The sequence below is a fragment of the Alkalihalobacterium sp. APHAB7 genome, from assembly GCF_048323755.1.
In the GTDB taxonomy this organism is placed as follows: Bacteria; Bacillota; Bacilli; order Bacillales; family Bacillaceae_F; genus Alkalihalobacterium.
In genome coordinates this window covers 230,686-288,356 of sequence record NZ_JBLWFS010000001.1, presented here as the reverse complement: position 1 = coordinate 288,356, position 57,671 = coordinate 230,686, and the positions used below count along the sequence as shown (strand labels likewise).

Genomic DNA, 57,671 nt, shown 5'->3' with positions numbered 1-57,671 from the left:
CATCATTTTATATTTCGATTCATTTTTAGGGATAACAGATAAAATACTTTCACCAGGTTGAATAACCTCTCCAACGTTCATTTCCTTTAATACATTAATTGTCCCGCTAATAGGAGCCGTGATTTCCGCGTTTTCAACCGCCATTGTTAACTGGTCAATCGTTTCTTCTAATGCATCTCTCTCATTTTCTTGTCCAGCTAAAGTCGAATTTATTTCGACAATCTTGTCTTTTTCAAGCTTTTGTAATGCTAACTCTTTCATTTCGATTAGTGACTGTTCTTGTTGTACTAAGTTTTTTTGTTGATCACCTAATTGATCTTTTTGAGTCACGTGAGCATCATTGTTTACTTTTACTTGTTGTATATCGTTTAAGTACTGCAATTTATTGGTTAATTCCTGGAGCTGTAACTTAAATTTATCAATTCTATTAATGACTACAAATAATGTATCATTAATAAAGGTTTCTACCTCTAATAACGAAATTTCATATTGAGTTTTTGCTTGATCAATTTGGTCCTGTGAGATCCCTTCAGTTTCTTTTAAGTTTTCGTAAGATCTCTTATGCTCATTAGAGATAGCCAGCAGTTTTTCATATTTCGTTTGGAAAGATATAAATTGAGAGTGTCTTTGTTGATCTGACTCAGGTAGGTCTAATTTATTTTTTTCAATGGATGATTTTAGTTTTCTTTCATTAGCCAGTTCTGTTTCGATCCTATCAATTTCTTTTTCGAGCCCTTGCCTTTCAAATTCATATTCTTTTAATACTTGTTTATAATTGTCCTGATGATCCTTCATATTAACTTCTACTAATTGTAATGAATAATTAAGCTCATTTCGATGCTGATCCAATTCAAATATAGTTCCAGCATAATCAGCTTTAATAGTCTCAACCGTTAGTAAGTACTGATCAACTAAATCGGAGTAATCTTTTTCCTTATCTAATTCACCACTAAATAAATTTTCTTTTCGCTCTATGCTTTCTCTGTAGTTCTTTAATAACTCAATTTCATCTTTTACTTGCTGTAAATCCAGTTGACGATTTTGCAATTCCATTCTTAGTTCTTCCTGATTTATTGTAAATAAGATATCACCCTTAGTCACTTGCTGACCTTCTTGGTAATGCACCTCTTCTACTCGTCCAGAAATAGTGGGTTGAACAGTACTAACCCGATCATTCGGTCGCACCACCCCTGTTGCTTTGGCAACACGGTCAAACTCCCCAATATACGACCAGATTAGTAAAGCTATGAGTAATAACACAAAAATAGAAATAAAAATTGGAACAAAAGGGTGTGGTTTAGATTCAAGTACTTCTCTACTATCTGATAATTCGTTTATGTTTTTTATTACTTCTCTCATATCATCACCTTTATTGCATGACCAATTGATGAGTTTGTATCTCTGGTAATTGATTTTTCCAAAGCTGACTGTAACGGCCAGATTTACTCATCAATTCTTCATGTGTTCCCATTTCAATAATTTCACCATGCTCTATGACACAAATCTTGTCACACTTCATAATAGTACTAAGCCTATGGGCAATTATAATTGTCGTAATTCCTTTACAATATTCATCAATCGTTTCTGATATCGCTTTTTCGGTAATTGAATCTAAATTACTCGTAGCCTCATCTAAAATTAAGATATCTGGCTTCTTTAATATTGCCCTTGTAATTGATAAGCGTTGACGTTGTCCGCCTGATAAATTAGCGCCATTTTCTTCTAAAATCGTATTATAACGAAGAGGAAGTTGATTAATAAAATCATGCGCTTTGGTTATTTTGGCAGCTTCAATGATATCTGCCAATGTTGATCTCTGATCTAAACCTAAAGATAAATTCTCTTCGATTGTCCCACTAAAGAAAAAGTTATCTTGTGATACATACGCAATTCTTTCTCTCAATTTATGAAAATCAAGATCTTGAATATTGAAATCATTGATAAAGATTTCTCCTTTTTCTGGCTGGTAAAAATTTAATAGAAGCTTAGCTAAAGTTGTTTTCCCTGATCCACTTTCCCCAACAAAAGCAATTTTTTCACCATTTTTAATGGTTATATTAATATTTTTTAAAATTAATTCACGGGTACCGTAGCGGAAATCGAGATTTTTTATTTGAAGATCACCTGTTAAGTTTTCTGGCTCAATTTTTTTCCCTTTATGCTTGTCCGCTTCAGTTTCTAAATCCAAAATTTCTCCTAAACGTTCTGATGCTACAACAGCGGATTGGAGCATAGGCTGTAAATTAATTAAGTTTTGTAATGGTGTTAGAAAATATGCAAGCAAGGCATTATAGGCAATTAGTTGCCCAGCAGTCATATTGCCTTGTATAACTTGGTAAGAACCAACCCACAAGATGACAATTCCACCTGCTAGCTGTAAGTAATTTTTAAGTGCGGATTGAAAATTATCAATCATGCCATGTTTAAATATACTTCTTAATAACTTAATAAATTTTGTTTCGGTTTCTAGATTAGCTAGCCTTTCAGCATTATAGGCTTTGACTGTCTCGATACCGTTTAATGATTCTACTAAATAAGAGGTTAACTGCGCATTCTCTTCCATTTCTTTGCGATTAACTTTTTCGAACGGTTTCCGAAAAGCCCAAACTATAGCTAAATAAATTGGAACCAAAATAACGGTAATACCGAATAAAAACGCATTTTGCGTATAAAGTATAATTCCACCAATAATTACCATCAATGTATCTAATACAATTGTTAGAGTTGCTCCTGAAATGGCTTCACGAACTTTAGAAGCATCCAGCAGTCGAGAAATAATTTCCCCAACTTTTCTCGTTCCAAAAAAGTTCATTGGTAAAGATAATACGTGCTGGTAATACCCTAAAATTAGACTAACATCTAACTTTTGACTAATATGTAATAATAAATAAGACCGAAAAGCATCAAGGAGGACTTTAAAGGTGTAGAGAACAATGACGCCGACAGAGATCATATGTAATGTTTTTTCTAAATTAAAAACTAATATTTCATCAATTAACAACTGAAAATAAAATGCCCCAGCAATACCAAGAATGGTGTATAAAATAGAAGCCAAAATGATTTGCACAAATAACCATTTTTGCGGTTTTAAGAGATGAAAGAACCTTGAAAAGAGCCCTTTTGTTTCATTGCCCTTTTCGAACTTTTGCGTCGGCACCATAAGAATAAGCACTCCCGTCCAAATTTGAAAAAATTCTTCAGGAGTGCATTTAACAATACCTCTAGCAGGATCAGCAATAATTACTTGTTTCTTCGTTATTTTATGGACCACGACGTAATGGAGTAATTTTTCATCAATGACAACATGGGCTATTGCAGGCAAAGGAAATTCTGAGAAAAATGCCTCCGCATCACCTTTTACACCTTTGGCCGTAAAACCTAATTGTTCTGCCGCTGTAACAATTCCTAGCGCATTGGTACCTTGTTTATCTGTACCTGCAAATTCCCTGATTTTTGATATGGGTATTTTTAAGCCATATTGTTTGGCAATTGTCGCTAAACAAGCCGCACCGCAATCTTTTTCGTCGTGTTGTTTGATGCAATGGTAATAATTACGCATATATTATCCTCGTTTTGTTTTAATTTCTTAAAAAAATGGCAGGTAATTCCATTAGATTTGTAACTTGTATACGTCTATGACTCACTAAATAATTTAGTTTTTTTCCTATTAACGGTTTGTTATATGAGAATAAGTTCCACCGAGTACATACCCCAAAAAATACGCTAAAATAGTAAAGAGAATTAGGGAGTAAAAAATAAAGTCACTATACTTTATTTCTATAGGGATTATATTATTAACTTTTTGATATAGATAATTAAACATATATACCTCCTAATTAGTACTCTAAATTTTATCTAAGCTTCCGTATTCCTATCTAATCCACCTAAAACGTAAAACCAAAACTCTTTTCCTTTAATAATGGTCAGCTCTTAACCTAGTAACCATTTAAATCGTTTTTAAATAGTCAACGTACTAAATGGTTACTAGATCATTAACCTTGAGCCTATATTTGAATAAAAAATTTATACTTACAATAAGAAATCGGTTATTAAATTAATTGCTTTTCCTAACGATTATCTATAATCTAAATCTTTATCTTTTTTACCATTGTAAAACCCTAGTGCAACGCCTCCACCAATAAGAGCAGTCGCCCCTGCACCTACCAATACTTTTTTAGCTGCAGCACCTGCTAGAATTGGGATAAAGATAGCTCCACCATTAGTCTTCGTTAACTCAGTATTGTTCATTTCTTTAAACATAGTATTCCTCCTAATTTTTTTAGGTTAAATATAAGAATTATTTAGTATTCTGATAATGGCTATATGCTTGACCTCCTGCATAACCTACTGCGTAAGCACCGCCTGTTGCAACTGCAACTTTTTTCCATGTAACTGCAATACCGAATATTACTAGCGGTGCAGCTCCTCCATTAGTTTCAGATAACTCACTATGGTTCATTTCTTTAAACATCTGTTCTCACCTCCCTCTACCTTAATAATAATAAGTAGAACAAAAATTATCTCCGACTACTTCCGGCGTCATCCCGACAATCTTTGGCGGATTTAATGAAACAGATATTTATCTAATAAATTTTGCATTTTGAAGCTGGTACTTATTTATTTCATAACCTCTGGTATTAATCCAAGCGTACGCCCTTTTACAATTACCTCTCCTCTCGAACTCACATGTAACTTTTTAAATATTCCTGTTAAATACCTCTCTACACTTCTCCTACTCATAAAAATGGCTTCAGCTATTTGCTCGTTTGTTAATCCTTCAGCAACCTTTAATAGAATCTCCTCTTCTTTTTGATTTAACCTTATTTCTTTTCCATTCTCCATACTTACTTTATTTTCTATTCGTCGTAAATAATACAATAATTCAAGAGGAATAACTGCTTGGTTATCAACAACACCTCTTATTGTACGAATAAGTTGCTGTTTCGAACTCGCTTTACTTATAAAACCTGAAGCACCGGCTTCAACTAAATAGTTATAATGGCTGGATAATTCATGGCCGGTAAAGATTATCACTTTTGCTTCATGGTGAAGACATAGTATTTTTTTGGTTAGTTCTATACCACTGATTTCAGGCATATGTAAATCTAGCAAATAAACATCATATTTTTTTTCTCTTATTAAATCCACAATATCTACACTCGATCCAAAAAAATCAACACTAAAACCAGCTTCACTCTCTAATATTGTTTTTGTGCCTTCTCCTACGATTGAATGGTCGTCTACCACAAGAATATTAAGCATCCTGTCACCTCTAACATTGCAAAGTTTGTTTGAGTGGAATATCTACTTGAACATTCAACCCTTTTTCAGGTTCTGACATAAATTTCACATTTCCTCCCACGCCATGGACTCGCGCAGTCATCCCTATTATCCCTATCTTTTTTTGATCTTTATTAATTGAGCTAAGATCGGCACCTACTCCATTATCTTGATAGAATAATTCCAAATCCTTATCATTAATTTTAATTAAAATAGTTACTTCGTCTGCATTTGCATGTTTATTGGCGTTATTCAATAGTTCTTGAACGATACGATATATCACTAATTTATAATCATTATTTAAAAAAGAATTGGGACTCCCCTCAACTTTTATAGTAAGTTTACTATTAGAACGTAATTTGAATTTTTCTTCTAAATCGGTTAACACATGCAGGAGATCCATTTTTCCCAAAAATGGTGGTGCTAATTCTTGGCATGTGTCTCTCATACTAAACATAATATCTAAAATTTCCTCTTCCAATTCTGTTACTCTATTACCCAACTCAGATTGATTCTCTACAGACATTTGCTTCATTTCCTCAATTTTTCTTTTTAGGATAATGATGTCTTGAAGGACAGAGTCATGAATATCACTCGCTAATTTCATTCTTTCCCTTTCCGCCCAGTTAAATATTAATTGACTTAGGAATGTAAAATTTGTAGGCGTTCGTTTTGTTGATTGTAGGCTCTCTAATTCTTTTATTAAATCTTCTACCTCAACCATTTTGTTTATATCATTTTTTAACACATGATTTAGAAGAGTGGACCCTGAATTTATTTCTGGCGTTCGAAGTGCATATTGCTGACGCTGCACTTGAAGTTTTAACCCCATAAAGCCGAAGCTTATTAGACCTATAAAAAAAACAATAGCCGCAAATAATACAATCCAATAATTATATCTCCAAACATCATCAATATTCAGAATTCTCAAAATGTAGTTAGTAAATAATCCAAAGGTTATGGCTGGGATAAAGGCTAGATTAACTAAAAGCCGTTGACGTTTTTTGGATGGATGCTGTTCCTGAATAAACGCATATACCAGTAACACAACGCCACATAGAATATATGGTATTACCCACAAACTAGCGATGGCATAGGGAACTACTAAATTTGGGTATATAGGAAAGAAAATACCCATTGCTAAGATTGGTAAAATAAGGATTACTTTTAAATATTTTTTCCTTTTATTAATTAAAAGTTCAGAATACACAATGGAAAAGACAAGGAACGCAAATGGGGTAACATAATGGGAAACAAATGACAACATATGTTCAAGGAATAATAGAGTTCCGTCCATATATTGCCTGTTAATAACTTCTGCCATACGTGGTCTTATATTTTCTTCAATAACAACCGACAGGCCTCCCGCACCACCAGCAAAAGCTGTTACACTAGCCCAACGTGTAGACTCCCTATTCGGATCAAATATTATTAATACTAAACCTACTCCCCACAGGAGACTAAATAAAAACAACATGGTTTATTCACTTCCATTGGCAATAGAGTCTTCTATGAAGTTCATTGTATCTTTAGCAATTTTCTTACGATTAAATAGTATTCCTGCATGTCCAGAAGGGTAAAGAAGGCGTCGTGGTTTCCCCCAAGCAAGCCACAGATTGTTTGCGTCTTGTTCTGTGACATACTGATCATATTTTCCACTAATCAGTAATATATTATCTTTTGGCACCAATGGTTTTGCTTCATCTGCGCGAAGTATAGACCAATACTCCTGTAATTGCTCATATGTAAAATTATTCTTCTTCAAATCTTCCTTAATGTGCTTCCCTATTGGTGTATGCCAAATCTCATAAGAAAGATTATTTGCGTACATAACTGAAACAAGCACATCAATTTCTTTTTCGTATAAACTTACTAGGTTGGAAATATACCCACCTAAACTGATACCAATGAGGATTACTTTTCCACCTTTATTTTCTTTTAACCATTGAATTAGCGCCCTTATCTCTACAACTGCTTGTCTGATAGCAGTTATGGTTCTGCACACGTTTGCACTAATCATGTATTCACCACTATACAGACTGTTAGATGCCCGATCAAAATGATAGGGAAGGGTCGGAAAATAGACATTAAATTCTTTTTTTTGCATTTGTTTTAAGAAAATGGACTTAAATTTATTCAAACTGTCTGAACGCCAGCCATGGACAATAATGACATGAACAGGTTCTTCATCATTATGGCTTAAATAGCACATTCCTTTTGCCATATTATTAACCTTATCTTCAGAATGAATAGGACTATTATAGCTATAGGAAGCCAATAGATAGTTCTTTTGATCGGTAAGTTCAAACAAAACATCAGGGATTGTATCTAATTGATAAAAGGAGGACCGATTTGGAGTTATTGTAAAAGGTTGTAAACTGCCATCATTACAGAACTGTGTTTGTAGACTTTTTTTACGATGTAAGGAATGCAGCCCAACTATATCAAACAACATACTTAACCATTTATTCATGAATAAACTCCTCGTAGCATAATCAATGCAGAAAATTCTTATATTAATATTATACTATCTAGACTATCCTAACTAATTTATATGTAAATTTCCACATATATTGTCAAAATAGTGTATTTTTACAACGAAATAGAAAAAAAGAATTAGGACAAAAAACCTAATATTGAAACTTAAAAGGACATTTTAGTAGGTCGCTATTAGGAAGTAAGTATTGAAGATAAATTGAAAAAGAAGCACAAGAGTGTCCTTGTGCTTCTTTTTCTAAATCATAAATCCCATTTTCAAAGTACCATTACCCCCAAACCATCAATCCGAATGCACATACCCTGGTTTGCCAGTTGGAGTAATCTCATCGTGAGCCATGACTCCTGTAAAAGAAGTGAAAAAGATCCCCACTACCACGGCTGTTAAAACTAAAGTCTTTTTTGCTTTCTTCTTCATCATCCTACATTCCTCCTAACATTTTTTTAACTCTATTATGCCATGTCTATTAAAAGTGCGCCTTACCTGAATTTTATCAATTTTTAGATAATATAAGCCAGAGTCTTGTTTTTATATTATAATAACGATACTTATATTAACATATTAATATTTTGATCAATGGAGGGATCTTATGTCTTATTCCATCGGACAGCGTATCAAGGATTTAAGAGAGTACTTTAACATAACGCAAAAAGAACTTTGTGACAGAATATGCAGCCAAGGATTAATCAGTCGCATTGAAAAAGACGAAGTTTCTCCAACCGCACTTATTTTAGAGCAAATTGCCAAACGATTATCGGTCGATATGAACTACTTCTTTGATGAAATTCACAACTACGGCAACAACTATATTGAACTGACCAAAAGCACGATTGATAAGAAAATTAGAGAGTGCAACTATGAAGAAGTGCTACAAATCATTACAACAGAAAAGAAAAGCCCTCTATTTAAAAGCGATCAATTAAAGCAATACATGTTATGGCGAGAAGCCATTTGTGTCTTTCACGTTAAACATGATGAAAAACGAGCACTCGAGTTACTAGAAGCCGCACTCAATATAGGAACCGCGTCCCCAAAGATCATATCAGAATATGAACTGCATATCTATCAATCAAAAGCCATTATCTATAGCATGACAAATAAACTAGATGAAGCCGCCCAAATTTACAAAAAACTCGTCCAAAAAATCAATAGTCATACGCACATAAAACATAAACGATTAATGATCAATATTTATTACAACGCGGGAATGAATGCCTATGATCGACAGGATTATGAGGAAGCAATCAAACTCGTCGATTACGCCCTAACCTTATGCATTGGTGAGGATTACTTATACTTGCTTGGGCAACTGTTCTTTTTATACGGAATTGCATTATTTGATCATGACCTTAAAAATAAAGATGAAAGCTTGAAGTACCTGGATAAAGCGATATTTATTTTCACATTAAAAAACAATCAAGCGAATATCGAAAGTGTCCAGGAAGAAAAAATTCGAGTGGCGAACACGAAGGTAAACTGACCGGACACTCCCTATTTATGAGTAAATATGTAAAATACTGTGAAAATCTATGAATATATTAATTTATATCTAAAAAATACCGAACACCATCTGTGTACTCTCTCTTTTTCATCACATTTTGTATTCTATTAATCTCTCAACCTCTTTGCGTAAATCTAGCTTTCAGGTTGTAATGAAGACGTAGCGCTACAAAAAAATTTTAGGGAGGGTATTTATGAGAAATTTAAGATGGTTAGGTTTTATTGCAGTTTTTGCCCTCTTGTTTACGCTGATCTTTCCACATGTCGGTTCATTGGCAAATGAGCGTGGAGGCGTTGAGAGGCACGAGTACTTAATTGGGTTTGAGAAAAATGCGAATGCGAATGTCGTCAAACAAGCAGGTGGCGAAGTTTTACATGAATTTCAATACATGCCGGTTCTACACGTCAAGCTGCCAGAAAAAGCAGTAAAAGCTCTAGAGAAAAACCCAAACATTGCTTATATTGAAAAAGATGAAGAAGTTAAAATAGCTCAAACTACCCCTTGGGGAATTAGTCATATCCAAGCTCCAACAGTTCACTCTTGGGGAAATCGCGGGAATGGTGTAAAAGTAGCTGTACTTGACACAGGAATTGCGACACACGAAGATTTACGAATTTCTGGCGGTGCCAGCTTCATTAGTTCTGAGCCCTCGTACCAGGATTATAACGGTCACGGTACACATGTTGCTGGAACAATTGCTGCATTGAATAATAGCTATGGGGTTATTGGTGTAGCTCCTTCTGCAAACATTTATGCGGTAAAAGTACTCGATCGAAACGGGAGCGGTGCGCTAAGTAGCATCATCCAAGGCATCGAGTGGTCGGTTAGTCAAAACATGGATATTGTTAACATGAGTCTAGGAACGTCCTCGGGATCGACTTCATTAAGACAAGCTGTCGATAATGCGTATAATCGTGGTTTACTTCTGATTGCTGCGGCAGGTAATACAGGAACTTCAGGTATCATGTTCCCAGCTGCTTACAATTCAGTTATGGCCGTTGGAGCCGTCGATTCAAACAACAACCGAGCATCTTTTTCAACATATGGAAGCCAAATGGAAATCGTAGCGCCAGGTGTGTCAGTTTTAAGTACATACACGTCCAATCGCTATGTTTCACTTAACGGAACGTCAATGGCAACGCCTCACGTAGCAGGTGTAGCTGCACTCGTAAAAGCTCAATACCCTTGGGCCTCTAACGGACAAATCCGCCAACGCCTAAGAGATACAGCCACTCCACTAGGAAATTCTTCTTTCTATGGAAGTGGACTAGTGAATGCGGTAAGAGCTGCGTATTAATGGGAATACTGAAAAGAGAAAGCCGAGGGGCTTTCTCTTTCTCATTGATTAGAGTCCAATTTCACGTACAGTATCTTGTAACCATCTTCTGGAATTTCCTCAGCTAAGTATGGAAAAAGCACCGTCAACCAAAATATATGCTTCTCCATACCTCGCCTTTATCTTATCCAATAAATTTAGGACAGCCACTGTGCTGATTCTCCGTGAAACAAGATTTTTTTGGGTGTTACAGAGACGGATTTTAAGATGTGGATAACTATACATTCATACCACTAACCTCTTCGCCCCCTGTGTGTAACTCGTAAAAGGTGGATAACCCTCTGTATAAATAGAAGGTTATCCACCTTTTTGGTGAAAATATGTTTTTCTAGTGTGTCTGGGTTTTTATTTCATCCACAATCGCTTACCCAGGGCCTGATTTGAACCTTGTTCACGTTTTTGGGGACATTAAACTTCGTCCTGGAACCACAACAAGGTTGCATTACCTTGAGAGATATTGCACAGGACTTAGATATTCCGCTTAGTTGCCTGCATCAGTTGATGACTGAATATCGCGAGTTTGACAATGAGCCTTTAGTAGCTGAAGATCGTATCCTTCAGTTAGACAACAGCTGCGTAATCAAGAGCGCCAATTGAAAGAAAAGGATCACGAGCTCGCAGCTACAAAAGAAGAATTAGCTATTGTAAAAAAGGCGGTGCACATCTTCAGCAGACCACGGCCATGAGGTTTGAGTTCATTGAGAAGCATCGCTCCGAATTCTCGGTGATGAAGATGTGTAAAGTGCTAGAAGTATCTCGGAGCGGCTTTTTCAAGTGGCTAAACCATGAAGTGAGTGCGCAAGAACAACGTAAACTAAAGGTTCAAGAGCGTATTAAATTTCATTTTTACGATACTAACGAGCGTTACGGTAGTCCTAAAATTCATCAACAGTTATTAAAAGAAAACTACATTATTAGTGAGCGTTCGGTGAGTAAATATATGAATGAGCTTGAATTGCGGTCTTGCGTTTCAACGAAATTCAGGATATCTACAACAAATTCTAACCATACGAATCCAATCGCTCCTAAAATATTAAACCAGGAATTTAATGTACTTACTCCTAACAGCGCTTGGGTAACTGATATCACTTACATTCCTTGTCGTGAAGGCAAGTTATATTTAGCCACTGTATTAGATCTTTGTACTCGTGAAATTGTAGGCTGGAGTCTCAAAAGTCACATGGCAAATGAGCTCGTCTTGGAAGCGTTAGATAATGCATATGAGCCTAAAAAGCCAGAACAGGGATTAATTCACCATTCAGATCGTGGAACACAATATACGTCTAATGACTATCGCCAAAGACTTGAAAGCTATGGTATGGAGGCGAGCATGAGCCGCACTGGAAACTGTTATGACAACGCTTGTGCAGCATCGTTTTTTAGTATTTTGAAGAAAGAGCTCATAAGAGGTGGTCGATTTCAAACCAAGAAACAAGCTTATGACGAGATCTATCAGTATATAGAATTTTTCTACAATAGAAAAAGGATTCACGGGTCTATTGGGTATGTGTCACCCGTTCAATACGCAAAACAATTTACCAACGAATCAGCTTGATCTGTCGCCACTATGTTAGGCAGTTAGGTTCCTTCTTCACCTAACCACCAATTAGATGATAGAGTAGTTGGGTCAAGCGGTTTGGGCTTGATGCATCCACGGCATCATCTATGCTTTTTAAAAGTGAAGAAGGCCAACTGTTCTCATAATATGGAAAAACTAAAATCCGTTACTTAGGTGTCCACTTTCTTGACATAGGTCCACTAGATTAACTGCAACATTGGTAGATCGCTTAACCCATCACGCTCACGTTTTAATGTTTAATGGCGGAGGTTATAGACTTTCCAACGCATTGTCAAAATCACGCTGACAGGTTAATAACTGGGTGGCAAAACTCTGCAAAATTCATTGCATTTTTCTGCGCTTTCTTCATGCAAAATACAGGTGAATATAGTATAATTCACATCACTTGAAAATGGAATATTAAGTAAGTTTTTAGTTGGCGTAATATGGCAACATCTTTAAGTATACCACTGTGGATTGCAATAATTGGTTGGATCAGATACTACTAATGTTTATTACTAATCTAGTATTTTAAGCATAATCTATCTTATTTACAATTGTTTATTTTAATAATCTTACGTATCCATTATCTTAATTGCTGTAATTTCCTTTAAAGATATCATACTTCCCGGTCTTTTTTATTTCAGTGGTAATAAATCCACAAAAAAGAAAGCCCAGCCTCTGAGGATAGAGGCCAGGCTTTGGTTCGTTACGTTATTGGAAGAATGATCTTTTAAAATACTCTTTTTACAATTTTTGAATGCAGAAGATACACAAACTTAATCTAAATATTTCATAATTTGTTTTACAACGTAATCTGTTGCATCTTCTAACGAATAATTACTTGTATCAATTTCGGTTTCTGGATTTTCTGGTGTTTCATATGGGCTTGAAATACCAGTAAAGTTTGGAATTTCACCAGCACGTGCTTTCTTGTATAAGCCTTTCACATCACGCCTTTCACATTCTTCAAGCGGCGTGCTAACAAAGATTTCAATATATTCTTCGCCAATGATTTCTCTTGCGTTCTTACGATCACTTTCGAATGGTGAAATAAATGATGTTAATGTAATAACTCCCGCATCATTCATAAGTTTTGCCACTTCAGCGATACGGCGAATGTTTTCGACACGGTCGCTTTCTTTAAAGCCTAAGTTTTTATTTAATCCATGTCGTACATTGTCACCATCGAGTAGCATCGTATGATGTCCAAGTGATACTAAACGTTTTTCCACTTCATTGGCAAGTGTTGATTTTCCTGATCCTGAGAGACCAGTAAACCATAATGTTAGTGGCTTTTGTCCCTTTTGTTGAGCACGAATTTCTCTTGTGATATCTGTATCCTGCCATACTACGTTCGTTGATCTACGAAGAGCATGATCAATAACACCACAAGCAGACGTCATATTGGTTACACGGTCGACTAATATTAAGCCGCCTAGCGCCTCATTATTTTCAAACGTGTCAAATACCATATTCTCAGATAAAGAAATATCACATTCTACTAATTCATTTTTAAATACTTGATCCACTGGGACTTGGTTTCCTGTATTAATATCAATTTTATGCTTAATTGACATTACGGTACCAGGAAGAATTTTCGTTCCTACTTTTACTAGATAGTTTCTACCTGGAACAAGCTTCGTATCATCCATCCAGAGAATAGTTGCGGTAAACATATCTGTAACTTGGATATGGTCTGCTATTGTTAATACACATCCTCGAGAAACGTCCACTTCGCGATCTAATTGAATCGTAACAGGTTGTCCAACATTAGCCGTTTTCGCTTCCTTATCAGCAACTAATATGCTTTTCACTTTGGCTTTCTCATAACTAGGTAAAGTCGTAATCTCATCGCCGACTGAAATAGTCCCAGCTTCTATTTGTCCTTGGAAACCACGGAACGTATGATTTGGTCGACTAACTCTTTGAACAGGCATAACGAAGGCATTTTGTTCATTTTCCTTACGAACATCAACTGTTTCTAAATAAGGTAATAATGGTAATCCATCATACCATAGAGTGTTAACTGATTCTTTGGTAATGTTATCTCCTTCAGTCGCCGAAACAGGAATTACTTGAATGCTCTCTAAATTAAATCCATAAGTCATTTGCATGAAGTCATCTTTAATTTCTTCAAAGCGCTTTTGATCAAAGCCAATTAAATCCATTTTATTAACGGCTAAAACAAGGTGTTTAATTCCCATTAATGAACAAATTCGAGCATGACGTTTCGTTTGGGTAATTACTCCTTTTGTTGCATCAACAAGAATGATGGCAAGGTCAGCAAATGACGCACCGACTGCCATGTTCCGTGTATATTCTTCATGACCAGGAGTATCGGCAACGATAAAGGAACGATTATCTGTTGTAAAATAGCGATACGCTACATCAATCGTAATTCCTTGCTCTCTTTCAGCCATTAATCCATCAAGTAATAGAGAGTAGTCAATTTCGCCACCACGGCTTCCTACCTTACTATCAAGCTCTAAAGCTTGCTCTTGGTCCGTAAATAATAGTTTTGCGTCATAAAGCATATGTCCAATTAATGTTGATTTTCCGTCATCTACACTTCCACACGTAATAAATTTTAAAAGACTTTTCATTTTAGAAATACCCCTCTCGCTTACGTCTTTCCATACTACCAGCAGCTTCTTGGTCAATCACTCGACTTGTTCTTTCAGATGAGGTCGCTCCAAGTGTTTCTTCGATAATTTCATCTAAAGTAGTTGCTTCAGATTCAACACCACCAGTAAGAGGGTAACAGCCTAATGTACGGAACCGAACTTTCTTCATTTCTATTACTTCATTAGGTTCTAGTTTTAAACGGTCATCATCAACCATCACGATGTTTCCATCACGGTAAACGACTGGTCTTTCTTTCGCAAAATATAAAGGTACAATTTCGATATTTTCTCTTTTAATGTATTGCCAGATATCTTTTTCTGTCCAGTTGGAAAGTGGGAAGACACGCATACTTTCCCCTTTGTTAATTCTTGTGTTATAAAGTTTCCACATTTCAGGTTTTTGATTTTTTGGATCCCAGGCGTGATTTTTATTACGGAAAGAGAAAATACGTTCTTTCGCACGAGATTTTTCCTCGTCGCGTCTTCCACCACCAAATGCAGCAGTAAAGCCATACTTGTCTAAACCTTGCTTTAGTGTTTGAGTCTTCATGATATCTGTATAGGCTGAACCGTGATCAAATGGATTAATTCCTTGTTCGACAGCTTCATGATTGATTTCTTCAATCATCTCTATACCTAGCTCTTTTGCTTTACGATCCCGAAAATCAATCATTTCTTTAAATTTCCAAGTCGTATTAACGTGCATAAAAGGAAAGGGTGGTTTTTCTGGATAAAATGCTTTCATGGCTAAATGTAGCATGACTGAGCTGTCTTTCCCTATTGAATAGAGCATAACTGGATTTTCACATTCTGCTGCTACTTCACGAATAATATAAATGGCTTCAGCCTCAAGTTGATCGAGGTGAGTGAGTTCTTTCATTGATGTGTGCCTCCTTAATTACTAAGTTCTTTTAGAAACCTACTATTTTAAAATTTTGTTTAAATTTCTTTAGTTTAGAATAAAGATCAGTTTTAAAAGCTATTATAAAAAACTAGAAAACTAGTACTTTATCATTATGCCAAAAAGAGGACTTTTCAACAATAACAACTTATTGGAATCGAGCAAATTAATATTTAAACCTAATTCATAAAAATAAAAACGTACAATTTTAATATTGCGAAATATGGATAAATAAATTGCTCTTACTAAATGTCTACCTGTTATAACCAGTGGGATTATGCTTATGCCAATACCAAGCATGTTGGACTATTTGATCCAGCTGGGGGTAGACTGGACTCCATCCTAATTCAGATCTTGCCCTCTCTGAAGAAGCTATTAATACAGCTGGATCCCCTGTTCTTCGCGGTGAGGAAATAGCTTTTATTTCAACTCCTGTTACGGCACGGCACGTCTCGATGACTTGTTTTACTGAAAAACCATTCCCATTCCCTAAGTTATAAATACCACTCTCTTCTTTCTTCTCCAGTCGTTGCAAAGCTAGATAATGTGCTTGTGCAAGGTCTAACACATGAATGTAGTCTCGCACGCATGTCCCATCATCGGTAGGATAATCATCACCAAAGATACTAACATGCTCTCTTTGACCTAATGCCGCCTGTAGGACAATTGGGATAAGATGTGATTCTGGATTGTGATCTTCTCCAATTCGACCTTCTGGGTCAGCGCCAGCAGCATTAAAATAGCGAAGCGAGATGGACTTCAATCCGTATGCTTGGTCTGCCCATTTTAGCATCTTTTCAATAGCTAGCTTCGTTTCACCATACGGGTTTGTTGGCAGTGTCGGTAGTTCCTCAGTAATTGGAATAGACGTTGGTTCACCGTACGTCGCAGCCGTTGATGAAAATACAAGTTTCTTTACCCCATGCTCGACCATTTTATTGACAAGTTGGTACGTAGCTAAAACATTATTTTCGTAATACTTTAATGGATTTTTTACACTTTCACCAACTAGTGAATCAGCAGCAAAATGAATTACAGATGAAACTTTATGACTAGTAAATATTTTATCTAAAAGACCCCTATCTGAAAGATGGCCTTCATAAAAAGTTCCATGGATGACGGCGTCTCTATGACCAGTTTGTAAACTATCTAGTACAATGACATCTTCTTTTTTCTCTTTTAAGTAAAGCAGTGTATGACTCCCTATATACCCTGCTCCTCCTGTTACAAGGATTGCCATATTATATCCCTCTCCCTATATACTCTCTTGCGATTTCAATCTATTAGAAGCTTATAATTTCCTATGTTGAACAATGAACCACGGATTTAATAAATCTTCTTTGTTATAAGAAAGAGGTTCACTATTATCTACTTTAACTACAGTTCCCCCTGATTGCTCGACGATAGCTTGTCCAGCAGCAGTATCCCATTCCATCGTTGGAGCAAAACGAGGATAAACATCCGCTTTTCCTTCAGCAACTAGACATAATTTTAGTGAGCTCCCAGCTGAGGTCATATCCACTTCTCCATACTTTTCGCGTAATCTATCAACATATTCCTCAGTTTCTTTTGATAAGTGAGATCGACTTGCTACTACTGAAATATAGTCTCTTTTTTCAGAAACAGGTAATTTTAGACCTTGAATAATCTCTTCTTCAGTACTAAAAGTTCGATCCGAAACATTATCAAGCTTGTACGAACCAACTCCCTTTTTAGCTATATAAGCGATATCTAAAACAGGAGCATAAATTACACCAAGAACAGGTATACCATTTTCGATTAATGCAATATTGACTGTAAATTCACCATTGCGTTTAATAAATTCTTTTGTTCCATCTAACGGGTCAACTACCCATGCATACGTCCAATCTTGTCGCTTAGCATAAGATTGATGTTTTCCTTCTTCACTTAATACGGGGATTTTTGGAAATTGTTTATATAATTGAGATTCAATCACTTGATGTGACTTTCTGTCAGCTATGGTTAATGGTGATTCGTCAGCTTTCTGTTCTATCTCAAATTCTGTATTGTATACGTCAATTATTTCTTTTCCTGCTTCAATTGCAATATTTAATACTTGACTTAGATCAATTTTCTCTATCATAAACAAGCCCACCTTTAATGAATTTATATCGTTTCGGAAAAAAATTTATATCCAAATTAAATAAGTAATGGTAATGGTTCCTATCATCATGAGTATATTTAAAGGTAAACCGACTTTCATATAATCTTTAAAGCGGTATCCCCCTGGTCCATAGACAATCAAGTTTGTTTGGTATCCGATCGGAGTTAAAAAACTAGAAGAAGCTGCAATAGCAATTAAAACGGCAAAGGCAACTGGATTAGCTCCTACTTGATACGCAACCTCCATACCAATTGGGAACATAATCACGGCTGCTGCGTTATTGGTCACCATTTCAGTAAACACAGTTGTAAGAAAATAGACAGCAAATAAAATACCAATAATTCCAATAGGTGCGACAATGCTGACTAATGAATTTGCAATCGTTGATGCTAATCCTGTTTTCTGCATGGCAAAACCTATTCCAAATGCACTTGCAATGACGAGTAAGACATCAAAATGAATACTTTGTTTTGCTTCTTGAGGTGAAAGAATTTTTGTTAATATCAGAATAATTACACCAAAAGCTGCTGCTACAAACATAGTTATTACTTCAAAAACGACCAAGATTAACATTGCTATTAAGGTAAGTGAAGGAAGCCAGCTTTTCCAGCCAGAAGGCAGCTGAAAAGGATCGTCTACAGATGTAGCTAAGTAAAAATCATTGGTTTCAGAAATCCTACCGTTAAAATCAGAACCGGCTAATAATAACAAAGTATCACCCGGCTTTAATATGATGTCACCAATTTTACTATGGATTCGCTCCTGGTTACGATGAACAGCTATAACAGCGGCATCAAAACGACTTCGAAAATAGCTATCCTTAATTCTTTTTTTTAGTAATGAAGATTGATGGGAAACAACGACTTCAACTAATTTAGTAGCACCATTTTTTAACGTATCAAGGCCAAGTTCAGAACCAGTCTCTAAATGTAGTCCTTTAATTTTCTCTAATTCAGCAATTGTAGAGATTAACCCCGTAAATATAAGTCGGTCTCCTTCTTTAATCTTCATTGAAGACTTGACAGGAGAGAGTTTTTCTTTCTCTCGGATCACTTCAAATAAATAAAGACCTTTTAACTGACGCAAATTTGCTTCTTTTATCGTTTTATGAATTAACGGGCAATGTTCTCCAACAGACATTTCAACTAAGTATTCTTTAGTTTGCTGTTTTTGAAAAGTAGGTGCTTTTCGATCCGGTAACAACTTATAACCAATTGTCCCTAAATAAATGAGCCCAATAAAAGCTACTGGAACACCCACAATAGCTAATTGAAAAAAAGAAAAACCTCCTAGTCCTTCTTCTAACATTAATCCATGGACAACTAAATTGGTTGATGTGCCGATTAAGGTCATCGTACCACCTAAAATAGTAGCAAAGGATAATGGCATTAAGAATTTAGAAGGAGATAACTTTTGTTGCTCACACCAGGAACGAATGATTGGTGTAAAAGTTGCCACGATCGGTGTATTATTCAAAAAACCCGATAATAAAGCAGAAGGGAAAACCAATTTAAGAAGGGCAACTCTTGGTCGTTGCCCTTCTTTAAGAATATTTTTTATTAAACGTTCAAAAACACCACTTCGTTGAATGGCACTAGCTATGATGAACAACAAAGCAATGGTTAGCATACCTTCATTAGAGAAGCCCTTCAATGCTTCATCGACAGTTAAAATTCCTGTAATAATAAAACTAAATAAAGCGGTGAACACAATAATATCTGGTCTTGTAACTTCCCTAATCAATGCTACTAGCATGGCAATAACCACACCTAGAACAAACCACATCTCCCATGTCATATTTTAGCCCATTCCTTTTTTATCTTTGTTAAATACCTCGAATTCACACTTCTGCTATTTCAGGGCGTGTGAATTCAGCTTAAATGAACATGTTTCTCTTTACCTGTGGACATGTTTTGGCTGTCCTCATGTTTCTACACTTTTACAGAAGAGCGAATACTTTAATTGATAAATTCTTCCCGATATCCCTTAATTAGCCTGAAGATAACTTTTTCTTGAACATTCTCTATTTGATAGGAACCTGTACCATGTCCTCCTACATAAGCCTCATCCAAAACCGGGCATATATCACCCCTAAGACGGGTACACCATCTTTTATTAGTCAATGTTAACGATAAGTCACCATTTCTCTAAATAACACTTTTGTACCATCTAATATATTGACATCCCTAGCATGGTCCCAATCATTTCTCTCAACATAATATTGATGTTTTTCTTTCTACACTAAGGTTCAGAATATTGAAATTATACTTAACTTATCTAGGCTACAATCCACAATTTCTTGAGAATGTCCCCCCGTTTGAATTGCTGCTACTAACCCTGGCGCTTCCATAATTATTAAGATTTTTTTCTCTCCCTGATAAAAATGCTAGTATTAAAATTAACATTGCTGCATCTCCGTATCTTGTTAAAAGTAGTAACAGGAATAAATACTTGTACTTAGACTTGATAAAGAGAGAAATTATAAATAAAAGACCAATAATTCCATATTGAAAATAGAAGAAAGGGATTACACCACTTGAATTAACAAATGCAAATCCATCGGAGATATTGGCACGACCATCCAAGAGAAGGTTATCAAATGTCACACGGTAATTGGCCCTAATTCCTGAACCTATTACTTGTTCTATAAAGTCCCTTTCTAGTATGTTTATTATATTAGTGTACTTAAGTGAAGATGAAGGATCTGCATTTATCCCTTCGTCTGAAAAAGAAATTCTAGTGCTAATAGTGTTCTCATAAACAAATGCACCTATAGGTACACTTACCATAAAAATTAATCCAAAAATGAAAGCTTTATTGACATTTTTTCTACTATAAATCAAATTCCCTAATATTCCCAACGCGAACAAATAGCCCACTAGTGAAGCCGAAAGAATACATATGATGATAGAAATAATTGAGATTACAGTTCTCCTTTGACTTGATACTAAGCAGTATAAGAACACCCAAAGAACTATTACTGTATTTGATAACATTCCAGGCTCAGTATACATGGCTGAACCCCTTTGATTGCCTAGTAAATTATGACTTCCTAACCTTACTTCTTGGTTAAAAAGACCTGGAACGTTATAGAAAAGGGAAATAAAGGTAGCCACCATTAAAAACACAAGCACACTTAACCCTATTCTCTCAATAAACTTCGAGTCATAACTAAACTGAATTTTAGCTAAAAATACTCCCAAGAATGCCATGGCAATAAGCTGTAGACCTTTAATCCCTTCCATTACAATAGTCATATTATTTGAGCTTCCATATATAATTTCCGATAAGAGTCCAATAAAAATCACAACAACAGAAAACAAACCAATCTGTACAGAAAGTTTTGGAATTCTTCCATATGAAATAATTAAATGTATACCCATGAATACTATTAATAAGCTTAAAAACATCCTTAGTTCATAAGGTTCCAACCAGTAAGTAACAATATATAGCAAGAAAACTGTGAGGAAGAATTTCCTATATATACTAGATACGTTTAATAACATAAAATTCCCCATCCTAAACTGGTTTACACTGAAGATTAACAAATTCATTCTCTTTAAATTAATTTACGTAGTTGGTTCAGTAACTGGTCTTTCAAACCATTAGGAACAATATTCCAAAATCCTATTCTACGAGAATAAAAATGCCCTGTTGAAATCGTTCGCTTTAAAATTAGTTTTAAAGTATTTAACAATTTAAATATGCTTTTTTGGTTATATTTTTCTTCAAAGCCAAGTATTAATAAGACTTCTTCAATATTGTTGGGCAAAATGTTTACGAAATTCACTTGATAACTTAAGTCCTTAATTAGTTCTATTTTAAACCCGAAATCATTGAGTACGTAATTTATAAATTTATAATGTTTATTTAGTAGTTCTTCATCAAAATGTCTTCGTTCAAATTCTAAACCTGCATTATAAAAGAAATCAGTTGGCATTTCTAATATTTTTTTGGAAATCCTCCTAGTCAAAGCACGACTTAATCCTAAGCCATTTATCTCCCTGATAATAGTTTCATGTTCTAAGGATGGGCTAGAATAGGTTATGGTGTTCTCTATATTCAATGACGGCTTTTTATTGATTAGATTATTTTCTAGGAGGAATTTTTCAAAATGATCAATTGTATTACCTGAACAAAAGATAAACTTAATTTCAAACCCTAATTTTTTAGCGGTATTTAGCTTTTTTTTATATTCATCAGCTTTATTGATAATGTTATCAAAGAAAGTATCATATTTCTCACTGTATAAAGCATTACCACCAGTAATAAGTTCTGAATATAAAGACCTAAACATTTTCTCTGGCCTTTTAACTGTATAAACTAAAACTTTTTTTTCATATTTTGGAAGCATATCTAATAAATCAATTAGATTTTGTTCAAAAACTTTATGTGACATAAATGGATGAGAAATATTCTCTATAGATAATAAAGTAGTCATATGAGAATAAATACCCTCAGTCTCAAGTTTTCTTATAAGAGTTTTAGATCTAATGGAGGCCATTCTCAATAAGTTATCATGGCCTGAACAAGCACCATCACGTGGTGATCCTTTAATAAAGGTTATACCAGTATTAGGGAAAAGCAACCCTACTTTTTTAAGATTTTCATAATTTTTAAAATAACAAGTTTGAAGTGCTGTTGTTCCAGTTTTATGGAAACCAGCGTGTAAAATTAAGTTTTTATTCACTTTTTCCCCTCCAAATATCCTAATCTCTTCACATGAATTACTGATGGACTTAAAATTGTATTATCAAAAAAGTGTCTTAAAGGAATATCCTTTTTGAATTTTATAGTTTCGAAATATTCTATATCTTCATACCAAAATTCATTATTTTTAAAAATTAAAGGTTCGAAACCATGATGCCGTCCATATATATCTCTGATATTTAAACGTATTCTTTCAGGTTTTCTTTTTAGTTTTTGATTTATTACTGAAATAAACTTTGGTATAAGCATATAATGTGCATCAAATTTCATGAGATAATCACATTCACTAAGGCTAAATGCATATGTGTAAAAGCGTGCTAAAGATCCTTCTGGATTTTTTTGTACACAGTTGCTATAACCTTCCCCTGCTCTACATGTTTTTATAGGATAGTCATAAACACTAATTTTCAAGTTTTTATTCAAAGCTTTAATGTTAGAGGAAAACTTTTCTACAATTTCAATTGTTTCATCTGTCGAGCCGTTGTCAATAACTACAATCTCATTACATAAATCAGCTATCGAACACAAACTTAAATATAAGTAATCTGCTCCATTCTTCACTCGAATAATTGCACCCAATGAGGGTCTTTTTTCTTTCTCTCTTTCCCAATATTGTTTTTTTCTTATTACTGCATTATCAAATGTATCCCTAAATAACTCGGTATCTAAGTCTTTAATATTAAATTTAATATCAGTTATATTATTAAAGCTTTTAAACACCCATTTTTTAATAGTATTTTTCATTAAATACACCTCGTAACAAAAAGTATTAGTGTATATTTATACTTTTTTATCTTTATAATTTATTATAACAATCAATAATTTCCGCAATAAATGGAATATACCTAAACATCTGTTCTATATATTACTCTCTTTCTAAAGATAGTTGGGTTAATACTTAGTTTTCGGATCACTACTAAAGTCATAAAAATATTCCAATAAATTACAGTTACTGTAGTAGCAAGGGCCGCACCTGATATACCCCACTTCGGAATAAGCAATAAATTAAGTAAAAAATTTATTATTAGTGCACTAGTAACAATCTTAGCAGAGATAGATTGATTTCCTGTCATATTTAAAATAGATCCAACTGATCCACAAAGAGCATTGATAATATTGCCAACCAGTAATATTAACAATGGTAGATAGGCAATTGTAAATACTTCTCCAAAAAACGAAAGTAGCCATTTTCCTAAGATAACTAATACAATGGAAATTAGGCTTGTTACACCAAAAATACCCCACGATGCCAATGTAACTATTCGTTGTAGATCTTTAATTCTTCCAGAATAATAAAGCTCAGAGATCATTGGGGCCACCATCATGTTTACAGCTATCAAACCAAATGTGACCAATGTAGAAATTCGCTGAGCAGAAGAATAAATGCCAGCATCAGTTGTATTAATTAAAGAACCTAGCATTATCACGTCCATATTTTCCATTAATACTTGCATTCCAGAAATAAAAAGTAATGGAATAGAAACTTTCAGCCATTCTTTAGTTTTAAAAGTTGGATTTTCAAAAGCAATTTCTGTGAACAGATTTCTACGAAAAAACCAAATACTAATTCCTAAAGCAACTATGACAGCAACCAGATTAATGCCCATCACTTGTGAAGCAGTTATGTTATCTTTAGAGAAAACATAAGCCACTCCTACTATTACCATCAGAATTAAAGGACGTATTATTAACATAGGTACTTGTGCTGATAGAACTTTTTTTAAACTACGTAAACGAGCCCTATATAGCTGTAGTAACGACAATGGTGGTATAAGTAATGCTGCTATATAAAACACTTTATTTAAAGAAGAACTAAAATAAACTGAATTAAAACTAATAAAAAATACCATAATAATAGACACTATAGATGAAGAAAGTATCACAAATTTTAAGCTTTGTATTAAAAAACCCTTAATCCCTTTCCAATTTTTCTCAACTTCGTATTTTGGTATGTACCGAAGTGTTGCTGTATCATACCCCAATTTGCCGATCAATACTAAAATATTTAACCAAGTAAGTACATAAACATAATCACCAAAATTTTGAACTCCTAGTATTCTTGCTAGGAAAATTTGCAAAATAAATGCTAGGCCTGTACCTACTACCTGAACGAAAAGGGATTTACTTGCTCCTCTTAATAATAGGGTCTCTATACCTTTTCCCTCCAGTAACTTTGTGTAAGCCCTCTTTAAATTCTTTTGATCTGGCATTATTTATATCCTTCCAAAAGTTTTATAGTAGGTAATTTATTCACCATATTAATTATTTTTTATACAAATTTCTTCACGTAAAATTGAGATAGGTAGACAATAATCTTTTACAATACGTATGTTTATTTAGATAGGTTTAATATTTTGTACTTTTAGAAGAGTAACTTTTAGTACCCCCAAAACATTTACTGATGGAAATAATATATTATTATATATAAACTTTGCAAATAATATATAAGAGAGTATTAGAATTCTTCAGTTTTTCAAAAAAATGCATATCTATCTAGTTTGACTTTTAAAAATAAGATATTAAAAATATTACTTGCATCTATGTTTATATCAAACAAGATAGGAAACTAATTTAGTAAAGGTTGTCCACCCTAATTTGCAGCTTTTTCAAACTAACTTCTAAGAAGTTTATTATAAAAGATTTTTCTAAATTTATTCCCTAAAACTCTTACACTGCTTCTAACTAGTAAATTAGTTATAAAATAAAAAAAATTATAATATCCTTGTTTATAAAAAATTGTCAACGCTCTTAATTCTTGCCTTAAATAGTTTATGCCACCACGTCTTTGAAACATATTATCATTACTTCTAAAATACAATAAATTTTCTTGAATATTATGGCCTTGGTAACCTCTTGAAAGTAATTTTAAAAATATATAATAATCTTCGAACCAGAGTAAATGTTCATAGTTCCCAATTTCTAAAACTGCTTGTTTTTTAAAAACAATTGAAGGGTGTAAAAAAGGGCATCTTCGTTTTGAAAACTTTATAATGTCATTATTACTTTCAGGGAAAATACGCCTAGAAACCACATTTTTAATGGTTTTGTCAAAGTCAAGTACATTCGTACCTACAATAGTTATATGAGGATTACTCTTCATAAAATCAATTTGCTTGCGAAACCTTTCACAATGAGCAATGTCATCTGAATCCATTCGAGCAATAATATCATTTGAACAGGCTTTTACACCTTCTCTTAATGCTAAACCTAGACCAACGTTTTTTTTAAGAACAACAAATTTAAAAATACTTTGATACTGCTCTGAATATTCATTTAGAGTATTTTCTAATTCTATTGTTAGCTCACCATCTTTTACAATAACAATTTCGTTCGGCATCAAAGTTTGCCCAATAATACTATCTATTGCTTCTTTCAAGTATTCTGGTTTCTCATTCTTGTATAAAGACATTAAAACAGAAAATTCCATTTGATTCTTTACATACCCTTCTTTAATAGATTTCTAAAAAAGCCCTCATTTTTGTTAAACTGTAGCATCCATAAGTTACAGTTTAAAAAACGATTATTCAATAATAGTTGCAAATTTTATATTAAACAAAATTTATTATAATTTCTTTTTATAGATATCAAAACTCTTAGTAGGCTCCTCTTTTCAAGAAAACTATCAAAAATGTTTTAAATATTATTTTTATATCAAAAAGTAAGGATTGTTTATACACGTATTCAAGTTCTAAATTTACTCTTTGCGGATAACCAATATTACTTCTCCCACTAACTTGCCAATAACCGGTTACCCCTGGCTTTACTGATAAGAATAAGTCTGCTTTATTACCATATTCATTAAGTTCTGCTTCAACTACAGGTCTAGGACCTACTAAACTCATATCACCTTTTAGAACATTTATAAATTGGGGTAATTCATCTAAACTAGTTTTTCTAAGAAAGGCACCTAACTTTGTAATTCTTGGATCCTCTTCAGGTTCAAGCTTATAATTATTTTCTATATATTTTTCGTATAGTATTCTATCGCTTTTTAAACGTTCTTCTGCGTCAATTGCCATTGAACGAAACTTATATATTTGAAACATTTCGCCATTTTTACCAACTCTAAGTTGTTTAAAAAAAATTGAGCCTTTTCTTTTTTCGAATAAATAAAAGATCGATATCAGAAAAAACAATGGACTAAAAATAACAATTGCCATAAGAGACCCCGCTATATCCAATGACCTCTTACTAAATGGGTATAATAACATGTTACTTCTGCTTTTTATTCTCTTTACAGAAAGATCTGTAGTAGCAGCTACTTCTTTTTCTGCATTTCTTTTTGCTTCATAATCAATTTGTTCCATTTCTTTTTCACCACCTACTAACTGTTTCTTCATGATTTGTTGCACTAACGGTAACAAATCATGCTTTAATGAAGAACCCTTTAAAACATACTCACCAGTATTTAATCGTTCAGTTATTAGTAATTAGGTTTGGTGCTTTCTATGGGCTATCCCCTAACTACTAATTGCTTTTGATCACAAAAAAGAATTTTCGTCGCCATCATTACCACTACCTACCATCGATACAAACAACCTTCCCACCAATTTGAGCTAAATCACATCCTGCTCACAAACAGTACTGTCAAAATTATCTTAAATGTTCTAATTACCTTTTCAAATAAATAACATTTTGTGATCAACAAATGTTATATACACACTTTTTCATGGTTAATCTATAAATCTAAATATGTTTTTATTAAAATAATATTAGCAAAAAACATCTAACACTACCGAAAATCTAATTCAGCATTTCTATGGTGTCAAAGTGTATTAGAGGTAGAAGGGTGTATGGTTAAAAAAGATTGTACTACCTTTCCCTGCCAACCAACCACTAACCCTTCCGCACGTAAAAATTCTACTTCACTTTCTCCTTCTCTACAACATCCTCAAGAAACCTCAGCAACTCATGCTTTAACTCCCCATTCTGCATCGCAAACTCAATCGTTGTCTTCACAAATCCCATCTTCTCACCAACATCATAACGGTTACCTTCAAAGTTATATGCAAAAACTCGTTGAATTTCATTAAGCTTTTGGATGGCATCTGTTAACTGAATTTCTCCTCCAGCTCCTGCTTCCTGACGATCTAATAACATAAAGATCTCAGGAGTTAACACATAACGCCCCATGATAGCTAGATTAGAGGGGGCAGTTCCTTGTTTTGGTTTTTCGACAAATTGATTAACAGAATGTCTTCGCCCAACATTACCAAGCGGATCAACAATACCATAGCGATGAGTTTCTTCATCAGGAACAGATTGTACACCAATTACAGAGGAAAGGGTTTCTTCGTATTGATCAATCAATTGCTTTAAGCAAGGTGTTTCAGCTTGTACTATATCATCGCCTAATAAAACAGCAAACGGCTCATTCCCAATAAACTTACGAGCACACCAAACCGCATGACCTAACCCTTTAGGCTCTTTTTGTCGAATATAATGAATATCTACCATTTTAGAAGATTGTTGGACCTTTTCTAGTAGCTCAAACTTTTGTTTTTCTATTAAGTTTTGTTCCAACTCAAACGCATGGTCAAAGTGATCTTCAATGGCTCGTTTTCCTTTACCCGTTACAATAATGATATCTTCAATACCCGACTCAACCGCCTCTTCAATTATGTACTGAATAGTTGGCTTATCAACTATCGGTAACATTTCTTTCGGCATCGCTTTTGTAGCAGGCAAAAACCTTGTTCCTAAGCCAGCTGCAGGAATAATTGCCTTTCTTACTTTTTTATACATTTGGATACCTCCAATATTTTTATTAATAAAGCCTTAAGCTATATTCCTTTTGATGAAAAGATGCATAGCTTAAGGCTTGATTGAGTTTTTATGAAAGCGTTTCAATTTTACTTGTTTTACAATAAAAATATTATAGAGGCATTTAACCTCTCCTCACACCATACCCTTGGTGACAATGCACCTAAGGGTTCAGTTTATTGAACCCCACAGCATGATCGAGTGCCTCCATCGATAACGGCAAGGAGACATTGCCCAATAGATATGATCAACAGGTCGCCTTGCTCGACCTATTTTCTAGTTGTTTTCTTCTATCTATGGCTGTTTTAATGAGTTGGTGGATCGCCTCCAGATCTTCAAGAGGCGCATCCTGTTTGATATAGCGAACAGTTTTATTAATGGTCTTTGGAAAATCGGATACTTTCTTCAACACAATCACCTAATTTAAAAGATCCCTAGGAACTTCTTCTTTTTAATTCGTTCCGGTGGTTCCACTGCTACGTGAAGTCCATTCACAACGAGATCGGCACTTTCTTGAAACTTATAAACCATATCCGTTCCAAAGTTTTTTTCTAATTCGGCAAATGCCTCGCGCATCCGAAACGGCCGTTTACTAAGACCATGTGCATCCGACGCAAGGAAGTGTGTTAAATTAAAATCAATAAGGTCTTCTGTAAATCGTTTAATCTTTTTTCCAAAATGTCCTGTTAAACTCGAGGCGGTGATCTGTGTTAACACACCACTGTTGACAAAATCATATAAAATATCCGGTGACTCTATGATTTTACTATTTCTTTCCGGATGGACAATAATCGGGATTAACCCTGCCATTTGAATATCATAGAATAATTGCTTCGCATACCGCGGAACACTATTGGACGAAAATTCGACAAATACATATTTATCGGTTCCTGCTAAAGGAAGAATGTCGCCTTTATGATAATCTTCTACAAGTTCCCCATAAATACGACATTCTTGTCCTGGTAGTATAGTTATATCAAGTCCTAACGAACGAACTTCTTCATTCAATTGATTTACGGCTTCTAGTATCAAATCTTTTTTGTTTATATAAGAGCTGTTCATATGATGGGGAGTCGCAATGATCGTTGATATTCCTTCTTGAATCGCTTGTTCAACCATTTTTATACTCTCGGTCATATGACTTGGCCCATCATCTACATTCGGTAAGATATGACAATGGATATCAATCACTTTACTCACCTCTTCTGTAAATCCTTTACCATATTATCATAGATTTGGACAATTAGGTATAAGTTTTTATCAAAGTTACATTAACTACCATAATAATAGTAATTTTGCCCCTCTTTTTGTTCTTTCCCGTTTAGGACCACACCTAGAATTTTCGCTTTTGCTGCAACTAACATGTCTTTTGCCTTAACCGCTTGCTCGCGGTCAGCTTTTCCACTACCTACCACTAAAATTGTTCCATCGGTATAATTAGACAGAATTTGTGCATCCGTTACAGCCATAAGCGGCGGTGAATCGATAATGACAATATCAAACTTCTTTGCTACTGCTTCTAAGAATAACGTCATCCCACGTGAACTCAGCAACTCTGCCGGATTTGGCGGGATCGGTCCACTTGGCAACAAGAACAGGTTTTCTACTTTTGTCACTTGTAACGCTTCTTCTGCTGTGTGCTGTTTTGTGAGCAGGCTTGTTAATCCGGCAATATTCGGTACGCCAAATGTATAGTGGGCCGTTGGTTTTCTTAAGTCCGAATCCATCAATAACACTTTATTTCCTTGCTGTGCCATCACTACGGCTAGGTTGGCCGCCGTAGTTGACTTTCCTTCTCCTGGCCCCGTAGACGTTACGAGAATCGTTTTGACTTTCTCATCTACCGAAGCAAATTCAATATTCGTCCGTATCGTACGGTATTGTTCCGCAATGGGCGATTTCGGATCATCTTGTGTAATTAGTTTTCGCTTATGATCTTTCACTTGTTTATTACGTGCCATATTGTCCTCCTACTTTAAGAAGCTTTCCGTCTGTTTTTCTTCACTGTTCCTGTCGACTCCATTCTTGCAACCACACCGATTACAGGCAGTCCAAGTAAACTCTCAATATCTTGTTCTGTTTTCACTGTCGTGTCTAAGTATTCTAATAAGAACGCAAGTCCAACAGCAGCCATTAGGCCTACAACAAAAGCTATAGCCATATTCAATGTTGGGTTCGGCTTCACAGGACTCGGATTGTCTGAAATTTGTGCGACTGATAGTATACTTACGTTATCGACATTCATAATATCCACGATTTCACGTTGGAACACCGTTGCAACCGAATTAGCAATTTGCGCTGCCATTGCTGGATCTTCATGTTGAACAGTAATCGCTACAACTTGGGAATTTTGCGCACTACCAACAGTAACACGACTATTTAAAGCATCAACTGATGTATTCAAGTTAAGTTCGTCAATCACCTTTTCAAGGATGACCGGACTTTTCATGATGACATTGTACGTATTAATTAACTCTATATTCGTTCTTAGATCGGCTTGACTTAAGTTTTGCATATCTGATTTTGACTGGTTTACTAGAATTTGTGTTGATGATTGATAGATTGGAGTTAAAAATAAATAACTGACTAATCCACTGACTACTACAGCGATTAGCGGTAGTATCATAAGTAATTTGATTCTTTTTCTTATGGTCGTAAATAGTTCTTTTAAGCTAATTGTCTCTTCCATCTTTTCCTCCTAAATAGTAAGAACCTTATAAAATTGTTAAATTCAACAAATTAATCACAAAGTGAATTATAGCACAAAAGGTCGATATATGAAGATGAAAATCGAGATTAGTAAATTTTTATACATGTTTCTAATTTTTGTGAGAAAGAGATGTGGAAATTCAGATTGCGAAAATAAGAATTTCCTACTATAATAAATCTGCTAGTCTATCAAAAAATGTCAAAAAAATAGAAAGAGGCACAAACGAATGAAGAAAATAATTATCATTGCTTCTGTAATTATAAGTGTCGTTATTCTTTCCGTTGTCGGTTACGGGTTTTACTTATATAAGTCCGTTAAAGATACTGCTACTGAAATGCATGAACCGATCGAACGCGAAAAAACACGTATCGTCGATGTTGAACAAAAAGAACCCCTTTCTTTCTTAATTACTGGAGTTGACTCTAGAGGGGATGAAATAAAAGGCCGTTCTGATACGATTATTGTTATGACCGTAAATCCAAATGAAAAATCAGTGAAAATGGTAAGTATTCCGAGGGATACGCGAACGGAAATTATCGGCCGTGGTACACAAGATAAAATTAATCACGCGTATGCTTTTGGTGGCGTTGGTATGACAATGGATACAGTTGAGAACTTACTAGGCATTCCAATTGATCACTATATTAGTGTGAATATGGCTGGGTTCAAAGAAATTGTGGATGCGGTCGGTGGAGTTAACGTCGAAAATACCTTTTCCTTTAATTATGAAGGCTTTAACTTTCCAGAGGGTGAACTATTCTTAGACGGTGAAAAAGCCCTTGCTTATTCACGAATGCGCTTTGATGATCCACGTGGGGATTTTGGTCGAAATGATCGTCAGCGTCAAGTCATTAACGGTATTATTCAAGAAGGGGCACAAATTAGCTCGATTACCAGACTAGATGATATGCTTAGAGTAATTGGAACAAATGTAAAGACCGATTTAGATTTTGACGCTATGAATAAAATTCAATCGAAATACCGCGAAGCGCGCCATAGCGTTCAGGAAATCCAGATTTCTGGTTCAGGTACTAGAATAAACGGTATTTATTATTTAATAGTTCCGGATGAAGAAATTGCGCGAGTTAGCAACGAATTAAAAGAACATTTAGAAATTAAATAAAGGTATGGAAAAAGCCGTTCCACTTTGAGGTGGAACGGCTTTTTCTTACCTATTACGCTTCTTGAAGTGTTTTGTTCATTTCAAATAAGTTGCTGTAATTGAAGTATTTAATGGCATTGTTTTCAATCGATGTGCAATTACGCGTGTCAAATACAATTGGGTTAACCATTGTATTCACAATTGCTTCTTCATTTAATGATTTAAACTCATTATGATCCGTTAAGATTAACACACATTCTGCACCTTCGACTGCTTCTTCAAAGGAAGAAAGCGTGAATGGAACTTGTTCTTGACGTACATGCGGATCATGGAATGATAAGTTATAAGACTTCTGTTGAAGCAGCTGTACGATATCCATTGCCGGACTTTCACGAACGTCATCAATGTTTCCTTTATACGTTAAGCCTAATACCGCTACTTTTGAAGTTTCACTTGAAAGCACTTTTTCTAATTGATTAACAACAAATTCTGGCATCGAATTATTAATTCTTCGTGCATCCGAAATAAGAACCGCTTGTTCTGGTGCTTTTTCAATAATAAAGTACGGATCAACCGCTAAACAGTGTCCGCCCACCCCTGGTCCTGGTAAGTGTAGATTTACACGAGGATGATGGTTGGCTAATTGAATCACTTCAAGTGCATTGACACCTAAACGCTCTGAAATCTTTGCTAACTCGTTCGCTAACGCAATGTTCACATCACGGTACGTGTTTTCCATTAACTTCGACATTTCTGCACTCACTGCAGTTGTTTCTAAGATTTCTCCCGTTACAAATGTACGGTAAACTTCAGCTGCTTTTTGTGCTGAAAGTGGATTAATTCCTCCGACAATACGTGTGTTTTCTACTAGTTCAATTAGAATTCTTCCAGGAAGTACACGCTCCGGACAATGCGCTAAAAACACATTCTCTCCAACATTCCAGCCTGCTTCTGCAAGAATAGGAGCAACAACATCATCAATTGTACGTGGCGGGATCGTTGACTCGATAATTACTAGGTTGTCTTCTTTTAAGAATGGTAAGATTGATCTCGTAGCTGAAACGACATAATCTAAGTTCGCTGAACCGTCAGCATGATGCGGTGTTGGAACTGCAATGATAAATGTATCCGCGAACGAAGGTGCTGTAGCGGCACGTAAATTGCCTGCTTCTACAACTTTCTTCGTTAATTCCCCAAGACCTACTTCTTCAATATGAATTTCACCTTTATTTAAAAGGTTCACTGCATTTTCGTTAATATCTACTCCAAGTACATTAAAACCGTGCTTAGCAAACATCGTTGCTGTCGGTAAACCGATATATCCTAATCCAACTACACATAAGCTGTTATTTGACAAGAATATCACTCCATCTTCATTTATATATATTTTTCATTCTACTTAATTCAGTCATTCAATTTCAACATGGTGTATTATATCATAAACTGTCAAACTATGTACTAGAAGAATTTAGAAAGTCAAATTATTTAAAGTATAATAGATCCTTACGTCAATCTTTAGTATTTGTCCAAATACTGCAATATTTACGGAATAATTTACGTATTGCGTCTCTAATTGTATTCGACTAAAATAGATAAAGAGACTTAAAGAAGGAGTCGAATTATGCTAAAACGAACCGAAAAAAGAAAGAAAAGAAACAAACGCCGATGGATCTGGGTCATTATTCCCTTTTTACTCATTGTAATGCCAATCGTTGGCTATGGATCTTATCTCACATATAAACTGGCTAGTGCCGCTTCAGAAGTAAATCAAGAATTAGCACGTGGCGATAAGTCTGAAAAACGAGTAGAGGCCATCAATCCTAAGAGTGATAACTTTTCTGTTTTGTTTTTAGGTATTGATACATTAGAACCTAACAGTAGAGGAGCACGAACCGACTCTATCCTGTTAGTAACATTTAATAAAGATGAGAAAACGATTAAAATGTTAAGCATCCCTCGTGATTCACGAGTCGATATTGTCGGAAGAGACCGTCAAGATAAAATCAACCATGCCCATGCTTTTGGTGGTGTTGATATGACGATTGATACAGTTGAAGAACTGTTAGAAGTTCCCGTTGATTATTTTGTTCGCCTAAACTTCACGGCCTTTATCGAAGTGATTGATGCGCTAGGTGGAGTAGAAGTTGAAGTTCCATTTACGTTCAATGCTCACGGAAGTCAAGGTAGCCGTAATGCTGTAACAATCTATGAAGGAACACAACGTTTAAATGGAGAAGAAGCATTAGCTTATGCTCGAATGAGAAAGGATGATCCGCGGGGGGATATTGGTCGCGGTGAGCGTCAACAAGAAGTAGTTAAAGGCGTGATTAAAGAAGCAGCATCCTTATCTTCTATCTTACGCTTTGATACGATTATTCAAGAAGTGAGTGAACATATGGCGACGAACTTCTTGTTTGAAAATATGTTAGCTTTACACCCGTATGCAAGTTCGATTAATAATATTGAGCAACTTTCATTACGTGGTGACAACTTACGTCTCGATGGGATTTATTATTATCAGTTAGATACTGAATCGGTTGAAGAAGTATCACACGAACTAAGAGTTCACCTAGGTTTAGAAGAAGGCACTGTTAATAGTTATGGTTTAGCCGAGGATGAAGAAGAAGATTTAACTTTAAATTAATATTGTAGTTTTGAGGGTGATTGCTCAGGCAGTCTCCCTTTTTGCTGGTAAAGGAGAACATTTTCATTCTATCCTCTTTCCATTCTGTCGCACAATTAAAGGACAGACCCCCTAGGTCTGTCCTTTACGTTTATTTCTATTTCACTCCCAACCACCGGAGAGCTTGTTATCGTTTATATTTAGGTTCACCGCGAACCGTGTTCAATTTTTTTACTTTACTAATGAAATTGATGAGCGGTTTTTTCTTGTTGTCCATAATCCCAACAAATTCGGCGCTAATTTGGATGACAAATAATAAGAACAGAATGATAAAAACAGATAGCCATTGGGCTGTTGTTGAAAAGATAATGGCTGAAATACCGAAAAATGCACTTACTGCATAAATAACGAGCACGGTTTTCCGATGGCTAAACCCCATCTCTAACAAACAGTAATGCAAATGCTTTTTATCGGGCGCTGAAATTTTTTGTCGATTAATAATTCGACGAATAATTGCAAATAACGTATCAAAAATCGGAATAGCTAAAATAATTACCGGGATAACTAAACTAATAAAAGTTAAGTTTTTAAACAGTCCTGTTATCGAAATGACTGAAATTAAATACCCTAAAAATAACGAGCCTGTATCTCCCATAAAGATCTTTGCCGGATAAAAGTTATGAACGAGAAACCCCAATGTACTTCCAATCAGTACCACGGATAGAGCAATCGCTAGTAGTTGTCCATCAAGCACAGCCATTATAAGAATGGAGGTCAATGCAATCGATGACACACCAGCAGCCAAGCCGTCTAAACCGTCAATTAAGTTTATTGCGTTTGTAATCCCAACAATCCATAATATAGTAAACGGATAACTCCAAATTCCAAAGTAGATTTCTCCTGTAAACGGAAGATTAATCATCTCAATTTTCAAACCTGAAAAAACGACAACACTTGCAGCAAGAATTTGTCCAAATAACTTCGCATTGGCCCTTAAAGTATATTTATCATCTAAAATTCCCAAAATAACAATAATTAATGCACCGAGCATAATAGGTAGTAAAAATTGCGATTGCGGACGAATGATTAAAATACCTGCGATAAACCCGAATACAATCGCTAACCCACCAAGCCTGGGCATGATTTTTTCATGGACTTTTCGCTTTTCTGGAGAGTCAATTGCTCCTATTTGGATCGCTAATTTCTTGACAAGCGGTGTTGAAACCACTGCTACAATAAATGCGACTAAACATGCAATGATGTATATATATAAAGGTAACATGTACAATTTCACCTTCTTTTCGTTCAATTTCCCCAAAAAAATTATAGCACTATCATACGAATAAGCAATCTTTTTATTTAGAATTCCAAACTAATACATAATTATGAGGAAAGAATGTCTTTATAAAATGTTAATAGTTTCTTTTCCTCTGCTTCCCAATTAAAAGAGTTACGAAACGCCTCATTGGCTTGCTTTTGTCTTTCCTTAAGTTCATTTTGATCTTGTAGAAGTTCTAAAATTCCTTTTGCTATGGATTGAGGTTGTGTAGGATCTACGACGACCCCACCGTTACTTCCCTCAATCACTTCCCTATAATTAGGGAAATCAGATGCCACCACAGCTATTTCTGACGCCATGTATTCAAACATTTTATTTGGTAAACATACTAAATGATTCGGTACGGGCAAGTATGGAATGACGCCGATAGACGCTTGCGCTAGAAAAGATTCTATGTCTGTGTAAGGCACTCTTCCTTTGAACTCTACTGCATCTTGTAAGTTTAAGCTTTGAATATCATCCATGACTTCTTTTTCAAAAGTAGCTGACTCAAAAAATCCGACAAAGATTAACTTTGCCTTAGGGTTTTCTTTAACCACAAGTGCAAAAGCTTGAACGAGTTCCTTGACCCCTCTAATGAGCGTCATTCCGCCTAAATAAATGATTTGGTTAGGGTCTTTTTGATTATCTCGTTCTGGAAACATTTCTTTTAATGGGTAGTTTTCAATCTTACAACTTTTATATTTTCCATAACGTTTCCCAATCTCACTCGTTGTATAAATTACACCACTTAATAGAGGTAAGGCGATTTTTTCCACGATGTCATAACATCCGCGAATGATCGGTTTGAGTTTACTGGATAGGTACGGCTTACTCATGATCGCATTTGGATAATGTTCATGTACATCGAAAATTACTGATTTTCTTGTCAATAGACGCAAGGTAACACCAACAAATAAGAGCTCTGGATCATGAAAATGGTAGATATCTGCTTTTGTCTTTTTCGCTAACCCGATCACTTTGAACGTCTGCAGCATCCTTTTTATTTTTCCGCTTGGTTTATCGATTGGAAGCAAATCGACCGAGTCATCTTCAATCCTCTTCTCAGGCTTTGGAGCGATCAGTTTCACCTCGTAGCCCCCTTTGACGAAGCTTTTACACTGCTTATGGTAAATCCTGCCGTCATAGGCGTTGTGCACGGTAGTAATCACACATACTTTTTTCATATTACCCATTCCCTTTAGTACCAGTAGTTTGTTCGAGTAGGCTAGATAACTTTTCAGCCAACCTCTGTCGGTTATACTTCGTTAATACAGCTTGTCTAATATGCTTTCTCATCTCCATTAATACCTCTTGCTGATCAATGATTGTATTTACTTTGTGAACTAAGTCATCCGAGTTTTCGGGTTCAAAGTATACACCTGCATGGTTCGTTTCTACAATTCTACGGGCTTCCCCGTCCACCCCAAGTAACAGGGGTACGTTCATGCCCATACAATCGAATACTTTCGATGGAATGGTAATCTCAAATAATGGATGTTTTTTCAAGGAGACTAAACAAACATCTGCGGCCTGGTAATATTGTATAAGCTCACTTCGTTTCATCCCATCTACAAAAATGACATTTTCTAATTGGAGCTCTGTTGCTTTTTCTTGTAGGTGTTTTTTCTCTACACCGTTTCCGATTAACATAAAAACGACGGGCTTGTTTGTATTCTTCAGCTCAGCAGCAGCCTCTATTACGACTTCTAGTCCTTGTGCCGCACCGATATTTCCTGCAAATAAAATCAGAAATTGATCTTGAATGTTGTACTTTTCTTTAATGTTTGACGCTTCCTTGTTGTCGGGCAACGTATCTGGATCGACTCCATTTGTGATGACTTCTATTTTATCGGCTGGAATGCCCTTTTCTATCAACTTTTCTTTATAGCCTTCCGTTACTGTTATAATGATATCCGCTTTTTTATAAAGAAACATCTCTAGTTTTCGAGCGAGATTTAGTAGTTTTTTATTATTGAATTGGCTCAGCACCTCAGCAAAATCTACCCACAAGTCACGAACTTCAAAAGCGAATTTCGCTCGGTGGAACCGGCTTAGCACATATCCAGCTACACCGACAAATAGTTGTGGTGATGTTGCGTAAACAACATCTGGTTTTTTCGTAAACATCCCGGATAGGATGCTCGACAGCATAAAAGAGAAGTAATTCGCCAATCTATTCTTCGCACTTGATTTCTTATCTTTAATCCTAAATGAACGTTTCACATGAATGCCGTCTACGTTCTCAGTTTGATAGACTTTCCTACACGTACGATCATTAGGGAACGTCGTTAATACCGTTACTTCATTTCCTTGTTTGACAAGGTTTTTCGACATGTCATAGGCACGGCCCTGCGCAGCACCGATTTCTGGTGGGAAGTGCTGGGATATATAAATCATTTTCATTGTTTATCACCATTTTAAATACCTTCTTTAGTCATTGCCCTATTATAGCATCATTCGACACTTTATTCTATTTTATCAGGAACCGTCTTCTAGCTTGCCTTGTTCACGATTTTATTTTTTAGTATCAAGTTCGGCACCTTTTTTGTCGTTCACACAAAAAAGCCGGCATCGAATGCGGTATTCCTCGTATCGTTACGGTCATCAGTCGTTTTCATACCAAAACTAATGAGCGTACGAGGCTGCACTCTTCTAGCCAGCTTTCTTATATCAATTTAATCTTGTTTCACTTTTCCGAACAAAGCCTATACGGCCTGAGACATCTATTCTCCACCAATTGCCAAAATCACTGACAATCGGATATTGTCTTCCTTCTACTAGAGTGGCAAAAGGGACCAGACTCCCTGAAGTATTATCAAAGACCACGACACCTTGTAACGTTGTTAGTGTGCGTCTGCTGTTTGTAAATGAGCCCTTATTTTCATTCCTTAAACCAGCACCATTTGCCACTTTCGTGGAACTTTTGCGAACATAACCTTTTCCATTTCCAAAAGAAATTTCATGCCAGTTCCCAAAGTCTCTCACTCGCGGATAGACTTGTCCTTGTTGTAATCTAGCTACTTCAATTAATCTTCCTGTACTATTGTCATAAACCGGAGTATTTTCTTCAACTACTTGAAAATATTGCGTTGCTTGCGTAAAAGAAAGGGCAACTTCACTCTTTCGTACAAATCCAATTCGACCTGAGACATCTATTCTCCACCAATTACCAAAGTCACTCACAATCGGATATCTTTGACCCGATAAGATGGTAGCAAACGGAACCAAACTGCCGGATGAATTATCGAAAACCGTCACATTTTGCGTCGTCCGGAACGTTTGTTGGCTGTTGGTAAATCGTCCGTTGTTTAGATTCCTTGGTGGGCTATTCACCGCGCTTGTGGAACTTTTACGAACGTACCCTTTTTTACTGCCGAATGATATTTCGTGCCAATTCCCGAAATCTCGTACTCTTGGGTACACTTGTCCTCTTTCTAGTTTCCCTACTTCAACGAGTCGTCCCGTACTATTGTCATAAACAATCGCCTGATCATCAATGACTCTAAAGTACTCCGTACTACTCGTAAAGGTAACACGAACTTCACTTTTCCGCACAAAGCCAATTCGACCTGAAAGCTCAACTCTCCACCAATTTCCGAAGTCACTGACAATCGGATATCTTTGGCTTTGTTTGATCACACCGAACGGGACGAGTCGTCCGCTCGTATTATCATAAACCGTGACATCTTTTAATGCTTGAAAGGTTTGATTACCTTGCGTAAATTTTCCCTTGTTTTCATTTTGGATAGCTGAACCTCTTGCCATTCGCGTTGCTGACTTTCGAATATATCCTTTACTATTTCCAAATTGGATTTCATGCCAGTTACCAAAATCTCTTATTCGTGGGTATACTTCACCTGGAAGCAGATGGCCAACCTCTAGTAAACGGCCTGTACTGTTATCATAAACAGGTGTTTTGGTAACCACTTCAAAGTAGCCTGTATCCCCTAAGAACGAAGGCGCTTGGACAAGACCGTACCCAAAATGAGGATCTTTTCCATTCGGTCCTAAATCTATTGCTGCATCTCGCAACAAACTTCGAAGTTCATTTGCTGACATTTTAGGATTTGCCTCTTTAAATAGAGCTAATATCCCTGTAACGAATGGGGCAGCAATGGACGTACCACTACTAAAGCTATATTGGTTATTAAGCGTTGTACTATAAATCCCTTCTCCCGGTGCAACCATTTCAAGGGCAGGTCCAGTCGCCGAAAATGGTAATCTTCTATTCTGTGAGTCTACTGCTCCTACTGCAATTACCGAAGCATACCTCGCTGGAAAGCTCACGTTGTCTCCACTACCGTTGGGGATTCCGCTATTTCCTGCAGCAGCTACGACTAAGATCCCCTTTTCATATGCACGATTAATCGTGTTTTGAAGTGCAACAGAATGTTGATCTAAGCCTAGACTTAGGTTAATAATATCCATTCTGTTCGTAATCGACCACTCAATCCCAGCAATTATGTCAGATACATAACCAATTCCTTCTTGGTTCAATACCTTTAAGGCGTATAAATTAGCTTCTGGAGCGACTCCTGTCATCTGGTGAGAGGAATGCCTTGCAGCAATAACTCCAGCTACTTCGGTCCCGTGACCATTGTCATCATAATAGGAATTTGTATACGTTAAAAATGACTGCCCTCCAGCAATATTTAAGTGTTCATGTTGGGAAATCCCCGTATCTAATACAGCAATTCTCACTCCATTGCCAGAAAGACCTGATTGGTGTGAGGTATTGCCATTGATTTTTTGAAAACCCCATGAATAATCAATGTTCGACGTCTTTACTTGATGATCTTTTTCAACGATAATTCTTGGGTCTTGTACAAGTTCGTTAATGACTTCCTCGTCATCAATGACAGCAACGATGGTATTAATATCTTTATACTCTCGGACTATCTTTATATCATAGTCCTCTATCGATTGTTCATATTTCGCTTCTTCAAACGTAATAATAAGTTTCTCAGTTGATTCGTTACTAGTTTTTACATGATCTACATTAGCACTTGTCAAATTGTGATGTGGCAAAAGAAAAAATAATAAAAATAATATATAAAAGCAGAGAGTCGCTGTCTTTTTCATCTCATACACCATCACTTTTTTATATTTTGTATTAAAAAAATGGGTAATGAGGTTCACCCATTACCCATTTATTTTACTACCTTTAGTCATAAGAAACTACATCAAAATAAATGGTATAGCTATCTAGTTGATTATAAAGGTTCTTAATAATGTTAACTTGCTTTACCGCCCATTGAATGTCCGTTGCATACTGGAACGTTCCTGGACTTTGAGGGTTCCACCTCATTTTGTAAAGCGTATTTTGGCCTCTGCCAAAATAATTTCTAGCTACAAATTCTGCTCCACCAATAATTGCTAAGTCTGGAGTAAACCAACCTGCATTATAAGCATATTGAGATCCACAAGTGTAAGGACAAGAGTCAAATGCACCTGTTCCGTACATATTATGAACCGTTCTTCCTTCCACTGTAATCCCTGTTGCTAACTGAGACCTACCGTGTCCCGTTTCTAGTAAAGCGTGAGCAATTAAGTAGATTTCATTGATATTATATCTTTTACTAGCTTCAGAGAAAGCACTTCCTCTTCCTTCAAGGATGCCTTTTCCTTCTAGTAGTTTATTTAAGTCACTAACTGGTACGTTTGCACTACTAGAAAGAACTAAATGTTGGAAGATATCGTTCTTATTAGGATCTGGATCTAAATACTTAGCCACATCGGCTCGTTTTGCATTACGCCAAGCACTAAAATTAATTTGGTACCAATCACCAGATTGTCCAACAATCGTCACTCGAGTACCTTCTGAAAGAGTACCGTATCTCCAAGATGTTGCATTTGCAGCTTCTCTTACATTTAGACTTGATGCTGTAACTGTTCCACGAGTTGTACTATTTGTATCTAACTGTACATGATCTTTATGAACAAAGGCAGGTAAGTTACGATACAAATCGGTTTGTGGTGATCGTGTCATCTGTATATCAAGTACTTCTTCTAGGGTTCGGTTATACTGTTGATTTCTTACAGTAACGTTTTTCCCACCTACTACTTCAGATGAACGAATAAAACCCACTCGATCTGATACTAGCACTCGATACCAATTGGAACCAAATGTTCCTACAACTGGATACCTTTCACCTGCAAGTAATGTAGCGAAAGGAACAAGTCTTCCTGATGTGTTATCATAAACTTCGATATTTTCAGTCGGAACAACCGTTTCTCTGCTATTTCGGAATGATGTATTTTCATTCTTTAAGTTATTTCGATGTGGTGGTCTTGTTGATGACTTTCTTACATAGCCAACACCATTTCCAAACTGAATTTCATGCCAGTTCCCAAAGTCCCTAACTCTTGGATAAACTTGTCCTTTTGTCAATTCACCGACTTTGACTAAACTGCCTGTACTGTTATCGAAGACTTCAACATTATCTCGAAGGACTTCAAAGTATTTATGACTTGCCGTAAATGTCAATGCCGTTTCATCGACACGAACAAAACCGACTCGGTCAGCAATAACTACACGATACCAATTTGCCCCAAAGTTTCCAACAATTCGAAAGCTCTTGCCATTTAAGATTGTTGCAAACGGTACGAGTGACCCTGAACTATTATCATAAACTTCAATATCCCCAAGCGCTCTGACATTTACATTCGAATGTTGGAATGTACGATTTTCGTTGCGTAAGCTGCTGTTCGTTGCCGGCTGAGTACCCGCTTTACGTACATAAGCTTTACGTCCTCCAAATTCAATTTCATGCCAGTTTGCCCCAAAGTCTCTAATTCTTGGGTAAACTTGTCCCTTACTAAGTTCTCCAATTTTCACAAGACTACCAGAGCTGTTATCATAAACTTCGATACCGTCTTGCAGAACTTGGAAATACCGGTCCGAACTATTAAAAGCAACATTCACTTCGCTTGTACGGACAAATCCAACGCGATCTGATAATAACACTCGGTACCAGTTAGCCCCAAAGTTGCCAACAATCGGATAACTCCGCCCTTGTCTTAGTACTCCATAAGGAACAAGCTGTCCGGATGTATTATCATAAACCTCGACGTTTGATCTTGGAACAAATGATCTGCTCGAATTTTGAAAACTTGTGTTTTCATTTCTTAAGGCAGATCCATTTGATGGGACTGTATCTGCTTTTCTAACATAGGCTAAGCCGTTTCCATAACGAATTTCATGCCAGTTAGGACCAAAATCTCGTACTCTTGGATAAACCTCGCCTTTTTTCAACCAGCCTACTTCTACTAAACTACCAGTGCTATTATCATAGACTGGAATATTGTCATTAATGACTTCAAAATATCTCGTTGAACTTGTAAATGATTGTGCTCGAACTTGTTGGTTGACCGTCACTTCACTGGTACGAATGTATCCGACTCGATCTGAAAGTAATACCCTATGCCAGTTAGGACCAAAGTCACCTACAATCGGATAACTCCTGCCCTCTTTTAGATGAGCGAAAGATACTAACTGACCTGAACTGTTATCAAATACATCTATGTTTCTTTGAGGTACAACTAAACGATTTGAATTTTGGTAGCTTGTGTTTTTATTCTTTACACTTTCTCCAGTAGCAGGAATCGTATCTGCTTTCCTGACATAAGCCATTCCATTTCCGTAACGAATTTCATGCCAATTTGACCCGTAATCCCTTACTCTTGGATACACTTCGCCTTTTTTCAACCAACCGACCTCTACTAAACTACCAGTACTATTATCGTAAACTGGAATGTTGTCGTTCATGACTTCAAAGTACTTCGTTGTGCTTGTAAATGGTTCTACTGTTTCAGGTTGTGCCGTTGGCTGTACAGCGGACTGTACCGCTGGCTCTACCGTTTGTACCTCTTCTACTTCTTCTTCTGTTTCTTCTATGTTGTTAAAGTTATCACTCGTAGTCTCTTCCACAGTTGATAACTTTTGTTCATGTTCGCTATTCGTTTCCTCAACTAACTCTTCTTGAGGAGACTCAAGTTCTTCTTCTAAAACTATTAGTTCTTCCTCAGACCCTTCATTAACAGTCATAACCTTTCCTAAATAAGGGCCTACTTTGATGACTAAGTAGTCATAAGTATTAGCGATAATAGGAAAAGCAACGTCAGTTTTTAAAACAAAAATTGTTTCACCGTTTTGATTTAGTACTTCGGTATTTTCCTTCAGCACTTCCTCGCCGATCAAACTTTCTGCTTGAATGAGTAACGACTCATCTGTCGTCAGTTCATCTAACCACTCTACACTGTCTGCTAAAATATAAACTTCAAGCTCTTCATGTAAGATGAAGAAGAGTTTATCACCTTCAACACGATTTACAGGGAATTGATGTCCTGCCAACAGTTCTCCTACTATTTTACTACTATCATCGTCTTCCATGAACATAGGTACATCTTCACTTGTTTGGAAATAGTGTCCTTGTTCAGTTACTGCTTCATTACTAGTAGTAGCAAATCCTATACTTGGATAAGACAATGATGAAAATATTAGAGCGACAATTACCATCATTGTGAAGTATTGTCTTACCCTACTTACTTTCATAGCCTCCCACCTTTCTTCAATCAATCTATTTCAAATTATACATAGATTGTATCTTATTTGAAAGAGGCAAATACACGATTATCTAGCAATATGTACTAAAAGAACAAAAACTCCGATAAATTTCGCTATTGAAATTTTTCGGAGTTCTACAATATATGCTAGAAACTACTATATTTAGATAGGATCATTTTCTAGTCTTTATTGCCCAATGATATCTTGGATGACAGAGTTTGGCCCCATAAATATGGCAGGATTTTTACTTTGATCTAGCCATTGTAAAATGCGCACCATGTCATTTTCGGATACAGCTACACATCCTGCAGTTGGACTTGTAGATGCTCGCCATACATGCATAAAAATGGCACTTCCATTACCTTTAACAATTGGATTTTCATTATATTTAATATGCAGTGCGTATTTATATAACTCGTGATTAAGTCTTTCAAAAGATTTCCACCTTGAATTAGGGTTCCCATGAAAAGATATCCATTGGTTATAATCTGCTGAGGTCACATCGTCAACCCAGTAATCTGTTGTTGTTGTTCTTTGATAAGGATATTGAACTTGAGCAGGTTTACTTCCCCAACCAAATGCAGTACCAAGATCGTACATTCCAATTGGAGTTCCGCCGTCTCCTTCTCGTTTATCCCTCATAAAGCCACTTCTTCCTAAAACCGCATTATACTGACGTACCGGTCGCCAGATGTCACCTGCCTTTTCGTATGTTTGAACTTTCGCTAACGTCGTCGTCCAACTACTTGATGTGACTACAATGGCTTGCTCACGGTCTGTATATTTGCTTAACCTTGATAAAATCGGGTCTGTATAATTGTTAAGACTTACGGCACTTTTCGCTACATAACCGACTCGATCTGATAATAAAATACGGTACCAATTTCCATAGTCACTAACAATTGGATAACTAACGCCTTTCGCGAGCGTTCCATATTCAATGAGTCGACCAGATGTATTATCGTACACAGGTACGGACTCTAGCGTCGTAAAGTTAGCATTTGTATTGCTAAAGCTTTTATTCACATTTCTCAAGCTCGCTCCGTTTGTTGGAATGGTTGCCGCTTTCGAGACATAGCCAAATTTGTCGCCAAATTTAATTTGGTGCCAATTCGGACCATAGTCACGAACACGCGGATAAACCTGACCTTTTTTCAGTGTTCCAACGGCTACTAAGCTTCCGCTGCGATTATCATAAACAACCGTGTCTTCTTCGACTACTTGAAAAAACTGATCGGCTGCTGTAAAAGTTGCGGTAATATTTACTTCTGAACTGCGGACAAAACCAACTCGATTAGCTACTACTATTCGGTACCAATTCGGACCAAATTCGCCCACGATCGGGTATTTTATCCCTTTTTGCAGCTGTGCAAACGGAACAAGTTTTCCACTCGTATTATCATACACTTCCATATTTTGTTTCGCCTCTAAAACAAGCCTTCCATTTTTAAAAGAACGATTTTCATTTCGTAAACTATTATTCGTTGCTGGCCGTGTACTCGCTGAACGAACGTAGCCTTTGATGTTACCGAACTCAATTTCATGCCAATTCGCACCGTAGGCTCTTGTTCTTGGATACACTTGACCTTTCATTAATTCGCCCACTTTCACCAAACTGCCTGAACGATTATCGTATACTTCGACCGCATCCTGGGTAACTTGAAAGTATTGATCGGAATTTCGAAAAGCTAACAATACTTCACTCGTTCGCACATAACCCACTCGGTCGGCTAATAGAACACGATACCAATTCGGGCCAAAGCTGCCAACGATCGGATAACTTCTCCCTTGTTTTAAGACACCAAACGGGATGAGTCCACCCGATGTGTTATCATACACTTCAACATTCATTCTCGTGACAAACGCACTCGTTGTATTTACGAAGCTTTTATTTTTATTTCGGAGTACTGCTCCATTCGCTGGTTTTGTATCTGCTTTTCGTACATAGGCCGTGCCATTCCCGTAACGGATCTCATGCCAATTCGGGCCATAGTCTCTGACACGCGGATACACTTCGCCTTTTTTTAACCAACCGACTTCTACTAAACTACCTGTACGATTATCATAGACTGGAATGTTTTCATTGATCACTTCAAAGTATTTCGTAGAAGCTGTAAAGGCAGCCATCGTAACGACTTGAGACATCTTTTCAACAGACGGTTCTTCTATTGTGTCTTCTGATGGTTGAGTTTCTGTTGTACCTTCTGACGGTTGTATTTCTGCTTGTACCTCTTCTTCCGCTTCTAGGTGATCGTCTTGCAATCTGATCGCTTCTTCTTCACTTATGCCTATGTCGGTTAACTTCTCTTCTACAACGGGGTCTTCTTCCATTTCCTCTTCATTATGTACGTCATGTACATCTGGAGTGATTTCATCGACTTCAAGTTCAGCTGGAAACAGTGCACCTTCAGCTAATACTTCATCTTCTGTTTCTGCAAAGCTGATGCTTGGAATTGAAAGTGATGAGAAGATGAAAACCATTATCAGCATCGACACAAAGCCTTTTTTTACTCTTCCGTTCATAGACTCCCACCTTTATACATATTTTATGACATATTTCCCATATTTTAAAATCTAGCAATAAGTACATAAAAAAACAAGAGTCTTGATGAAATTAACTGTAAATTCCATCAAGACTCTATCAATTAATGACGGGATGCTTCATCCGCCAGCATAATACCTACTGAGAAGTTTTGTTCCCATATGCGGTTCCAATTACTCAATGGAACTGGTCTTGGACCGACAAACGGTGAAATTTCCGGTGTTATACCAGCTCGTCTTTGACTAATAATAAACCAATCCGTAAACCCGCCACCACTATTGTTTGTCAGGTTTATCGGGGCATAGCCTGTCTTGTTTGCCACTAAATTAGTAACGACTCTTGAACGGCTTTCATAATTATGGCGAGAAAAAATCACTTCACCAGATGAGTGATAAGATACTGCAGTAAGGAAGTTTCGACTTAGTGTGAAGTCATAAATCGCTTTTGATTCTGGCTCACTTAACGGTCTTGGCCCCTTATAGTTAAATGGACTAGGACGTCCTGGATCATTTGTAATCGTATTCCACAATGCCGGGAATTGACGATTTAAATCGACCCCTCTAATATTTGCTTTCCAAGCATTAAAGTTGGCACTTCCACCATTTAAACGAATAACCGCAGCTGGATCTTTCGCACTGTTAGCACCTAATTGAACTAGGGAAACGCCATCAGGGTTCAGCATCGGAATAAACCAAATGCTTGTCTGGTCTAAAATTCGTTTTACATCGAATCCGTCAATGCGCTGTCCTTTTTTATAGGCATAAGCATACGTATCTAACATTTTCATCACAACGTTTGTCGTCATATGCTCACGTGCATGATTCGATCCGTTTATCATGATTTCTTTTCTACCTGTACCTAACTTAATTGCATAGATATTTCTTCCATCAATCGATTTACCAATGACCCGTGTTTCCATGATATCTGGGTACATTTCTTGTAACGTTTGAAGGTCTTTGGTCATTTGAGAATACGTGTAGATAGATCTCCCATTTACAACATGTCTGATCGGCTGTTGGACAAGCTCAACTTCGGCTGACCGAACAAAGCCAATTCGACCTGAAACAATAATTTGATACCAGTTGGCACCGAAATTACCGACTATCGGATAGTTACCACCCTCAAAAATAGTTGCAAATGGTACGAGTCGACCGCTACTATTATCAAAAACTTGAATATCTTGATTTGCTTTAATACGGCCGCCACTATTTTTTAACGATTTATTTTCATTACGAAGTCCACTATTTGTGGTAGGAACCGTATCAGACTTTCTTACGTATCCAAACGAATTGCCATACTGAATTTGGTGCCAATTCGCTCCAAAATCTCGAATTCGCGGATACACTTGACCTTTTTCAAGTTCACCCACAGCGACTAAACTCCCTGTACTGTTATCATAAATGATGGTTCCATCGTTTACGACCTGGAAGTACTTATCCGAGGCAATGAAGTTGGCTGTGATATCAATTTCTGCACTTCGTACGAAGCCAACACGATTCGCTACTAGTATACGATACCAATTGGCGCCGTATGTACCAACTACTGGATATTTTTGACCTTGTTCGATTTTAGCAAAAGGCACAAGTGAGCCTGAGCTATTATCATAGACTTCAATCGTTTGCTTTGCTTCTAGAATAAATCTTCCGTTTTTAAAGGTACGATTCTCATTACGAAGCCCGCTGTTTGTAGCAGGCTGAGTGCCTGCTTTACGAACGTAACCTTTTATTTTTCCGAACTCAATTTCATGCCAATTCCCAAAATCTCGAACCCGCGGGTACACTTGGCCATTAACAAGCTCGCCGACTTTTACGAGTCTGCCTGAACTATTATCATAAACTTCAACATGATCTGTAGTCACACGGAAGTATTGATCGGACGCTCTAAAAGCTAATTCAACTTCACTCGTACGAACAAATCCAACTCGATCTGATAAAAGCACACGATACCAGTTCGCGCCGAAGTTACCTACAATCGGGTAGCTTCGGCCTTGTTTGATTACACCAAACGGCACCAATTGGCCTGATGTATTATCATACACTTCGATATCAGATTGCGGGATAAACGAACGAGTCGTATTTTCAAAGTTCTTGTTTTCATTACGTAATACAGAACCGTTTGATGGTCTCGTATCGGCCTTTCGGACGTAGGCAAAATCATTTCCGTACCGGATTTCATGCCAATTCGGACCAAAATCGCGAACGCGCGGATACACTTCGCCTTGTTGTAACCAACCAACTTCTACTAAACTTCCAGTACTATTATCATAGACGGGTACATTTTCGTTAACAACTTCAAAATATTTTGTTGCACTAGTAAAAGCTAGCGGCTTCGCTTGTGCTGGTTGGACATCAACTTCCGCTGAACGGACATAGCCAACACGATCTGATACTAAGACACGATACCAGTTCGACCCGAACTCACCGACAATCGGATACGCTCTGCCGTCCTTTAGGGTTGCATATGATACGAGTTGTCCCGAACTATTGTCATAGACTTCAATGTCAGCTTTAGGTACAAAAGAACGACTCGTATTTTGATAGTTTTGATTTTCATTTTTTACAGTGGTTCCATTCGCAGGGGCTGTATCGACTTTTCTGACATACGCCATACCATCTCCAAAGCGAATTTCATGCCAATTTGATCCATAATCACGGACTCTTGGGTACACTTCACCCTTTTTTAACCAACCAACTTCTACTAAGCTTCCAGTACTATTATCATAGACGGGAATATTGTCTTTAATCACTTCAAAGTACTTTGTCGAACTAGTAAAAGCCTGTGCTTGTACGGTTTGCGATACAGGTTCTACCGTTACCTGCACTTCTGGTGTTTCTGGAGTTTCTACCTCTTCAGCAACTTCTCCTGCTCCACTTTCATCAACTAGTTCTTGCTCTTCATTACTTGGTGAAGTGGAATCGGTTGTTTCGTCGGTAATGACTTCACTTTCATCACTAATTACTTCTTCTGAAACTTCTTCTGCCTCAACCTCAGCTACAGTAATCTTTCCAGCAAACGGACCGACTTGTGTCACGTAGTAGTCTTCTGTTTCAGACAGGATTGGGAGAATGAATTCCGTTTCTAATGTTAACAGAAGGTCATCCTTGTTATTAACAATTTGTGTTCCTTTTTCAACAAATAGTTCACTGCTGCTTTCAAAATTACTTAAAAGCAACTCTTCATTTTCGATTAATTCTTCTTCCCATTGTATTCCACCTTGGTATACAAAGGCTTCTACATCAGAATGTAAGAGAAAATATACTTTATCTCCTTCCACTCTTTCTACTGGAAACGATGTCCCTCCAGAGACTTTACCCAGCATCAATGGTTCATCATTAACGCTGATGTAGACTGGAATATTTTCAATTGTCTTGAAGTAACTGCTTACTTCGTTTGTTTCTTCCCCGCCAGTTATAGCATGCCCTATTTGGGGATAAGACAATGACGAAAAAAGTAGAATAAAGACGGCCATCATTGTTAGATATTGTCTTATCCTTCGCAGTTTCATAGCTCTCCACCTTTCAATACTAGATTTCTATTTAATTATACAAAGAATAGGACTTTTTATATATGAAAATTTTGAAGAAATTTGTAAAAATACAAAAAAAAGAGGCTGTTACGCCCCTTTTTAATATGAATCTATTATTTTAAAATTCGTTGTCACTTCAGTATTTGCTTCGTCTAATTCAATAACTAACGTATAACTTGGAAATGGATTTCGTTGGCTTCTAATTTGCCAGCCTAAGTTCTAAGAAATACTTAACTAGACTATCGTGTATTGAATTTCTTCTAATAGAGCTAGTCTCTTTATACTTATATTAGTTATGAATATCGAATGTAGTTTTTACATGACCATTTCTTCCATGAAAGTTTAAAACAATAGTATGTGTCGGGATTGGATCTCTTACTCCACGGAAATACCAGCCAAGAATGTTTGGCTTTGTCTGTCCCTTAACAATAGAAATATCTATCTTCTGTTGACCTTCAATAGATATTGTTGTGACATACTTTTCTCCACGATAAAGATGTATCTCATTGTTTTCACCTTGAATTGGAGTAATGTCGGGTGCTAAATGCCATAATAACTTGTAGTTATGTTGGTCTTTTGATTGAATAAAATCATTTACAACGACTATATTCCCATCTTTATGGTAATCTACTTTTCTTTCATGACCTACACCTTCGAATCTTTTATTCACTCCAGAGACACTTGAGGTTTGATTGCCAATTGAATAATCCTTTAGATAAGTCGAATCGAATTTGTGATCGACTCTTATTAAACTTTCATTATCAACAATTAGCGTATTGTGAGCAAAAGAAGAATATGCATATGCCGTAAATGGGTCGTCATAATCATACCCATTAGGTCCTGCTTCAATGACGATATCTCCATCGGAATAGATCCACAAACCTAAATCATCTGAATGTTTGTGGTAGCCCGTATGGTATGCGGCGTAGAATAATACGTACGTTCCTTCCTGTTTCCGCTCCCACGAATCTCTAAAGATAGCATATCCTGCTTCAGGGAACACTATATCCGTTGCTGTTGGAGCAGTTCCGGTAGCTCCTGCAGTTCTAGCATATTGATAATATGGGTTATCGGTCCAGAGGAAACTATATGGGACATCACGTGTAAATGTATCACCAATCAATGGAAATTTCCCATCAGGCTTAAGAATATACGACGCAAAAATAGACATCTTATCATATAGTTGGCTGTAATACCTTGCATACGCAGGTTCATTTTTAGCAGCGAAAAAGTTCTTATATTTAAATATTGAATTCGCAATTTGCTGATGATATCCAGGAGAATGTTCTAAATGAACTCCTTCCTCGGACATGATGTATTCAAAATAATCGGTTAACCTTGTTCGAGCTAATTGTCCATAGATTGGGGCTTTTTCTAGTCGGTCAAAATAATCACTAAATACAAGTAAAGCTTCGTCTTGGAACATCCCATGATTTGTATTTCTTGTATAATAGTGTTCTTTTGTTAATAAATCAGCTTGAATGATCATACTATCAAGCATTAATTTTAGCTGGTCCTCATTTAAAATGTCCTTAGCAAGATCAAAGAAACCGATCCAAGCAATTAAACGTCTTGCTGTTGTTTCATCATGCCAAGCCATTTCATGTTGTGGTTTTAGATATGGGTTTTTCTTTACCCAATCCTCAATAATTTTGTAACCTGTATGAATATACTTCGGATCCTTTGTTTGGTTATAGGCAGCCATTAAGTCGTATAAATAAAAGTGTCCATGAAACGGTCTCATAAAAGAACGAGTATAGGACGGGTTAGTCGCCCAATCAATACCTTTACTATAATCAAAGGTCCCATATGGTGAAAGGATGAAAATACCATTAACCATCTGATCAGCTGCATTTTTAAAATTTCCACCATTCATTGGGTTCAAGAAGAATGAACTTACTCTATTAGAAAGTGCACTATTCGTTCTATTTTTATAGTAACGAATATCTGTGTTCGTAATCGTTACTTCCTTTGGAGCTTTTCTCACATCTTTCTTTCTAACAAAACCAACTCGTCCAGCAAAAAGGACTCGATACCAGTTCTCTCCATAATTACTCACAATTGGATATTTTTCTCCCTGAATAATAGTCCCAAACGGTACTAATGATCCTGAACTATTATCATAAACTTCAATTGTTTCTAAGGCGATGAAATATTCATTTTTATTATTATAGCGTTCATTTAAATTAGAAACTTGAACATTTGTTACTTTCGTTGTCTCCGATTTTCTAACGTATGCAACCCCATCACCAAATTCAATCTCATGCCAATTTCCATACGGTCGAGACTGAGGGTATATCTGCCCTTTTGATAATCTTCCAACTGGGAAGAGTCTCCCTGTTTCATTCGTATAAATAATTACGTCTTGATCTGCTCTAAACCATGTGATTTGCTCTTCTTTTGTTTGGGTAAGATCATTAACTCTTACAAAACCGACTCTTCCTGAAACAAGTACTCGATACCAATTTGAGCCGAATTCTCCAACCACAGGGTAATTTTTTCCCGCATATATTGTTGCAAATGGTATTAAATTCCCCGTGCTGTTGTCATAAACCTCAATATTTTGAGGGATATTAATGCGCTCTCCACTATTAGTGAATGTTGTATTCTCATTACGCAACCCACTCTTAGTAGCTGGGATGGTATCTGACTTCCTTACATAACCAACAGAATTTCCAAATTCAATTTGATGCCAATTAGATCCATAGTCACGAATACGTGGGTAAACTTGTCCCTGTTTTAACTCTCCTACTGGAACTAAGCTTCCCCTGCTGTTATCATATATAATTGCCGTATTAGAAACGACCTGGAAATATTCGTCTGTACTTGTAAATGTCGCACCTAGTTTCACTTCACTACTTCTGACAAACCCAACACGATCAGCTACAAGTACACGGAACCAATTAGCTCCAAACGCTCCGACAACCGGGTATTTCTGTCCCTTCTCAATCCTAGCAAATGGAACGAGTTGCCCCGTACTGTTATCATAGACTTCAACATTCTGGTTTGCTATTAAATGAAATCTTCCATTCTCAAAGGAACGGTTCTCATTTCTCAGCCCGCTACGTGTTGCTGGTTGAGTACTTGCTTTACGAACGTAAGCTTTTCTATTTCCAAACTCAATTTCGTGCCAGTTCCCATAATCGCGAACGCGCGGGTACACTTGACCATTCACGAGCTCTCCGACTTTGACAAGTCTGCCCGTGCTATTATCGTAGACTTCGACATTCTCTTCTGTTACACGGAAATATTCGTCAGTTGTGCTGAAACCTAAACTTACTTCACTTGTTCTTACAAATCCAATCCGATCTGATAAAAGTACACGATACCAATTCGCGCCAAAGTTACCGACAATCGGATAACTTCGGCCTTCTTTTATTACACCAAACGGCACCAATTGACCTGATGTATTATCATACACTTCGATATCAGCTTGCGGGATAAATGAACGAGCCGTATTTTCAAAGTTTTTGTTCTCATTACGTACTACCGAACCATTCGCTGGTCTCGTATCTACCTTTCTGACATAGGCAAAACCATTTCCATATCGAATTTCATGCCAATTCGCACCGTAATCGCGAACGCGAGGATACACTTGACCTTTCTTTAACCAACCAACTTCTACTAAGCTGCCTGTACTGTTATCATAAACGGGAATATTGTCGTTAATGACTTCAAAGTACTTCGTAGAGTTAGTGAAAGGTTGCGGTTTCGTTTGTTGCGATTGAAGATCGATTTCGGATGCACGGACATAGCCAACACGGTCAGATACTAACACACGATACCAGTTCGCTCCGTACTCACCGACCAGCGGATACGCCCTGCCTTCCTTTAATGTGGCATATGAAACTAATTGTCCTGAGCTATTATCATAGACTTCAATACTCACTTTTGGTACAAACGACTGATTTGTATTATGATAGTTTACGTTTTCATTTTTTACAGACGTTCCATTCGCTGGTGCGGTATCAGCTTTTCTGACATACGCCTTTTCATTTCCAAAGCGTATTTCATGCCAATTCGGTCCGTAATCTCGTACTCTCGGATACACTTGACCTTTTTTCAGCCAACCTACTTCTACTAAACTCCCGGCACTATTATCATAGACAGGTGTGTTATTTGTAATGACTTCATAGTATTTCGTTGAGCTTGTAAATTGCTGTGATGCAACCTGTGTTTTATCTACTTGTTCAGTTTGAACAGTACCTTCATTTGGCACCGTTACCTCTGTTGGTTGCTGTTCTGTTTGGCTATCAGTTGCCGTTTCCTCTTGAGGTTCTTTAGCCTGAGTTTCGGAAATCTCTTCTTCTATTTTCTCATTTGCTAGTGGATCAGTAATTTCTCCTTCAACTATTTCTTCAGTTTGATTCTCCAGAACCGCTTCAATGATGAGATCAACTGTAGCAACCTTTCCGATATACGGCCCTATTGGCAATGCAATGTATTCATCAGTTTCATATAAAACTGGAAAAGAAACTTCCTGTTCTAATGTTAAGATTGGGTCATCGTGAAGAGTATGTATTACTACATCTTCTTTAATCGTTGCCTCTCCTATGAAAGTCTGATCTGAAACTAATACTTCTCCATCAACCTCTAAATCTTCCAACCAAAGAACAGCATCTCTAGAAGTAAAAACCTCAATATCTTCGTAAAGGATGAAATATATTTTGTTTTCATCCTCTCGATGTACTTGGAATTGGATTCCTTCTAACAACGTCCCTAACTGACTTATTTCATTATCTTTCTCCATATAAACCGGAGTGTCATTAATAATTTGGAAAAATAAATCCGTTTGACTTTCATCTTCAGCTCCAGTTAGGGCTAGTCCTGTTAGAGGTTGAGACAATGATGAAAAAAGTAAAGCAAAGATAACCACCATTGTAATAAAGCGTCTTCCCCTATGTAAAAAAATCATACCTATCCACCCTTCTTGTCTATTACTAAGGAAATTATACCTGTATTAAGAAGTAAAATAATTTCCCTTTGTTGTGAATATGTTGTGAAATTTCTAGTATCCACTTGTAGATTTTAGAAAAGCACACCCCTAATAGGAATGCGCTTTTTTATGTTTGGCGCTCATTACTTAACTCAAAACTAACTATCATTACTTTTTTTATTTTCTTCTAAGGGTTCGAGTCGGTCATTCATTATCTCCAACTCTTCTTGGAGTTTAATCCTTCTGTTTCGTTCTTTACGGTATTTTTCTCTAAACTCATATTTTTCTGCTACATCCATCGCATCATTGATAGTATCTTTTTTAAAATACTGTGGTTCAAATAACTGATTATTAACCGAAACAAATACTCTTTTACCGCTAAAAATTAACTTCACATTAGATAGGTCTCCATCCTCACTTACATAAGAAAAAGAGGCAACATCACCTTCCCATGTAAAGTCCTTCATTCTTGTCTCATTGGGTTTTAAATTAATACGTGTCGCAAAGCGAGCATTTTTACCTTTTTGTACAAACCTAGAGGAGAACGTTTCAACCAGATTAGAATAGCCTGTTGATACCCAACCTTCTAACGGATCCTTACTTCCTTTAATTAATTTTGACTCTATTGTACCTTTATTAATTAGCGGACTTATAGTGATACATGGTTGTTCCTCCAACTCTCCTATCACCGCGCCTTCTGAAAGATGACAGTTAATATTAGGATTAAGAACAAAATTCTGTTCAAACGTATGGTCTTTATGACCTTGTAAGTCATCAAGAATAATACATTCAAATGGTTTAAGATGAATAATGGTTCTTGAGTGAATAACCCCTACATATAGACAATGAACCCCTGTTGCAACTGTAATTTCTTCACTAGAATAAAAGTTTGTTATCCCCGATTTCTCAACGTTCAACCTGACAGTTTCAGTATCCTTACTATCAACAATGACCGTATTATGCGCTCTTGAAGAAACAACATATTTTCGTTCGGTGCTTTCATAATCATAGTTGAACTTGCCGGGGTCGGTTAATATTGGTTGCTGATGTGCAAAAATATTGATCGATAAATCATCGGAATGTTTATGTACTCTTGAATGAAAGCCGCTATAAAAAATCACTTGAACGGTTTCATCATCAAACGCCCATTTATTTCTGGAAACAGCAAATCCGCCTTGAGGATAAACCGCGTCTAATTCAGCAGGTTGTGTACCACTTTCATTAAGGCTTGTAATATAGTCTAAATTCCCCAAGTACTGATCTAGCTTGCTTGATATTCCTAGAAATTGTTGGAAGTTGGATGACTGTACATACTCACTGTCCCCAATTGTCGGAATAAATCCGTTAGGGTATAACATATTATTATAATGATGTAGAATTTTTTCCAACTTTTTTACAACAATTTCAGTCCTTTGATCTTTTATCTGGAATAAAAACTTTGCAAAGTTAAACAACCGATCTAATAATAGGTACGTATAATTCGGGGAGTGTTCTAAATAACTCCCATCATCTGCGAACAAGTCGCTAATTTGTACCAACATCCTGCTAAAAGCAAATTCATTCCATTCTTTGGATTTTTTCATTTCTGAAAAGACTGTCGTCCCTACATACAAGGCAATATCCTGATCTAACCCATGATTGTGTTTGTTCATATAGAATACAGGGTCAACTAATTTCTCACAATGCACTTCAACCATAGCATGTAACTTTTCTGCTATATCTGGATCAAAATTTTCTTTCCTCCACTCCTCATAAAAGTGAGAGATAACTAGAAGACGTAATGCGGTTGAATGATCATGCCAAGCCATTTCAGAAAGTTTATTACCTGGGCTTAATAAATGGTAATCGTACCAATCTAAAATTTGTTCTAGTGCCTTGTCTAAGAATTGCTTTTTCTTAAGCTTTTCATGACCTACTACTAGATATTCAACTGTAATTAAACAGTGTAACCAAAAACGCCAACTTCGATCATTAAGAGGATCATAAGTCCAAACTCCTCTTTCTGGTGCCTGAATTACAGGATATCTCTTTTGAATGAAAAGACGTC

At 36.4% G+C, this 57,671-nt stretch carries 39 protein-coding genes and 1 pseudogene (2 of these 40 only partly in view); 6 read left to right on the top strand and 34 right to left on the bottom strand.

The window, feature by feature from the left end; genetic code table 11:
* From ACNSTQ_RS01250 to ACNSTQ_RS01215, 8 genes are all read right to left on the bottom strand, one after another.
* Window positions 1–1,359, bottom strand: partial view of an HlyD family efflux transporter periplasmic adaptor subunit gene (locus ACNSTQ_RS01250; protein WP_418198033.1) — the 5' portion only. Its footprint begins 312 nt before the window's first position; the window shows 1,359 of its 1,671 coding nt (coding positions 1–1,359); its start codon is at window positions 1,357–1,359; the stop codon falls past the left edge of the window.
* A 10-nt stretch (window positions 1,360–1,369) separates the two neighbouring features.
* Entirely contained in the window at window positions 1,370–3,559 is a 2,190-nt protein-coding gene (locus tag ACNSTQ_RS01245) for a peptidase domain-containing ABC transporter (RefSeq protein WP_418198032.1), read from the bottom strand.
* Window positions 3,560–4,074: 515 nt separating this feature from the next.
* On the bottom strand, window positions 4,075–4,260 hold the full coding sequence (locus tag ACNSTQ_RS01240; RefSeq protein ID WP_418198031.1) for a hypothetical protein: 186 nt from the start codon (window positions 4,258–4,260) through the stop codon (window positions 4,075–4,077).
* 37 nt (window positions 4,261–4,297) lie between these two features.
* Window positions 4,298–4,471, bottom strand: a complete 174-nt coding sequence (locus tag ACNSTQ_RS01235) for a class IIb bacteriocin, lactobin A/cerein 7B family (RefSeq protein WP_418198030.1) — start codon at window positions 4,469–4,471, stop codon at window positions 4,298–4,300.
* A 146-nt stretch (window positions 4,472–4,617) separates the two neighbouring features.
* Window positions 4,618–5,262 carry a response regulator gene (locus ACNSTQ_RS01230; protein WP_418198029.1) on the bottom strand — a complete coding sequence of 215 codons (645 nt, stop codon included), beginning with the start codon at window positions 5,260–5,262 and terminating at the stop codon, window positions 4,618–4,620.
* 10 nt (window positions 5,263–5,272) lie between these two features.
* On the bottom strand, window positions 5,273–6,757 hold the full coding sequence (locus ACNSTQ_RS01225; protein ID WP_418198028.1) for a sensor histidine kinase: 1,485 nt from the start codon (window positions 6,755–6,757) through the stop codon (window positions 5,273–5,275).
* 3 nt (window positions 6,758–6,760) lie between these two features.
* The gene (locus tag ACNSTQ_RS01220; RefSeq protein ID WP_418198027.1) at window positions 6,761–7,753 is read right to left on the bottom strand and encodes an alpha/beta hydrolase; all 993 of its coding nucleotides are present in this window, start codon (window positions 7,751–7,753) and stop codon (window positions 6,761–6,763) included.
* Between the two features lie 306 nt (window positions 7,754–8,059).
* The gene (locus ACNSTQ_RS01215; protein ID WP_418198026.1) at window positions 8,060–8,197 is read right to left on the bottom strand and encodes a hypothetical protein; all 138 of its coding nucleotides are present in this window, start codon (window positions 8,195–8,197) and stop codon (window positions 8,060–8,062) included.
* Between the two features lie 169 nt (window positions 8,198–8,366).
* On the opposite strand from ACNSTQ_RS01215, the gene ACNSTQ_RS01210 reads away from it, so the two are divergent.
* The 4 genes and pseudogenes from ACNSTQ_RS01210 to ACNSTQ_RS01195 form a co-directional block, all read left to right on the top strand.
* Entirely contained in the window at window positions 8,367–9,257 is an 891-nt protein-coding gene (locus ACNSTQ_RS01210; protein ID WP_418198025.1) for a helix-turn-helix domain-containing protein, read from the top strand.
* 214 nt (window positions 9,258–9,471) lie between these two features.
* Entirely contained in the window at window positions 9,472–10,575 is a 1,104-nt protein-coding gene (locus ACNSTQ_RS01205; RefSeq protein WP_418198024.1) for a S8 family peptidase, read from the top strand.
* A 631-nt stretch (window positions 10,576–11,206) separates the two neighbouring features.
* Window positions 11,207–12,169 carry an IS3 family transposase gene (locus ACNSTQ_RS01200; RefSeq protein ID WP_418198238.1) on the top strand — a complete coding sequence of 321 codons (963 nt, stop codon included), beginning with the start codon at window positions 11,207–11,209 and terminating at the stop codon, window positions 12,167–12,169.
* A gap of 217 nt (window positions 12,170–12,386) precedes the next feature.
* Window positions 12,387–12,479: pseudogene (locus ACNSTQ_RS01195) on the top strand (ATP-binding protein); the annotation flags it as partial.
* A gap of 472 nt (window positions 12,480–12,951) precedes the next feature.
* On the opposite strand, the gene cysC reads toward ACNSTQ_RS01195, so the two are convergent.
* The 16 genes from cysC to ACNSTQ_RS01115 form a co-directional block, all read right to left on the bottom strand.
* Window positions 12,952–14,778 (bottom strand): adenylyl-sulfate kinase, encoded by a 1,827-nt coding sequence (gene cysC, locus ACNSTQ_RS01190; RefSeq protein ID WP_418198023.1) that lies wholly within the window; start codon window positions 14,776–14,778, stop codon window positions 12,952–12,954.
* A gap of 1 nt (window position 14,779) precedes the next feature.
* Window positions 14,780–15,679, bottom strand: a complete 900-nt coding sequence (cysD, locus tag ACNSTQ_RS01185) for a sulfate adenylyltransferase subunit CysD (RefSeq protein WP_418198022.1) — start codon at window positions 15,677–15,679, stop codon at window positions 14,780–14,782.
* A gap of 274 nt (window positions 15,680–15,953) precedes the next feature.
* Window positions 15,954–16,940 carry a UDP-glucose 4-epimerase GalE gene (gene galE / locus ACNSTQ_RS01180; protein ID WP_418198021.1) on the bottom strand — a complete coding sequence of 329 codons (987 nt, stop codon included), beginning with the start codon at window positions 16,938–16,940 and terminating at the stop codon, window positions 15,954–15,956.
* Between the two features lie 51 nt (window positions 16,941–16,991).
* Entirely contained in the window at window positions 16,992–17,804 is an 813-nt protein-coding gene (gene cysQ, locus ACNSTQ_RS01175; RefSeq protein WP_418198020.1) for a 3'(2'),5'-bisphosphate nucleotidase CysQ, read from the bottom strand.
* A gap of 45 nt (window positions 17,805–17,849) precedes the next feature.
* Window positions 17,850–19,622, bottom strand: coding sequence for an SLC13 family permease (locus tag ACNSTQ_RS01170; RefSeq protein WP_418198019.1), 1,773 nt, complete (start codon window positions 19,620–19,622; stop codon window positions 17,850–17,852).
* Window positions 19,623–20,107: 485 nt separating this feature from the next.
* Window positions 20,108–21,331 carry a hypothetical protein gene (locus tag ACNSTQ_RS01165; protein WP_418198018.1) on the bottom strand — a complete coding sequence of 408 codons (1,224 nt, stop codon included), beginning with the start codon at window positions 21,329–21,331 and terminating at the stop codon, window positions 20,108–20,110.
* Window positions 21,332–21,384: 53 nt separating this feature from the next.
* The gene (locus ACNSTQ_RS01160; RefSeq protein WP_418198017.1) at window positions 21,385–22,515 is read right to left on the bottom strand and encodes a hypothetical protein; all 1,131 of its coding nucleotides are present in this window, start codon (window positions 22,513–22,515) and stop codon (window positions 21,385–21,387) included.
* On the bottom strand, window positions 22,512–23,279 hold the full coding sequence (locus ACNSTQ_RS01155) for a glycosyltransferase (RefSeq protein WP_418198016.1): 768 nt from the start codon (window positions 23,277–23,279) through the stop codon (window positions 22,512–22,514). The genes ACNSTQ_RS01160 and ACNSTQ_RS01155 overlap by 4 nt, the downstream gene beginning before the upstream one ends.
* Window positions 23,280–23,380: 101 nt before the next feature.
* Window positions 23,381–24,745, bottom strand: coding sequence for a flippase (locus tag ACNSTQ_RS01150; RefSeq protein ID WP_418198015.1), 1,365 nt, complete (start codon window positions 24,743–24,745; stop codon window positions 23,381–23,383).
* Between the two features lie 401 nt (window positions 24,746–25,146).
* A complete protein-coding gene (locus ACNSTQ_RS01145) occupies window positions 25,147–25,962 on the bottom strand; it encodes a glycosyltransferase (protein WP_418198014.1) in 816 nt (271 codons plus the stop codon).
* A gap of 166 nt (window positions 25,963–26,128) precedes the next feature.
* Window positions 26,129–26,842 carry a sugar transferase gene (locus ACNSTQ_RS01140; protein WP_418198237.1) on the bottom strand — a complete coding sequence of 238 codons (714 nt, stop codon included), beginning with the start codon at window positions 26,840–26,842 and terminating at the stop codon, window positions 26,129–26,131.
* A gap of 553 nt (window positions 26,843–27,395) precedes the next feature.
* Window positions 27,396–28,280, bottom strand: a complete 885-nt coding sequence (galU, locus tag ACNSTQ_RS01135; protein ID WP_418198013.1) for a UTP--glucose-1-phosphate uridylyltransferase GalU — start codon at window positions 28,278–28,280, stop codon at window positions 27,396–27,398.
* A 265-nt stretch (window positions 28,281–28,545) separates the two neighbouring features.
* Window positions 28,546–28,707: a hypothetical protein gene (locus ACNSTQ_RS01130; RefSeq protein WP_275120430.1), complete on the bottom strand. Its 162-nt coding sequence runs from the start codon at window positions 28,705–28,707 to the stop codon at window positions 28,546–28,548.
* Window positions 28,708–28,721: 14 nt separating this feature from the next.
* Window positions 28,722–29,489 carry a tyrosine-protein phosphatase gene (locus tag ACNSTQ_RS01125; RefSeq protein WP_418198236.1) on the bottom strand — a complete coding sequence of 256 codons (768 nt, stop codon included), beginning with the start codon at window positions 29,487–29,489 and terminating at the stop codon, window positions 28,722–28,724.
* 80 nt (window positions 29,490–29,569) lie between these two features.
* A complete protein-coding gene (locus tag ACNSTQ_RS01120) occupies window positions 29,570–30,259 on the bottom strand; it encodes a CpsD/CapB family tyrosine-protein kinase (RefSeq protein ID WP_418198012.1) in 690 nt (229 codons plus the stop codon).
* Between the two features lie 14 nt (window positions 30,260–30,273).
* Window positions 30,274–30,987, bottom strand: coding sequence for a YveK family protein (locus ACNSTQ_RS01115; RefSeq protein ID WP_418198011.1), 714 nt, complete (start codon window positions 30,985–30,987; stop codon window positions 30,274–30,276).
* A 247-nt stretch (window positions 30,988–31,234) separates the two neighbouring features.
* Here ACNSTQ_RS01115 and ACNSTQ_RS01110 point away from each other — a divergent pair, with 247 nt between their 5' ends.
* Window positions 31,235–32,131, top strand: a complete 897-nt coding sequence (locus tag ACNSTQ_RS01110) for an LCP family protein (protein ID WP_418198010.1) — start codon at window positions 31,235–31,237, stop codon at window positions 32,129–32,131.
* Window positions 32,132–32,183: 52 nt separating this feature from the next.
* Here the strand turns inward: ACNSTQ_RS01110 and ACNSTQ_RS01105 are convergent, their stop codons facing one another.
* Window positions 32,184–33,467 (bottom strand): nucleotide sugar dehydrogenase, encoded by a 1,284-nt coding sequence (locus ACNSTQ_RS01105; protein ID WP_418198009.1) that lies wholly within the window; start codon window positions 33,465–33,467, stop codon window positions 32,184–32,186.
* A gap of 264 nt (window positions 33,468–33,731) precedes the next feature.
* Between ACNSTQ_RS01105 and ACNSTQ_RS01100 the strand changes: the two genes are divergently transcribed.
* A complete protein-coding gene (locus ACNSTQ_RS01100) occupies window positions 33,732–34,754 on the top strand; it encodes an LCP family protein (protein WP_418198008.1) in 1,023 nt (340 codons plus the stop codon).
* 166 nt (window positions 34,755–34,920) lie between these two features.
* On the opposite strand, the gene ACNSTQ_RS01095 is transcribed toward ACNSTQ_RS01100, so the two are convergent.
* The 9 genes from ACNSTQ_RS01095 to ACNSTQ_RS01055 all read right to left on the bottom strand — a co-directional run.
* Window positions 34,921–36,015 carry a glycosyltransferase family 4 protein gene (locus tag ACNSTQ_RS01095; RefSeq protein ID WP_418198007.1) on the bottom strand — a complete coding sequence of 365 codons (1,095 nt, stop codon included), beginning with the start codon at window positions 36,013–36,015 and terminating at the stop codon, window positions 34,921–34,923.
* A 101-nt stretch (window positions 36,016–36,116) separates the two neighbouring features.
* Complete coding sequence (locus tag ACNSTQ_RS01090; protein ID WP_418198006.1) at window positions 36,117–37,238, bottom strand: glycosyltransferase family 4 protein; 1,122 nt, start codon at window positions 37,236–37,238, stop codon at window positions 36,117–36,119.
* Between the two features lies 1 nt (window position 37,239).
* On the bottom strand, window positions 37,240–38,457 hold the full coding sequence (locus tag ACNSTQ_RS01085; protein ID WP_418198005.1) for a glycosyltransferase family 4 protein: 1,218 nt from the start codon (window positions 38,455–38,457) through the stop codon (window positions 37,240–37,242).
* A gap of 267 nt (window positions 38,458–38,724) precedes the next feature.
* The gene (locus ACNSTQ_RS01080) at window positions 38,725–41,136 is read right to left on the bottom strand and encodes a S8 family serine peptidase (protein WP_418198004.1); all 2,412 of its coding nucleotides are present in this window, start codon (window positions 41,134–41,136) and stop codon (window positions 38,725–38,727) included.
* A gap of 82 nt (window positions 41,137–41,218) precedes the next feature.
* Window positions 41,219–44,608 carry an N-acetylglucosaminidase gene (locus ACNSTQ_RS01075; RefSeq protein ID WP_418198003.1) on the bottom strand — a complete coding sequence of 1,130 codons (3,390 nt, stop codon included), beginning with the start codon at window positions 44,606–44,608 and terminating at the stop codon, window positions 41,219–41,221.
* Between the two features lie 198 nt (window positions 44,609–44,806).
* Window positions 44,807–47,143 carry a L,D-transpeptidase family protein gene (locus ACNSTQ_RS01070; RefSeq protein WP_418198002.1) on the bottom strand — a complete coding sequence of 779 codons (2,337 nt, stop codon included), beginning with the start codon at window positions 47,141–47,143 and terminating at the stop codon, window positions 44,807–44,809.
* A gap of 122 nt (window positions 47,144–47,265) precedes the next feature.
* Window positions 47,266–50,667, bottom strand: a complete 3,402-nt coding sequence (locus tag ACNSTQ_RS01065) for a M14 family zinc carboxypeptidase (protein WP_418198001.1) — start codon at window positions 50,665–50,667, stop codon at window positions 47,266–47,268.
* A gap of 310 nt (window positions 50,668–50,977) precedes the next feature.
* Window positions 50,978–55,603 (bottom strand): alginate lyase family protein, encoded by a 4,626-nt coding sequence (locus ACNSTQ_RS01060; RefSeq protein WP_418198000.1) that lies wholly within the window; start codon window positions 55,601–55,603, stop codon window positions 50,978–50,980.
* A gap of 179 nt (window positions 55,604–55,782) precedes the next feature.
* Window positions 55,783–57,671 carry the 3' portion of a heparinase II/III domain-containing protein gene (locus ACNSTQ_RS01055; RefSeq protein WP_418197999.1) on the bottom strand. It continues 103 nt past the right edge of the window, so the window shows 1,889 of its 1,992 coding nt (coding positions 104–1,992); its start codon lies off the right edge, out of view — the gene reads right to left on this strand; its stop codon occupies window positions 55,783–55,785.

What these genes read in the sequence shown, in the direction of transcription:
- ACNSTQ_RS01240 (WP_418198031.1), bottom strand. Translation starts at nt 4,260, where the DNA reads ATGTTTAAAGAAATGAACAATACTGAGTTAACGAAGACTAATGGTGGA.
- ACNSTQ_RS01095 (WP_418198007.1), bottom strand. Translation starts at nt 36,015, where the DNA reads ATGTTACCTTTATATATATACATCATTGCATGTTTAGTCGCATTTATT.
- ACNSTQ_RS01110 (WP_418198010.1), top strand. Translation starts at nt 31,235, where the DNA reads ATGAAGAAAATAATTATCATTGCTTCTGTAATTATAAGTGTCGTTATT.
- ACNSTQ_RS01150 (WP_418198015.1), bottom strand. Translation starts at nt 24,745, where the DNA reads ATGCCAGATCAAAAGAATTTAAAGAGGGCTTACACAAAGTTACTGGAG.
- ACNSTQ_RS01205 (WP_418198024.1), top strand. Translation starts at nt 9,472, where the DNA reads ATGAGAAATTTAAGATGGTTAGGTTTTATTGCAGTTTTTGCCCTCTTG.
- ACNSTQ_RS01080 (WP_418198004.1), bottom strand. Translation starts at nt 41,136, where the DNA reads ATGAAAAAGACAGCGACTCTCTGCTTTTATATATTATTTTTATTATTT.
- cysD (WP_418198022.1), bottom strand. Translation starts at nt 15,679, where the DNA reads ATGAAAGAACTCACTCACCTCGATCAACTTGAGGCTGAAGCCATTTAT.
- ACNSTQ_RS01215 (WP_418198026.1), bottom strand. Translation starts at nt 8,197, where the DNA reads ATGATGAAGAAGAAAGCAAAAAAGACTTTAGTTTTAACAGCCGTGGTA.
- ACNSTQ_RS01170 (WP_418198019.1), bottom strand. Translation starts at nt 19,622, where the DNA reads ATGACATGGGAGATGTGGTTTGTTCTAGGTGTGGTTATTGCCATGCTA.
- galU (WP_418198013.1), bottom strand. Translation starts at nt 28,280, where the DNA reads ATGTATAAAAAAGTAAGAAAGGCAATTATTCCTGCAGCTGGCTTAGGA.
- ACNSTQ_RS01140 (WP_418198237.1), bottom strand. Translation starts at nt 26,842, where the DNA reads ATGGAACAAATTGATTATGAAGCAAAAAGAAATGCAGAAAAAGAAGTA.
- ACNSTQ_RS01155 (WP_418198016.1), bottom strand. Translation starts at nt 23,279, where the DNA reads ATGAAAAATACTATTAAAAAATGGGTGTTTAAAAGCTTTAATAATATA.
- ACNSTQ_RS01245 (WP_418198032.1), bottom strand. Translation starts at nt 3,559, where the DNA reads ATGCGTAATTATTACCATTGCATCAAACAACACGACGAAAAAGATTGC.
- ACNSTQ_RS01210 (WP_418198025.1), top strand. Translation starts at nt 8,367, where the DNA reads ATGTCTTATTCCATCGGACAGCGTATCAAGGATTTAAGAGAGTACTTT.
- ACNSTQ_RS01120 (WP_418198012.1), bottom strand. Translation starts at nt 30,259, where the DNA reads ATGGCACGTAATAAACAAGTGAAAGATCATAAGCGAAAACTAATTACA.
- ACNSTQ_RS01060 (WP_418198000.1), bottom strand. Translation starts at nt 55,603, where the DNA reads ATGATTTTTTTACATAGGGGAAGACGCTTTATTACAATGGTGGTTATC.
- ACNSTQ_RS01075 (WP_418198003.1), bottom strand. Translation starts at nt 44,608, where the DNA reads ATGAAAGTAAGTAGGGTAAGACAATACTTCACAATGATGGTAATTGTC.
- ACNSTQ_RS01145 (WP_418198014.1), bottom strand. Translation starts at nt 25,962, where the DNA reads ATGGAATTTTCTGTTTTAATGTCTTTATACAAGAATGAGAAACCAGAA.
- ACNSTQ_RS01230 (WP_418198029.1), bottom strand. Translation starts at nt 5,262, where the DNA reads ATGCTTAATATTCTTGTGGTAGACGACCATTCAATCGTAGGAGAAGGC.
- cysQ (WP_418198020.1), bottom strand. Translation starts at nt 17,804, where the DNA reads ATGATAGAGAAAATTGATCTAAGTCAAGTATTAAATATTGCAATTGAA.
- ACNSTQ_RS01115 (WP_418198011.1), bottom strand. Translation starts at nt 30,987, where the DNA reads ATGGAAGAGACAATTAGCTTAAAAGAACTATTTACGACCATAAGAAAA.
- ACNSTQ_RS01225 (WP_418198028.1), bottom strand. Translation starts at nt 6,757, where the DNA reads ATGTTGTTTTTATTTAGTCTCCTGTGGGGAGTAGGTTTAGTATTAATA.
- galE (WP_418198021.1), bottom strand. Translation starts at nt 16,940, where the DNA reads ATGGCAATCCTTGTAACAGGAGGAGCAGGGTATATAGGGAGTCATACA.
- ACNSTQ_RS01085 (WP_418198005.1), bottom strand. Translation starts at nt 38,457, where the DNA reads ATGAAAATGATTTATATATCCCAGCACTTCCCACCAGAAATCGGTGCT.
- ACNSTQ_RS01090 (WP_418198006.1), bottom strand. Translation starts at nt 37,238, where the DNA reads ATGAAAAAAGTATGTGTGATTACTACCGTGCACAACGCCTATGACGGC.
- ACNSTQ_RS01065 (WP_418198001.1), bottom strand. Translation starts at nt 50,667, where the DNA reads ATGAAACTGCGAAGGATAAGACAATATCTAACAATGATGGCCGTCTTT.
- ACNSTQ_RS01220 (WP_418198027.1), bottom strand. Translation starts at nt 7,753, where the DNA reads ATGAATAAATGGTTAAGTATGTTGTTTGATATAGTTGGGCTGCATTCC.
- cysC (WP_418198023.1), bottom strand. Translation starts at nt 14,778, where the DNA reads ATGAAAAGTCTTTTAAAATTTATTACGTGTGGAAGTGTAGATGACGGA.
- ACNSTQ_RS01070 (WP_418198002.1), bottom strand. Translation starts at nt 47,143, where the DNA reads ATGAACGGAAGAGTAAAAAAAGGCTTTGTGTCGATGCTGATAATGGTT.
- ACNSTQ_RS01165 (WP_418198018.1), bottom strand. Translation starts at nt 21,331, where the DNA reads ATGTTATTAAACGTATCTAGTATATATAGGAAATTCTTCCTCACAGTT.
- ACNSTQ_RS01235 (WP_418198030.1), bottom strand. Translation starts at nt 4,471, where the DNA reads ATGTTTAAAGAAATGAACCATAGTGAGTTATCTGAAACTAATGGAGGA.
- ACNSTQ_RS01100 (WP_418198008.1), top strand. Translation starts at nt 33,732, where the DNA reads ATGCTAAAACGAACCGAAAAAAGAAAGAAAAGAAACAAACGCCGATGG.